The organism is Pedobacter heparinus DSM 2366, from assembly GCF_000023825.1.
GTDB classification, from domain to species: Bacteria; Bacteroidota; Bacteroidia; order Sphingobacteriales; family Sphingobacteriaceae; genus Pedobacter; species Pedobacter heparinus.
Map to the genome: position 1 here is coordinate 4556050 of NC_013061.1, position 57671 is coordinate 4613720.

At 42.8% G+C, this 57671-nt stretch carries 45 protein-coding genes and 1 riboswitch (2 of these 46 only partly in view); of the genes, 20 read left to right on the forward strand and 25 right to left on the reverse strand.

Going from position 1 to position 57671, the window contains the following annotated elements; genetic code table 11:
* Window positions 1-1855, forward strand: the 3' portion of a protein-coding gene (gene hepC / locus PHEP_RS18950) for a heparin-sulfate lyase HepC (protein ID WP_036674924.1). The gene continues 125 nt to the left of window position 1, outside the view; only the last 1855 of its 1980 coding nucleotides appear in the window; the start codon falls outside the window, past its left edge; the stop codon is at window positions 1853-1855.
* Here the strand turns inward: hepC and PHEP_RS18955 are convergent.
* Window positions 1852-6432, reverse strand: a complete 4581-nt coding sequence (locus PHEP_RS18955; protein ID WP_015809598.1) for an MBG domain-containing protein — start codon at window positions 6430-6432, stop codon at window positions 1852-1854. The two genes, hepC and PHEP_RS18955, sit on opposite strands and share 4 nt — an antisense overlap.
* Window positions 6433-6913: 481 nt before the next feature.
* A riboswitch (SAM riboswitch) is annotated at window positions 6914-7023 on the forward strand.
* A 115-nt stretch (window positions 7024-7138) separates the two neighbouring features.
* On the opposite strand from PHEP_RS18955, the gene metH reads away from it, so the two are divergent.
* The 3 genes from metH to PHEP_RS18970 all read left to right on the forward strand — a co-directional run bounded on the left by metH (window position 7139) and on the right by PHEP_RS18970 (window position 12287).
* Window positions 7139-10798, forward strand: coding sequence for a methionine synthase (gene metH, locus PHEP_RS18960; RefSeq protein ID WP_015809599.1), 3660 nt, complete (start codon window positions 7139-7141; stop codon window positions 10796-10798).
* 21 nt (window positions 10799-10819) lie between these two features.
* The gene (gene metF, locus PHEP_RS18965; RefSeq protein WP_015809600.1) at window positions 10820-11776 is read left to right on the forward strand and encodes a methylenetetrahydrofolate reductase [NAD(P)H]; all 957 of its coding nucleotides are present in this window, start codon (window positions 10820-10822) and stop codon (window positions 11774-11776) included.
* 76 nt (window positions 11777-11852) lie between these two features.
* Entirely contained in the window at window positions 11853-12287 is a 435-nt protein-coding gene (locus tag PHEP_RS18970; RefSeq protein WP_015809601.1) for an META domain-containing protein, read from the forward strand.
* On the opposite strand, the gene thrC is transcribed toward PHEP_RS18970, so the two are convergent.
* From thrC to thrA, 3 genes are read right to left on the reverse strand one after another with little or no spacing between them, the layout of a single operon-like run.
* Complete coding sequence (thrC, locus tag PHEP_RS18975; protein WP_015809602.1) at window positions 12265-13584, reverse strand: threonine synthase; 1320 nt, start codon at window positions 13582-13584, stop codon at window positions 12265-12267. The genes PHEP_RS18970 and thrC overlap by 23 nt on opposite strands.
* Window positions 13585-13595: 11 nt before the next feature.
* Window positions 13596-14531 carry a homoserine kinase gene (locus PHEP_RS18980; RefSeq protein ID WP_015809603.1) on the reverse strand — a complete coding sequence of 312 codons (936 nt, stop codon included), beginning with the start codon at window positions 14529-14531 and terminating at the stop codon, window positions 13596-13598.
* 4 nt (window positions 14532-14535) lie between these two features.
* Window positions 14536-16983: a bifunctional aspartate kinase/homoserine dehydrogenase I gene (gene thrA, locus PHEP_RS18985; protein ID WP_015809604.1), complete on the reverse strand. Its 2448-nt coding sequence runs from the start codon at window positions 16981-16983 to the stop codon at window positions 14536-14538.
* A 300-nt stretch (window positions 16984-17283) separates the two neighbouring features.
* Here thrA and rsgA point away from each other — a divergent pair, with 300 nt between their 5' ends.
* The 3 genes from rsgA to PHEP_RS19000 are packed head-to-tail and all read left to right on the forward strand — an operon-like array spanning window position 17284 to window position 19003.
* A complete protein-coding gene (gene rsgA, locus PHEP_RS18990) occupies window positions 17284-18204 on the forward strand; it encodes a ribosome small subunit-dependent GTPase A (protein WP_015809606.1) in 921 nt (306 codons plus the stop codon).
* Between the two features lie 2 nt (window positions 18205-18206).
* Window positions 18207-18659, forward strand: coding sequence for a D-aminoacyl-tRNA deacylase (gene dtd / locus PHEP_RS18995; protein WP_015809607.1), 453 nt, complete (start codon window positions 18207-18209; stop codon window positions 18657-18659).
* On the forward strand, window positions 18659-19003 hold the full coding sequence (locus tag PHEP_RS19000) for a nucleotide pyrophosphohydrolase (RefSeq protein WP_015809608.1): 345 nt from the start codon (window positions 18659-18661) through the stop codon (window positions 19001-19003). The genes dtd and PHEP_RS19000 overlap by 1 nt, the downstream gene beginning before the upstream one ends.
* A gap of 83 nt (window positions 19004-19086) precedes the next feature.
* Here the strand turns inward: PHEP_RS19000 and PHEP_RS19005 are convergent, their stop codons facing one another.
* The 4 genes from PHEP_RS19005 to rsmA all read right to left on the reverse strand — a co-directional run bounded on the left by PHEP_RS19005 (window position 19087) and on the right by rsmA (window position 21895).
* Window positions 19087-19488, reverse strand: a complete 402-nt coding sequence (locus PHEP_RS19005; protein ID WP_015809609.1) for an HIT family protein — start codon at window positions 19486-19488, stop codon at window positions 19087-19089.
* A 6-nt stretch (window positions 19489-19494) separates the two neighbouring features.
* Entirely contained in the window at window positions 19495-19968 is a 474-nt protein-coding gene (gene greA, locus PHEP_RS19010) for a transcription elongation factor GreA (protein WP_015809610.1), read from the reverse strand.
* Window positions 19969-20135: 167 nt separating this feature from the next.
* Window positions 20136-21059 carry a 2-hydroxyacid dehydrogenase gene (locus PHEP_RS19015; RefSeq protein ID WP_015809611.1) on the reverse strand — a complete coding sequence of 308 codons (924 nt, stop codon included), beginning with the start codon at window positions 21057-21059 and terminating at the stop codon, window positions 20136-20138.
* 53 nt (window positions 21060-21112) lie between these two features.
* Complete coding sequence (gene rsmA, locus PHEP_RS19020; protein ID WP_015809612.1) at window positions 21113-21895, reverse strand: 16S rRNA (adenine(1518)-N(6)/adenine(1519)-N(6))-dimethyltransferase RsmA; 783 nt, start codon at window positions 21893-21895, stop codon at window positions 21113-21115.
* Window positions 21896-21996: 101 nt separating this feature from the next.
* On the opposite strand from rsmA, the gene pdxA reads away from it, so the two are divergent.
* The 13 genes from pdxA to PHEP_RS19080 all read left to right on the forward strand — a co-directional run bounded on the left by pdxA (window position 21997) and on the right by PHEP_RS19080 (window position 35186).
* Window positions 21997-23076 (forward strand): 4-hydroxythreonine-4-phosphate dehydrogenase PdxA, encoded by a 1080-nt coding sequence (gene pdxA, locus PHEP_RS19025; RefSeq protein ID WP_015809613.1) that lies wholly within the window; start codon window positions 21997-21999, stop codon window positions 23074-23076.
* Window positions 23077-23136: 60 nt separating this feature from the next.
* Window positions 23137-23670 (forward strand): YceD family protein, encoded by a 534-nt coding sequence (locus tag PHEP_RS19030; protein ID WP_015809614.1) that lies wholly within the window; start codon window positions 23137-23139, stop codon window positions 23668-23670.
* An 18-nt stretch (window positions 23671-23688) separates the two neighbouring features.
* Complete coding sequence (gene rpmF / locus PHEP_RS21960) at window positions 23689-23880, forward strand: 50S ribosomal protein L32 (RefSeq protein ID WP_015809615.1); 192 nt, start codon at window positions 23689-23691, stop codon at window positions 23878-23880.
* A gap of 98 nt (window positions 23881-23978) precedes the next feature.
* Window positions 23979-24917: a phosphate acyltransferase PlsX gene (plsX, locus tag PHEP_RS19035; protein WP_015809616.1), complete on the forward strand. Its 939-nt coding sequence runs from the start codon at window positions 23979-23981 to the stop codon at window positions 24915-24917.
* A gap of 11 nt (window positions 24918-24928) precedes the next feature.
* Window positions 24929-25918 carry a beta-ketoacyl-ACP synthase III gene (locus tag PHEP_RS19040; protein ID WP_015809617.1) on the forward strand — a complete coding sequence of 330 codons (990 nt, stop codon included), beginning with the start codon at window positions 24929-24931 and terminating at the stop codon, window positions 25916-25918.
* 72 nt (window positions 25919-25990) lie between these two features.
* Entirely contained in the window at window positions 25991-26464 is a 474-nt protein-coding gene (gene accB / locus PHEP_RS19045; protein WP_015809618.1) for an acetyl-CoA carboxylase biotin carboxyl carrier protein, read from the forward strand.
* Between the two features lie 15 nt (window positions 26465-26479).
* Window positions 26480-27820, forward strand: coding sequence for an acetyl-CoA carboxylase biotin carboxylase subunit (gene accC / locus PHEP_RS19050; protein WP_015809619.1), 1341 nt, complete (start codon window positions 26480-26482; stop codon window positions 27818-27820).
* Window positions 27821-27901: 81 nt separating this feature from the next.
* Complete coding sequence (gene tatC / locus PHEP_RS19055; RefSeq protein WP_015809620.1) at window positions 27902-28795, forward strand: twin-arginine translocase subunit TatC; 894 nt, start codon at window positions 27902-27904, stop codon at window positions 28793-28795.
* Between the two features lie 36 nt (window positions 28796-28831).
* Window positions 28832-29272 (forward strand): ribose 5-phosphate isomerase B, encoded by a 441-nt coding sequence (gene rpiB, locus PHEP_RS19060; protein ID WP_015809621.1) that lies wholly within the window; start codon window positions 28832-28834, stop codon window positions 29270-29272.
* A 10-nt stretch (window positions 29273-29282) separates the two neighbouring features.
* On the forward strand, window positions 29283-30869 hold the full coding sequence (locus tag PHEP_RS19065; protein WP_015809622.1) for a M28 family peptidase: 1587 nt from the start codon (window positions 29283-29285) through the stop codon (window positions 30867-30869).
* 89 nt (window positions 30870-30958) lie between these two features.
* The gene (locus PHEP_RS19070; RefSeq protein ID WP_015809623.1) at window positions 30959-32350 is read left to right on the forward strand and encodes a LutB/LldF family L-lactate oxidation iron-sulfur protein; all 1392 of its coding nucleotides are present in this window, start codon (window positions 30959-30961) and stop codon (window positions 32348-32350) included.
* 3 nt (window positions 32351-32353) lie between these two features.
* Window positions 32354-34333, forward strand: coding sequence for an alpha-ketoacid dehydrogenase subunit alpha/beta (locus tag PHEP_RS19075; protein WP_015809624.1), 1980 nt, complete (start codon window positions 32354-32356; stop codon window positions 34331-34333).
* 154 nt (window positions 34334-34487) lie between these two features.
* Window positions 34488-35186 (forward strand): hypothetical protein, encoded by a 699-nt coding sequence (locus PHEP_RS19080; protein WP_036674931.1) that lies wholly within the window; start codon window positions 34488-34490, stop codon window positions 35184-35186.
* Here the strand turns inward: PHEP_RS19080 and PHEP_RS19085 are convergent.
* From PHEP_RS19085 to PHEP_RS19165, 17 genes are all read right to left on the reverse strand, one after another.
* Window positions 35135-35749, reverse strand: a complete 615-nt coding sequence (locus PHEP_RS19085) for a SprT-like domain-containing protein (RefSeq protein WP_015809626.1) — start codon at window positions 35747-35749, stop codon at window positions 35135-35137. The genes PHEP_RS19080 and PHEP_RS19085 overlap by 52 nt on opposite strands.
* A 19-nt stretch (window positions 35750-35768) precedes the next feature.
* Complete coding sequence (gene feoB / locus PHEP_RS19090; RefSeq protein ID WP_015809627.1) at window positions 35769-37871, reverse strand: ferrous iron transport protein B; 2103 nt, start codon at window positions 37869-37871, stop codon at window positions 35769-35771.
* Window positions 37872-37883: 12 nt separating this feature from the next.
* Entirely contained in the window at window positions 37884-38099 is a 216-nt protein-coding gene (locus PHEP_RS19095; RefSeq protein WP_015809628.1) for a FeoA family protein, read from the reverse strand.
* Between the two features lie 296 nt (window positions 38100-38395).
* On the reverse strand, window positions 38396-38803 hold the full coding sequence (locus tag PHEP_RS19100; protein ID WP_015809629.1) for a VanZ family protein: 408 nt from the start codon (window positions 38801-38803) through the stop codon (window positions 38396-38398).
* Between the two features lie 3 nt (window positions 38804-38806).
* Window positions 38807-39187: a glycine cleavage system protein GcvH gene (gene gcvH, locus PHEP_RS19105; protein WP_015809630.1), complete on the reverse strand. Its 381-nt coding sequence runs from the start codon at window positions 39185-39187 to the stop codon at window positions 38807-38809.
* Between the two features lie 100 nt (window positions 39188-39287).
* Window positions 39288-46478, reverse strand: a complete 7191-nt coding sequence (gene sov / locus PHEP_RS19110) for a T9SS outer membrane translocon Sov/SprA (protein WP_015809631.1) — start codon at window positions 46476-46478, stop codon at window positions 39288-39290.
* 3 nt (window positions 46479-46481) lie between these two features.
* Window positions 46482-47066 carry a Holliday junction branch migration protein RuvA gene (gene ruvA, locus PHEP_RS19115; protein WP_015809632.1) on the reverse strand — a complete coding sequence of 195 codons (585 nt, stop codon included), beginning with the start codon at window positions 47064-47066 and terminating at the stop codon, window positions 46482-46484.
* A 2-nt stretch (window positions 47067-47068) separates the two neighbouring features.
* Window positions 47069-49384 (reverse strand): NADP-dependent malic enzyme, encoded by a 2316-nt coding sequence (locus PHEP_RS19120; RefSeq protein ID WP_015809633.1) that lies wholly within the window; start codon window positions 49382-49384, stop codon window positions 47069-47071.
* Window positions 49385-49458: 74 nt separating this feature from the next.
* On the reverse strand, window positions 49459-50676 hold the full coding sequence (locus PHEP_RS19125) for a lytic transglycosylase domain-containing protein (protein WP_015809634.1): 1218 nt from the start codon (window positions 50674-50676) through the stop codon (window positions 49459-49461).
* Between the two features lie 77 nt (window positions 50677-50753).
* Window positions 50754-52217 carry an Asp-tRNA(Asn)/Glu-tRNA(Gln) amidotransferase subunit GatA gene (gene gatA / locus PHEP_RS19130; RefSeq protein ID WP_036675266.1) on the reverse strand — a complete coding sequence of 488 codons (1464 nt, stop codon included), beginning with the start codon at window positions 52215-52217 and terminating at the stop codon, window positions 50754-50756.
* A 42-nt stretch (window positions 52218-52259) separates the two neighbouring features.
* Window positions 52260-52463, reverse strand: a complete 204-nt coding sequence (locus PHEP_RS19135; protein ID WP_015809636.1) for a Sec-independent protein translocase subunit TatA/TatB — start codon at window positions 52461-52463, stop codon at window positions 52260-52262.
* 6 nt (window positions 52464-52469) lie between these two features.
* Window positions 52470-52892: a Sec-independent protein translocase subunit TatA/TatB gene (locus PHEP_RS22380; RefSeq protein WP_015809637.1), complete on the reverse strand. Its 423-nt coding sequence runs from the start codon at window positions 52890-52892 to the stop codon at window positions 52470-52472.
* Between the two features lie 110 nt (window positions 52893-53002).
* On the reverse strand, window positions 53003-54292 hold the full coding sequence (locus PHEP_RS19145) for a murein hydrolase activator EnvC family protein (RefSeq protein ID WP_015809638.1): 1290 nt from the start codon (window positions 54290-54292) through the stop codon (window positions 53003-53005).
* Between the two features lie 22 nt (window positions 54293-54314).
* A complete protein-coding gene (lolB1, locus tag PHEP_RS19150; protein WP_015809639.1) occupies window positions 54315-55106 on the reverse strand; it encodes a lipoprotein insertase outer membrane protein LolB1 in 792 nt (263 codons plus the stop codon).
* Window positions 55084-56136 carry a tetratricopeptide repeat protein gene (locus PHEP_RS19155; RefSeq protein ID WP_015809640.1) on the reverse strand — a complete coding sequence of 351 codons (1053 nt, stop codon included), beginning with the start codon at window positions 56134-56136 and terminating at the stop codon, window positions 55084-55086. The genes lolB1 and PHEP_RS19155 overlap by 23 nt, the downstream gene beginning before the upstream one ends.
* A gap of 5 nt (window positions 56137-56141) precedes the next feature.
* Entirely contained in the window at window positions 56142-56573 is a 432-nt protein-coding gene (gene dut, locus PHEP_RS19160; protein ID WP_015809641.1) for a dUTP diphosphatase, read from the reverse strand.
* Window positions 56570-57671: the 3' portion of a lipopolysaccharide biosynthesis protein gene (locus tag PHEP_RS19165; protein ID WP_015809642.1), read on the reverse strand. It continues 398 nt past the right edge of the window; the window shows 1102 of its 1500 coding nt (coding positions 399-1500); the start codon falls outside the window, past its right edge — the gene reads right to left on this strand; it ends in the stop codon at window positions 56570-56572. Before PHEP_RS19165 ends, dut begins: the two co-directional genes overlap by 4 nt.

The window sequence follows — 57671 nt, forward strand, 5'->3', positions numbered from 1 at the left end:
CGGACTGGAAAAGGTTAATAAAGCAGTTGCTGCCGGCAACTATGACGATGCGGCCAAAGCATTACTGGCATACTACAGGGAAAAAAGTAAGGCCAGGGAACCTGATTTCAGTAATGCAGAAAAGCCTGCCGATATACGCCAGCCCATAGATAAGGTTACGCGTGAAATGGCCGACAAGGCTTTGGTCCACCAGTTTCAACCGCACAAAGGCTACGGCTATTTTGATTATGGTAAAGACATCAACTGGCAGATGTGGCCGGTAAAAGACAATGAAGTACGCTGGCAGTTGCACCGTGTAAAATGGTGGCAGGCTATGGCCCTGGTTTATCACGCTACGGGCGATGAAAAATATGCAAGAGAATGGGTATATCAGTACAGCGATTGGGCCAGAAAAAACCCATTGGGCCTGTCGCAGGATAATGATAAATTTGTGTGGCGGCCCCTTGAAGTGTCGGACAGGGTACAAAGTCTTCCCCCAACCTTCAGCTTATTTGTAAACTCGCCAGCCTTTACCCCAGCCTTTTTAATGGAATTTTTAAACAGTTACCACCAACAGGCCGATTATTTATCTACGCATTATGCCGAACAGGGAAACCACCGTTTATTTGAAGCCCAACGCAACTTGTTTGCAGGGGTATCTTTCCCTGAATTTAAAGATTCACCAAGATGGAGGCAAACCGGCATATCGGTGCTGAACACCGAGATCAAAAAACAGGTTTATGCCGATGGGATGCAGTTTGAACTTTCACCAATTTACCATGTAGCTGCCATCGATATCTTCTTAAAGGCCTATGGTTCTGCAAAACGAGTTAACCTTGAAAAAGAATTTCCGCAATCTTATGTACAAACTGTAGAAAATATGATTATGGCGCTGATCAGTATTTCACTGCCAGATTATAACACCCCTATGTTTGGAGATTCATGGATTACAGATAAAAATTTCAGGATGGCACAGTTTGCCAGCTGGGCCCGGGTTTTCCCGGCAAACCAGGCCATAAAATATTTTGCTACAGATGGCAAACAAGGTAAGGCGCCTAACTTTTTATCCAAAGCATTGAGCAATGCAGGCTTTTATACGTTTAGAAGCGGATGGGATAAAAATGCAACCGTTATGGTATTAAAAGCCAGTCCTCCCGGAGAATTTCATGCCCAGCCGGATAACGGGACTTTTGAACTTTTTATAAAGGGCAGAAACTTTACCCCAGACGCCGGGGTATTTGTGTATAGCGGCGACGAAGCCATCATGAAACTGCGGAACTGGTACCGTCAAACCCGCATACACAGCACGCTTACACTCGACAATCAAAATATGGTCATTACCAAAGCCCGGCAAAACAAATGGGAAACAGGAAATAACCTTGATGTGCTTACCTATACCAACCCAAGCTATCCGAATCTGGACCATCAGCGCAGTGTACTTTTCATCAACAAAAAATACTTTCTGGTCATCGATAGGGCAATAGGCGAAGCTACCGGAAACCTGGGCGTACACTGGCAGCTTAAAGAAGACAGCAACCCTGTTTTCGATAAGACAAAGAACCGGGTTTACACCACTTACAGAGATGGTAACAACCTGATGATCCAATCGTTGAATGCGGACAGGACCAGCCTCAATGAAGAAGAAGGAAAGGTATCTTATGTTTACAATAAGGAGCTGAAAAGACCTGCTTTCGTATTTGAAAAGCCTAAAAAGAATGCCGGCACACAAAATTTTGTCAGTATAGTTTATCCATACGACGGCCAGAAGGCTCCAGAGATCAGCATACGGGAAAACAAGGGCAATGATTTTGAGAAAGGCAAGCTTAATCTAACCCTTACCATTAACGGAAAACAACAGCTTGTGTTGGTTCCTTAGTTTTCCCTGATTAAAGTGATATATCCCTTAAATGGTCTTTTGTTTATACCAAAATCAATAATATAGTAATAGGTACCCTCTGCCAGGGCCGTGCCATTCAGCGTACCTTCCCAGCTGTTGTCGTATCCTTTTTTGGCATAAACCACCCTGCCCGATCTGTCAAATACTTTCACCGTATTGTCGGGATAAAAATCAATATTATCTACCACCCATTTGTCGTTATAGCCGTCATTGTTGGGTGTAAGAATGTTATTGGCCTTAATTTTTTCAAGATCATCCAATACAGTAAGGGTAAAGCTAATGCGCTGGCTACAACCGCTGGCATTGGTTCCGGTTACCGTATAGGTGGTGGTTTCTTTAGGTCTTACCCTTAGCAAGCCTGTTTGCTGTCCGTCCAGGATGCTGCTGTTTGCTGTCCAGCTATAGTTCATGGCTCCGGTTACAGTCAGCTGTACAATTTCTCCTTTACTGATAGTACTGCCTTTATCACTATTAACCGTAAGCACCGGCATGGGGTTGATCTTTAAAGTCCCGTTCACATAGTTGAAAGTATAATTGGCTGCTGTGGCCCCGCTTGCGGAAATCACATAATTACCTGCTTCTGAAGACTGGTTTCCTGTACTGTTTAGCTGGGCGGCGTTCAGACTGGCAGGTCCATCGTTGTATTTGAAACCGCTGTAACTTACGGTAAATGCCGGTAAAGCTGCGCCCTGACACATCTGTTTATCCTCGGCTGTTACCATTAACTGGGCTTTACCGATGGTAAGATTGGCCGGGGTATAAACAATGGTGTAATTATTGCCTGCAGTTAAAGTTCCCTGGGTAATGGCATAAGTTGTGGCGTTATTGCCGGCGGCCCGTGTAAGGCTTCCGGTAAGGCCATCTGTACCAATTAAACCTGTAGCGTTGTAATTGAATACAGGATCGTCATCGCCATAGGTTTTGCTTTTTGCTGCTGCAGTTACATTAAGGCTTGCTTTGGCAATGCTCAGGTTGCCATCCTGGTAGCTGATGGCGTAGTTACTGGAAGTATAACCTGCAGGGCTGATGAAATAGCTGCCTGCATTTTTAGCACCCTGGGCAGTACCTGAATAGGTAAGTGCGCCCTGCAGATGGCTTTCATTTTCTCCAGTAATGAAACCGTCGTAAATTACACCTGCGCCACCGGTATAGATATTGCCATCATAAATTTTGCTGGCGTTTTTGGCGGTAATGCTAAGCTGTTTTTTCTGTACATTGACGGTAAAGCTAACCGGTGTGGCGGCTACATAGTTGATGTTGCCTGGCTGACTGGCTGTTATAATTGCTGTACCGAAAGAAAGGAGCTGCACAGTGCCGCTCGTGTTAACACTGGCCACTGCTGTATTGCTGCTGCTGTAAAGAACAGTGAGGCCAGAACTGGCATTGGCGGCAGCGTTGATGCCTGCATCACCATAGGTTTTGTTAAGCGTACTGCCCGCAGTCTGACTGTTAAAGACTATTGCATTATTGGCAGATTGCGTGATGCCCAGTGTTCCTCCCCTATAATCGAAATCATAATTGGCCGATGTCAGCCCCGTCGGAACAATAGCATAGGTGCCAGCATTTAGCGCCCCTTGTGAAGTGCCTATATAACCAATTGTTCCGGTTAAAGCGCTGAAGTCATCGCCATTTTCAAAGCCACTATAACTTACGCCATTGCCACCGGTATAAGGCAGACCATCGTAGGTTTTATTGAAATCCTTGGCAGTAACTGTAAGTATTTTTTTGGCCACCTGTACCTGGAAACTGATGGCTGTTCCTGCAGCGTAATTGGCATTGCCGGCCTGACTGGCGGTAATGGTAGCAGTACCAGCAGCCAGGAAACTAACCTGGCCAGCAGTATTTACACTGGCTACTGCTGTATTGCTACTGCTGTAAAGAACAGTGAGGCCAGAACTGGCATTGGCAGCAGCATTGATGCCTGCATCACCATAGGTTTTGTTAAGGGTACTGCCCGCAGTCTGTGTGTTAAATGTAAGCGTGTTTACGGGGTTTTGGGAAATGGTCAGTTCAGCGTTCACATAAGTAATGGCATAGTTGCCTGAACTTAGCCCACCTGGTATGATGGTATAGCTACCTGCATTTATAGCATTTTGTGCTGTTCCACCATAGGACAACAGTCCGGAGAGATCGGCACTACTTTCCCCAGCAGCAAAGGCACCATAACTTACACCGTTACCACCGGCATAGGCAATACCGTCGTAAACTTTGCTGGCATTGCTGGCCGTTATGGTTAATGGCATAGCAGTAATTTCTGCATTGCTGCTGCTCAGATCTGCTAAATTGGCAATGCTGTAATTTCCAGCCTGCGCACCGCTTAGTGATACACTGGCAATTGGCAAGGTAATTGTTTTTCCGGTTCCCGCGTTTTTGGTATCATATTGGGCAGCTCCGGAGCTTAAACTCAACAACACTTCATCGCTATTGATGACATCGCCGCTGGCCAATATAAGGTCTGTTGCCAGAAAAGTTCCTGCAGTGCCGGCATCATACACCTTGCTAAAGGTAGCTGCGGGTTTGATGCTTAAGGTTACCGGTCTTTTATTCACCGTTAAACTGAACACAACGTCAGGGGCCGGGTCATAACCATTGCCACCTGGCTGACTTGCAGTGATGTTTACTGTACCTGCTTTTTTGATTTTCAGTTTCCATTTGTTACCATCTGCAGCATCCTGAAAGGCTTCAGCAATGGTATTGTCGGCAGATGCATAGCTGACTTCCAGACCTGAACTTGCTGTAGCGGTCGGCACAAAGGCTACATCGCCGTAAGTTTTAACAATATTTCCTGCAGTGATGGTTTGAGATTGAATTTGCGATTCGTAAGCACCTATGTCTATATTTGTACCTGCCAACCGGGGATTGCCGGCCAGGTCCTTGTCCAGACCTAAACTGTTGTTACCCACATTACCGTCGGCTGCTTCGTATAATACATTACTTCCTGAATTGATCGCAGGACTTCCTGATTTTAAAGTGTAATCTCCTGTAGCCGGATTGGTAAACAAAGGATCTACTGTACCATCTAAATTATGATTGGCAACATCGGCCGGCATGTCCTGTACCAGGCTATAGCGGATAAAAAGCGTACCCATATTGGGACTGTATATTCCACTTGAAGCACTTGCCGAGTTATTGGATATGACCGTATTTATAATGCTTGGAATGGACTGAAGGTTACTGATTGCCCCCCCACTACGGTTTCCCGTCGCTAAATTACCGTAAAACGTACAATTGACAATAACAGGGGCCGAACCCTGGTTATACATTCCGCCGCCGCCTTCATCGCCCCAGCCTTGACCGGAAATATTGCTGGCAAAGTTGTTGATGAAACTGCAATTCATCACCAGCGGGTTAGCCGATATAGAATTATACATAGCACCACCAGAGCCTCCTTTCACCATATTGTTGATGAAGATACAGTTGGCTACGGTTGGGCTTGAAGCATTGGTATTAATTATACCCCCACCCGTATTTCTGTAAACACTAAATGTATTGACTATGATGGCAGTTCCGCTGGCACCATATGCACCTGTAATGGTAAAGCCATTTAATACCGCATTTCCTGCCCCACCGGCAGAAACAAGGACATGATAGGCGTTCTCTGTATTTCCCGAAATGTTCAAGGTGCTGCCTGTACCAGTAACAACATCATCATCATTAAAATCTCCGCTTAATGTGCTCTTATTTGTTGTTACAGACAGGTCACGTTGGGAAAGGGTGGTTTCTGTGCCCGCAAAACCACCATAAACTTTTACATCCTTTACCAGCAGAAAAGCATTGTCCCTGCCTTTATCTGTCCCAAAATCAGGGCCATCCTCAGGACTGTACATGGGCTTATAGGTACCCTTTGCCACCCAGATTTCTTTGACTGTACCCGGAATGATGGCATTCTGAATTTTTGCAAACTTGAGCGCATCGGCCAGTTCCGGAATGGCATTGGCCCAGCTGTTGCCATTAAAATTACCTGCCCCATTTTTCTTTACATGCAAAATGCCATTGCCATTGGGTGTTGCTGTTGCCGCAACAATATTGACTGTATAATCTTCAAATTCACCATACTCCTGCATTGCATCACATGCCATATCATCAGTAGCAGCAATAGCTCCTACTGCAGCCACACGCACCCTCATTCTTTTTGAACCTAAGGTGGTAGCCTGAATGGCAATATTTCCGGAAACTACACTGCCGCTGCCAGCACCAATATAGGTAAACTCTGAAGCTTCAAAAATTCCATTTCCATTGTAATCAATCCAGACACTTACAGCCTCAGATGACCAGCCAGCACCAACAGTTACAGAAATAGGATAACTTGTGCCCATAGCCAGCGACGGGGCAGCCAAAGCCGTAAAATTGCTATAACCATTTGTACCGCATGTGCTGGAGTTGTTTAAGGTAGACAGGCTTACATTCAGGATCAGATCACCATCTGTACAGTTAAGATTTGGGGTACAATATTGTGCATGTGCCTGAAAACCAAGCGTACACAAAATAAAGGTAAATGAAATGATGATGTACCTACTCAGGGTAGGTAGAGGGGATGAGAAGTTAATATAGCTCATATTGGTTTAAAGGATGATTAAGCCAAAAATAAAATATTATTTTAGGATTTAGAAATGAAATTTCTAAATAACAAATTTTAATTATCTTAGTAATCAAAACATTACAATGTATGCAACACAGAAATCATTGTCTGGCTTAATTGTCTTAGCCCCCTCCCGTCGTTGAAGCGTCCTTCCCTATAACTCCTGCTCACATAGTTCACACATTAGCCACACTTTCTTCACAAAAAGGTACCTGTTTGTGAGTTTTATGTGAAGGAGGTGTGAACCAGGTGTGAAGAATCCCTAAACTTGTGAACAGCCAGTCTCAGTCTTCAATTTGAGCTTCAACTAAAAACCATCCATATCTTACCTGTTATATGCAGGTAACGGATTCAAAATATTATTCTAATTCCAATTGTTTTTTACCAGTGTACTGGAATTTTATGGGGTTTAGACACCATTTTTTTGGAAATGATTTTTCTTTGTTGCACCTTTGTACTGCTTATAGAGAAAGATGGAGGGATTAGACCCTGCGAAGTCTTGGCAACCTGTGCTTACAAGGTGCTACATTCTACAGGAAATGCAGCTGTACTTCCTGACAGATAAGTGGATCTGTTCCCAACCAGAATCTCCAATAAGCTTTGCATGCAATAGGTTCGGCACTTGTTTAGGCCATAGCCTCTATCAACTTTAGCTTATTGCCTGCTCATATCATTATTGTTAAATGGATATCAGAAAAGAGTTAGAAAAACGTATCCTGATCATTGATGGTGCAATGGGCACCATGATACAACGTTACACCTTAACTGAAGAGGATTTCAGAGGTGAACGCTTCAAAGATCACCCCTGTGATGTAAAAGGGAACAATGACATGCTGAGCATCACACGCCCGGATGTCATTAAAGAAATCCATACTGAGTATTTAAAAGCCGGTACGGACATTATTGAAACCAATACTTTCAGTACCCAGCGCATTTCCCTGGCCGACTACCAGATGGAACCGCTTGCGTATGAGATGAGTTTTGAAGGGGCAAAAATTGCCAAAGAGGCGGTAAACGAATTTATGGCCGCCAACCCCGACCGCAAGTGTTTTGTGGCCGGAGCAGTGGGCCCAACCAACAGAACCCTCTCCATTTCACCTGACGTAAATGATCCGGGTTTCAGGGCCATTACCTTTGATGAACTGGTTGAAGCTTATGACGAACAGGTACGCGGATTGGTAGATGGAGGTGCAGATTTGCTCCTTATTGAAACCATTTTTGATACGCTGAATGCCAAGGCTGCCATATTTTCAATTAAGAAATACGAAGCCGAAATTGGCCGTAAAATAGAGATCATGATCTCTGGTACCATTACTGATGCATCGGGAAGAACTTTATCTGGCCAAACGGCCGAAGCTTTCCTGAATTCTGTAATGCATGCCAATCCACTGAGCATTGGCTTTAACTGTGCCCTGGGTGCCAAAGACATGAGACCCCATATTGAAGAACTTTCTGCCAAAGCAGGATGTTATGTTTCGGCTTATCCGAATGCAGGTTTGCCCAATGAATTTGGTGCTTATGACGAAATGCCACATGAAACGGCCCACCTGGTGGAAGATTTTATCCAGCATGGTTTTGTAAACATTGTAGGTGGCTGCTGTGGTACCACACCAGAGCACATTGGTTGCATTGCCAAAAAAGCGAAAAATGTAGCACCCCGCAAAATACCGCATATTGAACCTTACCTGCGCTTAAGCGGGCTGGAGCCGGTAACCATTACGCCGGAAAGCATTTTTGTAAACATCGGGGAAAGGACCAACATTACCGGATCACCTAAATTCAGCAAGCTGATTTTGGGCGGCGATTTTGAAGCAGCACTGGCTGTAGCCCGTCAGCAGGTAGAAGGTGGTGCGCAGGTGATCGATGTGAACATGGATGAAGGGATGATCGATTCGGAAGCTTCGATGACAAAGTTCCTGAACCTGATCGCTTCTGAACCAGATATTTCCAAACTGCCCATCATGGTCGACTCGTCTAAATGGACAGTAATTGAAGCTGGCTTAAAATGCCTGCAGGGCAAAGGGATTGTCAACTCCATTTCACTGAAAGAAGGAGAAGATAAATTCAGGGAAAGTGCCCGTAAGATCATGACTTATGGCGCTGCTGTAGTGGTAATGGCTTTTGATGAGCTTGGCCAGGCAGATAATTTTGAAAGAAGAAAAGAGATCTGTAAAAGATCTTATGACATACTGGTCGATGAAATTGGCTTTCCGGCCCAGGATATCATTTTTGACCCGAACATCCTTACCGTAGCTACAGGTTTGGAAGAACACAATAATTATGCGGTCGATTTTATCAATGCCACCCGCTGGATTAAAGAAAACCTGCCTTATGCAAAAGTAAGTGGCGGGGTTTCTAATATTTCCTTTTCTTTCAGGGGTAACAATACCGTAAGGGAAGCCATGCATTCGGCATTTTTATACCATGCCATCAAGGCAGGCCTGGACATGGGGATTGTAAATGCAGGAATGCTGGAAGTTTATCAGGAAATTCCACCGGAGCTTTTGGTGCTGGTTGAGGATGTATTGCTGAACCGCAGAGATGACGCAACAGAGCGCCTGGTTGAATTTGCAGACACCATCAAATCTAAAGGAAAAGAGATTGTAAGAGATGAGGAATGGCGCAAAACAAGTGTAGAAGAACGCTTGTCGCATGCTTTGGTTAAAGGAATCATAGAATACCTGGATGCCGATGTAGAAGAAGCGCGCCAGAAATACGCCAGACCAATAGAGGTAATTGAAGGGCCGCTGATGGATGGGATGAACATCGTAGGCGATCTGTTTGGTGCCGGAAAAATGTTTTTACCGCAGGTAGTAAAATCTGCCCGTGTAATGAAAAAAGCGGTGGCTTACCTGCTGCCCTTTATCGAACAGGAAAAACTGGACAACCCGGATCAGGATCAGAATTCATCTGCCGGAAAAATATTGATGGCCACTGTAAAAGGTGATGTACACGATATCGGAAAGAACATCGTAGGCGTAGTACTGGCCTGCAACAACTTCGAGATCGTAGATATGGGCGTGATGGTGCCCGCACAGGACATTATCAAAAAAGCCAAAGAGATCAATGCAGATATCATTGGATTGAGTGGTCTGATTACTCCTTCGCTGGATGAAATGGTGCATTTTGCCAAAGAAATGGAACGTGAAGGTTTTACTATTCCCCTGATGATAGGTGGGGCTACAACTTCCCGGATCCATGCTGCTGTAAAAGTTGCGCCGAACTATTCGGGCCCGGCCATACACGTACTGGATGCTTCCAGAAGTGTAACAGTAGCCAGTACATTAATGAACAAGGATACCCGTGATGAATATATTGCAGGTATCCGCGCGGAATATGACAAGGCCCGTGAAGCGCACCTGAACAAACGCTCTGACAAGCGTTTTAAAACAATTGAAGAAGCCCGCAAAGACAATTTTAAAATCGACACCAGCCTGGTAGCCCCTGCCCCAACCTTTACAGGGACAAAGGTATTTGACAATTATCCGCTGGAAGAACTGGTGCCTTATATAGACTGGACACCTTTCTTTCAAACATGGGAGCTTCGTGGTTCTTATCCAAGGATCCTGGAAGACAAGGTGGTTGGTGATGAAGCAAAGAAACTGTTTAATGATGCTAAGGTATTGTTAAAAAGGATTGTAGAGGAGAAGCTATTAACTGCCAGGGCAGTAATCGGCTTCTGGCCGGCAAATGCAGTTGGTGATGACATCGTTTTAGCTGTGGAAGGAAAAGAAGTGGTGATCCATACGCTTCGCCAGCAGGCAGAAAAAACGGCTGATCAGCCTTATTATGCCTTGTCTGACTTTATAGCGCAAAAGGAAACCGGCATACCTGATTATTTTGGCGGATTTGCCCTTACAACCGGCATAGGCTGTGATGAGCTGGTTGCTGAGTTTGAAGCGGTTTACGATGATTACAACAGCATTATGGCCAAAGCTTTGGCCGACAGACTGGCAGAAGCTTTTGCAGAACGCATGCACGAGCTGGTCCGTAAAGAGTACTGGGGATATGCAAAGGATGAACACCTGGACAATGAAGCACTGATTAAGGAAGAATATTCCGGCATACGCCCTGCACCAGGCTATCCCGCCTGTCCGGAGCATACTGAAAAAGGCACTTTATTTGAACTGCTGGATGCAGAAGCCAGAATTGGGCTTAGCCTTACGGAAAGTTACGCCATGTACCCTACTGCAGCGGTAAGTGGATTTTACTTTGCACATCCGCAATCCAGATACTTTGGTTTAGGTAAGATCACCAAAGACCAGGTAGAAGACTATGCAGTAAGGAAAAACATGCCACTGGAAGAAGTAGAAAGATGGCTGAGCCCAAATTTAGCTTATTAACAACCATACGAACGACGATTCATGAAAATTATAGATCATATAAATAACGCCAAAGGAAAAACCTTATTCTCATTTGAACTGTTGCCACCCATTAAAGGGCAAAGCATTAAAGGAATATTTGATGCCATAGATCCATTAATGGAATTTAATCCGCCTTTTATTGATGTAACTTATCTTCGCGAAGATTACATTTATAAGCAACATGCCAATGGCCTCCTGGAAAAGGTGGCCTATCGCAAACGCCCGAGTACGGTAGCCACCTGTGCTGCAATTATGAACAGGTACAAAGTGGATGCTGTACCACATTTGATTTGCGGTGGTTTTACAAAAGATGAGACAGAAAATGCCCTGATCGACCTGCAGTTTTTGGGTATAGATAATGTACTGGTTTTAAGGGGTGATGCACGTAAAAGCGATAGTTCTTTCATTCCAACACCAAATGGCCATGCTTACGCTTCGGAACTGCTGCAACATGTGGTAGACATGAACAACGGCAAATACCTGCATGACGACATGGAAAGTGCAGAAAAAACAGACTTTTGCATTGGTGTGGCGGGTTATCCGGAAAAACATTTTGAATCACCAAACCTGGATACAGATTTCAGATACCTGAAACACAAAGTAGATACCGGGGCTGATTTTATTGTGACCCAGATGTTCTTCGACAATAAGAAATATAAAGCTTTTGTGGATAAATGCAGAGAAAATGGCATCCATGTACCCATCATACCGGGGTTAAAACCAATTACCAGCAGCAAACAGCTGATCAGCCTGCCTAAAATATTTCACCTGGATATTCCAATAGAACTGAGCGAAGCGGTACATGGCTGTAAATCAGAGAAGGAAGTTAAAGAAGTTGGTATTGAATGGATGATCAATCAGTGCAATGAGCTGAAGGCAATGGGTGCGCCGGTGCTGCATTTCTATACGATGGGCAATCCGGAACCGACCAAAAAGATTGCGCAGGCGGTATTTTAGGGTTTAAAAACCCGGGGTATCTGTGTTTTCTGAAATACTCTTTGTATCTTCATATAACATTAAGACTTATATTTATATGAACAGACTGATGCTATTGTTGCTGGTTGCTGTAGGTTCTTTAACGGCCTGCACAACGATGAAACCCGGATCTATTGGTAATGGTGGCCTCTCCCAACTGGGTGGCACCTGGGAACTTAACTATATATCAGGACCAAGAATAGCCTTTAATGGATTATACCCGGGCAAGAAGCCGTTTATTAAATTTGATATTGCAGACAAAAGGTTTAGCGGGAATACCAGCTGTAATTCTTTTTCCGGACAACTTGTTGCAGACGACACAACCATCAATTTTACACAGCCTTTTGTTATGACAAAAATGGCCTGTCCTGGTGAAGGAGAGACCATTTTTGTGGAAATGCTAAAAAAGGCAAGTACTTATGCGATAACGAGCGACAGTACCCTGAATTTTATGATGGGCGACATTGCCATTATGCGTTTCCATAAGAAGTAAGCAGGTACTTTTTAAAGGATTCAAAACCGGTATCCATTGCTGTAGCCAGTTTTGGTTTGGCAGCCAGGCTTTTTACCTGCTCAGGGATTTCAATATCGGCCTTTATTTCTTCAGGAAAAACATCCGGAAATTTGCAGGCATGGGCGGTAGACAGGAAAACACCTGCAAATTCCTGATCTGAAGTATCCATTCTGTATTGCTGCAAAGCCAGCCAGGCAATGGCAGTATGCGGACAGGCGATGTAATCAAATTCATTATAAATGGCCTTGATGGCCTCCAGCGTCTCATCATCGGTAAAGCGATAACCTTTCATCACCTTTTCCAAGGCGGCTTTATCGTTATTGAACAGGTCCATGATCCTCACCCAATTGCTCGGTGCGCCTACATCCATGGCATTGGAGTAGGTTTGAACGGATGGTCTGGTCTCGTATATCCCGCTTTCCAGGAAGCGCGGAACGGTATCGTTTACGTTGGTAGCGGCCACAAATCGTTTTACGGGCAGGCCCATTTTATAGGCCAGTAAACCAGCGGCAATATTGCCAAAGTTTCCGCTTGGCACTACAAATACCAGGTCTTTTTTTCCCTGCCTGCGCAATTGTGCATAGGCATTGAAGTAATAGAAAGTTTGTGGGATCAGCCTAGAGATGTTGATGGAATTGGCTGAAGTAAGGCGCAGTTTTTCATTGAGCTCTTCATCTGCAAAGGCCTGTTTTACCAGGTGCTGGCAGTCGTCAAATGTTCCCTCCACTTCTATGGCATGAATGTTCTGGCCATTGGTACAAAGCTGTAGTTCCTGGATGTCGCTCACTTTTCCTTTCGGATAAAGAATGGTAACACGGGTATTGGCCACACCCAAAAAACCGAGTGCTACGGCACCACCCGTATCGCCTGAGGTGGCGACCAGCACGTCTAAAGTTTTTTCATTTTCTTTCAGAAAGTAGCCCATGATCCGGCTCATGAACCTTGCCCCAAAATCTTTGAAGGCAAGAGATGGGCCATGAAACAACTCCAGTACAAAATCATTGCCGGCCAGGTTCACAACGGGAGCATCAAAGTTGATGGCATCGTCGATGATGGCCTTAAGATCGCCGGCCGGTATGGCATCCTGCAACAGCACTGAAGCAACTTTAAAGGCAATCTGTGGCAGGGAATACTGCTCAATATGGTCTATGAATTCTTTATCAAGCACAGGGATATCGACCGGCATATACAAGCCTTTATCTAAGGGCATGCTATTGAAAACCGCTGTTGGAAAATCTACGCTCAGGTTATGGTTATTGGTACTGTATAATTTCATTGTTTTTATGGCTAATCTAATACTACCGGTCCTTTTTTGTTCACTTCAGAGACGAAAGCCAGGCTGTTGATGGAAAGGCTTTTTAAATGCTGCTGTAAGTTTTGAGTAATTTTTTTTGCGGTCTCTTTATCCCTTGTAAGGGCAAATACAGAAGGGCCTGATCCGGAAATTCCGAAACCAATAGCACCTGTTTCCATCGCCATTGCCCTTAAAACATAAAAATCAGGGATAAGGATAGCCCTTGTGGGCTCTACCAGCACATCGGTCATACTCCGGCCAATCAGTTCATAATCGTTCATGAACAAACCACTTACCAGACCGGCCACATTGCCCCACTGGGTTACCGCATCTTTTAAATATACCTTAGAGCGGATCATCTGCCTGGCATCTTTGGTAGGTACATCTACTTCAGGATAAACAATTGCAGCATATAACTCGGCCGGAAAAGGTAAACTGATGATGTCTAAAGGGCTGTAACTTCTGATCAGTACAAAACCACCCATCAATGCCGGGGCAACATTATCGGCATGGCCATAACCACAGGCCAGTTCTTCGCCCTTCATGGCAAAAGGGATCAGTTCTTTATTGCTGAGCTGGTTATCGAACAGAGTATTGATGGCAAACAGGCCTGCTACCGTACTGGCAGAGCTTGAACCCAGGCCACTGCCTATAGGCATCTTTTTATGCAATTCTATTTCAATACCTGCATTGGGCTGGCCAATATGCTGCAGGTAATGTTTGGCAATGGCACTAACCGTATTTTTATCAGGGTCTAAGGGCAAACGGCCTTCATCTCCGGTGATTTTTAACAAGGAAACACCGGGTTTATCGGTAAGACGCATGATCACCTCATCACCGGGTTCATTTACGGCAAAGCCTAGTACGTCAAAGCCACAGACCACATTGGCTACTGTAGCCGGAGCGAAAACTTTTATTGATCTTTTCATAGAGTTATCTTTTACCTATGTTAATGATGTCAGCAAAAACACCGGCAGCAGTTACCTCGGCACCGGCTCCAGGTCCTTTTACTACCAGCGGACGCTCCTTATAACGATCAGTAGTAAAGGAGATAATGTTGTCGCTGCCGGAAAGCATATAGAAAGGGTGTGAGTCATCAACCATTTGCAGGGTAATGGCCACTTTACCATCCTCCAGCTTACCGATATACCTCAATACTTTATTGCTTTTAGCTGCTTCATTTTTTAAGTTCTCAAAATGCGCCGCATTGTTTTCAAGTTCCTGGTAAAACTCGGCCACACTGCTGGCCGCCAGACAGGCCGGTGGCAGCATACTTTCTATGGCCACATCTTTTTCTTCAAGCGCATAACCTGCATCGCGGGCAAGGATCAGCATTTTACGCATAAAATCTTTACCGTTCAGGTCGTCCCTCGGATCAGGTTCAGTATAACCCATATCCTGTGCCTCTTTTACAACTTCACTGAAAAGCCTGTCTCCCTTAAAGTTGTTAAAGATATAAGAGATGGTACCCGACAAGATGGCTTCAATGCGGTTGATCCTGTCGCCACTCAGCATCAGGTCCTTTAAGGTACGGATGATGGGCAGTCCTGCCCCCACATTGGTTTCATAATAAAACTCTACCCCGTGTTTTCTTGCCGCCTCTTTAAAAGCCACATACTGATCATATTCGGCAGAATTACCTATTTTATTACAGGTAACCACCGAGATGCTCGATTGCAATACATCCAGGTAATGCCGGATCGGGTTATGGCTGGCAGTATTGTCTACAAATACACAATTGGCCAGGTTCATGGACTTCATCTTTTTGATAAACTCAGCCAGGTCTGCCTGTTCACCCTTTTCGTTCAGGGTATCTTCCCAATTGTTCAGATCTATTCCCTCTGCATCCAGGTACATTTTACGGGTATTGCTTACCCCCATTACCTTAACCTGCAGATCGTTATTTTTGGCCAGAAAAGGCATCTGGTGTTGTAATTGCTTAAATAAGGTTTTACCAATGTTTCCGGTACCCAGACAAAACACGTTCAGCGTTTTTTTCAGGTCGGCATAGAAAGCATCATGAACAGCGTTCACCGCTTTGGAAAGATCACTGCGTGACAGGATTACGGAAATGTTATATTCTGACGAACCCTGGGCAATGGCGCGGATGTTTACCCCATTCCTGCCCAGCGCACTGAATAACCTTCCGGAAATACCCGGTGTGCGCTTCATGTTTTCACCCACTATCGCTAAAACCGAAAGTCCGTTTTCTACCTCCGGGTATTCCAGTTTACGGGCCTGAAGTTCCAGTTCAAATTCTTTATTGATGAGTGCCAGTGCTTTTAAGGCATCTGCAGGTTTAACGGCAAAGGTAATGCTGTGTTCGGATGAGGATTGTGTGATGAGGACTACATTGACCTGCTCTCTGGACAACATAGAGAACAGCCTTCCGCTGAATCCGGCCTTACCAACCATACCGCTGCCGGATAAGTTAAGGATACTGATCTCATCAATCGAAGAGATCCCTTTGATCGGCAGGCTGGAGGCATGCACATTGTGCCTGATATAGGTACCAGGGAAATCAACATTAAAAGTATTTTTAATGACTATAGGTATTTTCTTTAAAAAGGCAGGGATCATGGTAGGTGGATAGATCACTTTGGCACCAAAATAAGAAAGTTCCATAGCCTCGGTATAACTCAGTTCAGGCAATGAAAAAGCCTTTTTAACGATCCTCGGATCAGCTGTTAACATGCCATCTACATCGGTCCAGATCTCAATTTCATCGGCACCAAGGGCTGCCCCCCAGATGGCGGCTGTATAATCACTGCCCCCACGCCCTAAAGTAGTGATACGCCCTTCGTCGTTACTGGAAATGAAGCCGGTAACAAAAAGCAGTTTATCGTTATTGCCTGCATAAAAATCCCTGATCAGGTTTTCAGTCAGCTCAGTGTTCACTTTCGCCTGTCCGAAGTTATGGTCTGTTTTAATCAGTTCCGAGCCATCTACAAACAGGGCATTTGCAAAATATTGTCTCGCAATGTGGCTCACCATCATGGTTGAGCAGCGTTCGCCATAGCTTAAGATCAGGTCTTTGGTCTGCAAACTCAGCTCTTTCAGGTTATAAACTGCCTGCAGAATGTCTTCCAATTCATTTAAATAGATCTTTAGTTTGGTAAGTACCGGATTTTGAGCACTTGCAGGCAGCAATGCACGGATCACCTCGAAGTGTTTGTCTTCTACCTTCTTCAGCGTTTCGGCATAGTCCTCTCCCTTTCTGGCACTTTCTGCCATATCCAGCAAAGTGTTGGTTACACCACCCATAGCAGATAAAACGACGATAGGGTGCTCAGCGTGCTTCCCCTTGATCAATATATCCATCAATGCACTTATGCTTTGAGCTGAACCGACAGATGTACCTCCAAATTTTAAAATATTCATAGTTGTTGGTTAAAAAAAAAGCGCCTTCCTGGATTAGAGGAAGGCGCTTTTTGTGGTTTTTATATTTTCTATTTTAGCCCACTAGCTTACCTTCCTCCGTTCGATGCCGGTGGTTGTGGTAATAGTGGTTGTGGTCAAATTTTTATACATTGTATTATTTACACTAACGAGGCGTAAAGTAAAGGCATATTTTTTTAATTCGCAAATGATTGTGAAAATAAATTATTCAATCGATCGGTTTAGTAGGATTTCACCTGAAGGAGTACATAACGTTACAATTTCTTATCTTTATCGCCTTATATGCAAGGATTAGTAATAAAATCGACCGGTAGCTGGTATCAGGTGCATGCTGAAAATGGCCTGGACTATGATTGCCGTATAAAAGGTAAGTTCAGGATACAGGGCATCCAAACCACTAATCCTGTTGCAGTGGGCGACCGTGTGGAGTTTGAACTAGAACCAAATTCGGACAACGGCATCATCAATAAGCTATACGACAGACGGAATTACATCATCCGAAAATCGATTAACCTGTCTAAACAGGCCCAGATCATTGCGGCCAATATGGACCAGGCTTTTTTAGTGGTTACGCTGGCTTCTCCCCGTACTTCACTGGGTTTTATCGATCGTTTTCTGGCCACTGCCGAGGCTTATGATATCCCTGCTATGCTGATATTTAACAAGCTTGACCTTTTTCATGAAGAAGGGCTGGAAATACTGGCCGAGTACCAAGGCATTTATGAAAATATTGGTTACCCCTGTTATTCGGTTTCTGCACTTAAGGGCACAAACATCCCTTTGATCGAATCTTTGTTAAAAGACAAGACGACTTTATTTTCAGGACATTCAGGTGTAGGAAAATCGAGCCTGATCAATGCCTTATTGCCCGGGCACAGCATTAAAACAGGTGAAATTTCGGGATCCAGTGATAAAGGGCAGCATACCACTACTTTTGCCGAAATGCATGCCTTACCTTTTGGTGGTTACCTGATTGATACCCCGGGCATACGTGAACTGGGTATATTTGACATCAGACCTGAGGAACTCGGACATTATTTCAGGGAAATGAGGGATTTGATGCACCAATGTAAGTTTAACAATTGCCGGCATGTAAACGAGCCTGGCTGTGCCGTAATTAAAGCTGTAGAAAGTGGGGAAATAGAACTGAGCAGATACGAAAGTTACCTGAGTATTTATCATGGTAACGAAACCAGGGCTTAAACATGAGGGCAGTTATTCAAAGAGTTGTTGCAGCCAGCTGCCAAGTGGATGAAAATATTACAGGCAGCATTGACAATGGTTTTTTGGTATTGCTGGGTATTGAGGATGCAGATACAGCAGCAGACCTGGTATGGCTGGCACAAAAGATTGCTGCCATGCGTGTATTTGGAGATGAAAACGGTTTGATGAATAAGGCGCTGGCAGATATTGACGGGAATATTCTGCTGGTCAGTCAGTTTACCTTATTTGCGGCTACAAAGAAAGGAAACAGGCCTGGATTTACCCGGGCTGCCAGACCAGAAAAAGCAATCCCATTATATGAAAGCATGGTCAAAGAACTTTCCAGGCTATTGGGAAAAGCGGTACAGACCGGCATTTTTGGGGCAGACATGAAGATCAGCCTGGTTAATGATGGCCCGGTAACGATAATTATTGATACAAAAAACAAGGAATAATGACCATAAAAGAAGCACAGGAAGCGGTTGATCAATGGATAGCTACTACCGGCATCCGTTATTTTAATGAGCTGACCAATACAGCCATCCTGATGGAAGAGGTTGGTGAAGTCGCCCGGATCATGTCGCGTAAATACGGAGAACAATCGTTTAAAAAGAGTGATGAAGCCGTTGACCTGGGGGATGAAATGGCAGATGTACTGTTTGTACTGATCTGCCTGGCCAACCAGACAGGTATTGACCTGACCGCTGCTTTGGAGAAGAACCTGGTTAAAAAAAGCATCAGGGATGCGGAAAGGCATAAAAATAATGAGAAGCTACAAAAAAAGCAGGGTTTACATTGACCCTGCTTTTTTTGTAGCGGAAATTTTCCGGTCCTTCATCGGGAAAGGTTTCCCGGATTTGGGGGAGTGATCTGTTTTTCCTTTTAATCTTTAGAAAGTGCTGCCTTAATCTTAACCGCCGCCTCTGCAAGTTCTTCCTGCGTCGGTTGCAGCTTTGCCCTACTAAAATTCATATCACTTACATTATTCATTGGAATGAGATGGATATGCACATGTGGTACTTCCAGGCCAATTACGGCAACGCCCACTTTTTTACATGGAAAAGCTTCCTTTAAACCTGTCGCCACAATTTTAGCAAACAAGGTTAACCCGAAATAGCTTTCTTCATCCATATCGAAGATATAATCGATCTCCTTTTTGGGGATCACCAGCACGTGCCCCATCACCAATGGGCTCACATCCAAAAATGCCAGAAATTCTGTAGTTTCTGCTACAATATGTGCGGGTATTTCACCGCTTACTATTTTTGAAAAGATACTGGCCATATTTTTTTATCTGCTGATCTCTAAAATTTCAAATTCCATTTTCCCTGCGGGCACTTCAATCTCTGTGGTATCACCAACAGATTTACCCAATAATCCTTTTGCAATAGGTGATTTTACGGAGATTTTTCCGGTTTTAAGATCGGCCTCAGATTCAGCTACCAACTGGTATGACATCGTAGCACCATTTTTAACATTTTTGATCTTTACGATAGAAAGTGCAAGTACCTTTGATGTATCCAATTTGGATTCATCTATCAACCGGGCAGTAGAAAGTGTAGCTTCCATTTTGGCAATTTTTGCCTCGTGCAGGCCTTGCGCCTCTTTTGCAGCATCATACTCAGCGTTCTCAGAAAGATCACCTTTATCTCTCGCCTCAGCTATCGCCCTTGAAATCAGCTGCCTGCCAGTAGTTTTTAAATACTGCAGTTCTTCTTTCAGTTTATCTAAACCATCTTGGGTATAATATGTTACCTCTGTCATAGCTCGTTTATTTTTTTGTAAATCCTCTAAAAAACAAACAAGACTACATCGGTTTTTAAGCCTACATAGTCTTGCTTCAATTGAAACGAAGATAACAGGGAGTTAGCATAAAAGCAAATTTTTAAGATTATTTTAACTTTCATTTACAATACGCCCTGTTCATGCTTTCAGATGTCCTTTAACTTTTCTGCCAGAACTTCTGAAATCTTACGGTAAGAATCGAATGTCCAGCCACCAACATGAGGTGTTAACACAACCTTTTCAGCTAATTTAAGCGCATTATACCATTCCTGATTGCTTAATGCCGGAAATTTTTCTACCTCCAGTACATCCAGCCCCGCACCGAGTATCTTACCCTGGGCTATCGCTTTTAAAACGGCTTCGGTGCTAACCACCTCGCCCCTGGCGGTATTGATAAAAAACAGGGGTTTACGAAAATGGAACAGGTATTCTTCATTTACCATTTGCCTTGTTTCGGGGGTTAAAGGAATATGCAGGCTCAGCACATCACTTTGCTTTACAATTTCTTCCATGCTGACCTCCCTGGCATAGGCATCACTAAAACCCGTTTTATATTTATCATAAGCAATGACATGGACATCAAAGCCGGAAAGCTTTTTAGCGAAGCTTTTGCCCATAAATCCATAACCGATAATCCCAACTGTTTTACCCTTTAGTTCATATCCGCGGTTACCTTCTCTATCCCACACACCCTTACGCACTTCTGTATCAGCATTCCGAAAATTGTTCATGAGCGCCAGCAACATGCCAATAGCATGTTCTCCTACAGCATCCATATTGCCTTCGGGGGCATTCAGTAATTTGATCCCCTTTAATTTGGCAAAGGCCTCATCAATATTATCCAGTCCTGCCCCTGCCCTTGCAATGAATTTCAGGTTTGGGGCTGCTTCCATTAATTCTTTATCTATTAAAAATTTGGTGCGGACAGCAATCCCTTCATAATCCGCAATGATGGCCAGTGTTTCTGCCCTGGTAATCAAGGGGCGGTCATGTACATCATAACCCATTGCAGCAGCCCTTTCTTTAAATATAGGGTGCAGGTCATCAACAATTAAGATCTTTCCTTTCATCTTTCAATTTTATTTTTCGGTCGGATGGCGTTTTTTGGTTATTAAAAATAATGTTACTTTGACAACTGAGCCAGGTGAGAGGTAAGCACAATAAAATCGTTCACACTCAACTGTTCGGCTCTTTTGTCAAAAAATGGATGTTCGTCCATTTTGTCTTTGGGGATAATACCTGAAAGCGCATTTCTCAGGGTTTTTCTGCGCTGGTTAAAACCTGCTTTTACCGTGCGCCAAAATAGTTTTTCATCACAGGGTAATGTTTCAACAGCATTTCTGCTTAGCCTGATCACTCCTGAATTTACCTTTGGTGGCGGGTTAAATGTACCTGGTTTAACGGTAAACAGGTATTCTATATGATAATAGGCCTGGATCAGCACACTCAATATCCCATAATCTTTGGTCCCTTCTTTTGAAGCGCAGCGTTCTGCCACTTCCTTTTGAAACATCCCAACCATTTCTACAACACTGGACCTGTTTTCGAGAATTTTGAACAAAATCTGGGAAGATATATTGTACGGAAAATTGCCAATAATAGCATATTTATCCTTAAATATATCCGACAGGTTTAAGGCTAGAAAGTCGCCATTTATCAACCTGCTCCCAAGTTGGGGATATTTTTGCTGCAAAAAATGATAGGACTCTACATCAATATCTATCAAATAGGTTTCCAGATCTTTTCGCTCCAGTAACAGATCAGACAAAATACCCATGCCAGGCCCAACTTCAAGTACCTGTTTGTATTTATCGGTATGAACAAGGCCATTTACGATTTTGGCCGCAATGTTTTTATCGGTTAAAAAATGTTGCCCCAAATGCTTTTTTGCCCTAACCAAACTCATGTTGTTCTCCCTTAAAAAGCTGTAAAAATATTAAAGTTTTATGAGTATCGGACTAACATTAAGGTGAAATTCTGTAATTTGCGCCAAATTTCTATTCAGGCATGAGCAATAAAATTAAAATTGGGATAAGCATAGGCGATATAAACGGCATCGGATTAGAAGTAATTTTGAAGGCCTTGTCGCACAACAGCATACTTGATTACTGTACACCAATAGTTTACGGGCATACAAAAGTTGCTTCTTATCATAGAAAGGCATTGGGGCTTACCGACTTCGCTTTTAATGTGATCAATGAACCGGCCACAGCAAACCCCAAAAAGCCCAACCTGATCAACTGCTGGGAGGAAGATGTCAAGATTGACCTTGGTATCTCAAACGAAACAGGCGGTAAGTATGCTTTAATATCTCTTCAAAAAGCTACCGATGCATTGGTAAAAGGAGAAATTGATGCGCTTGTTACCGCACCGATCAATAAACACAACATTCAATCGGATACTTTTAAATTTCCGGGACATACAGAATATTTACAGGAACAGAGCAACAGCAATGATGTACTGATGTTCATGATCAGCGAGGACATCCGTGTGGGTGTAGTAACGGGACACATTCCGGTTGCGGCTATTGCCCCCCACATCAGCAAAGAAAAAATTGTAAAAAAACTGATGTTGATGAACGAGAGCTTAAAGAAAGATTTCTGGATAGAAAAACCAAAAATTGCAGTACTTGGCTTAAATCCGCATGCCGGAGATAACGGCCTGTTAGGTAAAGAGGAGGAAAACATAATTGTACCTGCGATACAGGAGGCCTTTGATAAAGGCATAATTTGTTTTGGGCCATATCCTGCAGATGGTTTTTTTGGAAACGGCAGCTACAAACAGTTTGATGCAGTATTGGCGATGTACCATGATCAGGGACTGATCCCGTTTAAGACCATTGCTTTTGGCACCGGGGTTAACTTCTCTGCCGGACTAAAAATTGTACGTACCTCACCTGACCATGGTACCGGTTATGACATTGCTGGTAAAAATCTTGCAGATCCCTCTTCGTTTATTGAAGCCGTATTTGCAGCTACACATATAGTTAAGAACAGAAGAGAACAGGAAGCCTTACTTGGCAATCAATTAAGAAGCGGTGGAAAAATTATTGAAACTCCCGCCGATATGAAGGACGACGCGAATTAAAAAAGAATTTGCACTGAATAAAAATAATCCCTACATTTGCGGGCTAAAATTTTGTTACAATTGAAACCATTAAAACAATTTTCAATCCCATTTACAGGCTTAAAAATTGGCAAACATCAGTTTGATTTTGAGATTGATAACAGCTTTTTTGATGCTTTTGAATACTCTTTGGTTAAAAAGGGGAACTTAAAAGCAGAAGTTGAGCTAGACAAACAGGAAACAATGTTAATACTACATTTCCGCATTAGCGGTACCATAGTATTGGACTGCGATAAATGTTTAGCTGAATTTGGGGCACCGATAAATATACAGGAAAGGCAGATTGTAAAATTTGCTGAAGATGAGCTGGAAAGCGATGATCTGGAGATCATTGTACTGAGTAAAAAAGAAAGTGAGATTGACATCTCTGAACTGATTTACGAATTCATCACGGTATCGGTACCTTATATAAAGATATGTGAAGAGAACGGCACTGGAGTAAAATGCGACCAGGAGATGATTGCAAGACTGGAAAGTTTAGCGGTTGGATCAAAACAGGAAGAAGAAGAACAAAATGACGACCCAAGGTGGGCAGCGTTAAAGAAATTAAAATAATAATTAAATAAATCAGCAATGGCACATCCAAAACGTAAAGTTTCTAAGAGCAGAAGAGATAAGAGAAGAACTCACTATAAAGCAGAAGCTCCTTCTTTAGCTACTTGTCAGACAACAGGTGCGATACACATTCCTCACCGCGCTTATAACGTTGATGGTAACTTATACTACAACGGTAAATTGGTTATTGAAAACACCTCAATAGGTTAATTTTCTTGAAAAATAGTTTGTGTTTTAAGTGTCCTATAGTTTAACTTAGAGGCCTTAAAAAAGCGGCAATTTTGCCTGGTACACAAACTGATTTTACTATGAAAATAGGTCTCGATATAATGGGCGGAGACTATGCTCCTAAAGCAAATGTTTTAGGAGCAATAGCAGCTCATCCATTGTTATCCCCGAAGGAGCATCTGGTGCTTATTGGGGATACCCAGCAGATTAAGCCCCTCCTATCCGAAAACGGATTCAATCCGGATCACTTTGAATATATTCATACCGAAGAAGTAATTGGTATGGGCGAACATCCCACTAAGGCTATTGTTCAAAAGCCTAATTCAAGCATCTCAATAGGTTTCAATTTACTCAAAGAAGGCAAACTGGACTCATTTGCAAGTGCCGGAAATTCTGGTGCTATGCTTGTTGGTGCTGTATTTAGTGTAAAAACCATTCCTGGTATCATACGTCCATGTCTGTCTACTTTTCTGCCTAAATTAAGCGGTGGCGTTGGTTTAATGGTTGATGTTGGCGCAAATGCTGACTGCAAACCCGATATCTTACTCCAGTTTGGTATACTCGGCAGCTTGTATGCAGAGAATGTAATGGGAATAAATACACCTAAAGTAGCTTTAATGAACATTGGAGAAGAGGATGAAAAAGGCAATATGCTAAGTCTGGCCACCTTCCCCTTAATGAAAGATACCCAGCTGTTTAATTTTGTAGGTAACGTAGAAGGAAGGGACTTATTTAACGATAAGGCTGATGTAATTGTATGTGACGGATTTACTGGGAATGTGATGCTTAAACTTGCAGAATCATTTTATGTACTAACCTTAAAAAGAGGCTTAAAGGACGAGTTCTTTGACCGCTTTAATTATGAGAACTATGGCGGCAGCCCAGTGTTGGGTGTAAACGCGCCGGTAGTAATTGGCCATGGTATTTCAAGCCCATTGGCCGTTAAGAACATGATCATGCAATCCAGAGACATGATTACAACTGGCTTGGTTGGAAAAATACAAGCCGCATTTAAATAATTTGAGATAAAATGAATAAAATTCACGCTGCGATTACAGCTGTTCATGGTTATGTGCCAGACTACGTACTGACCAACAAAGAGCTTGAATCAATTGTAGACACTACGGATGAATGGATCACATCCAGAACAGGTATCAAAGAGCGAAGAATATTGAAAGGTGAAGGATTAGGCACTTCAGATATGGCTGTACATGCCGTAAATGGTTTGCTAAAGAAACGCGGGATCAGCGCAGAAGAAATTGAACTGATTATCTTTTGCACCACAACACCGGACATGCCTTTCCCGGCATCTGCAAATATTCTGGCAGATAAGATTGGCGCTAAAAATGCATGGGGATATGATCTTCAGGCCGCCTGTTCAGGTTTCATTTTTGGATTATCAACGGCATCACAGTTTATTGAATCTGGAAAACATAAAAAAGTACTGGTAGTGGGCGGTGATAAAATGTCATCGATCATTAATTACCAGGACCGTACTACCTGCATCATTTTTGGTGATGGCTGTGGTGCAGTTTTACTGGAACCCAATGAAGAAGGTCTCGGCATCATGGATTCTATATTAAGAACCGATGGAGCCGGAAAACAATTTTTACACCAGAAAGCCGGCGGATCGGCCCGACCTGCAACACACGAAACTATAGACAACAATGAGCATGTGGTTTACCAGGAAGGCCAGGCCGTGTTTAAATTTGCAGTAACCAATATGGCGGATGTTGCTGCCGAGATTATGGAACGTAACAACCTTACCTCCGATGATGTAACCTGGCTGGTACCACACCAGGCCAACAAGCGGATCATTGATGCTACTGCAAACAGAATGGGCGTAGGTTCGGAAAAAGTAATGATCAACATACAGCGTTATGGCAATACCACTAATGGTACAATCCCCCTATGTTTGTGGGAATGGGAAAACCAGTTGAAAAAAGGCGACAATCTGATATTGGCCGCATTTGGAGGAGGCTTTACCTGGGGTTCTGTTTATTTAAAATGGGCCTATTAATTTTATAAAATAAATAATCTTAACTTAGATAGTTCTAAAGACGTACTATTTTTTCTAAATAACACCTAAAAAATGGATATTAAACAAATTCAGGAACTTATTAAATTTGTTTCTCGTTCGGGCGTAAACGAAGTAGCTATTGAGCAGGAAAACTTCAAGATCACCATTAAAACCAATCAGGCACCTACCTATGTTCAGGCAACTGTTCCTGCCCAGATTGCGCCTGCTGTTGCACCAACTGCTGCTGCACCACAGCCGGTTGCCCCTACCGAAACCAAATCTGCACCTGTTGAAGATACTTCAAAATACATCACCATTAAATCGCCAATGATTGGTACTTTCTATCGCTCTGCGAGTCCGGATAAGCCTTCGTTCGCAAATGTTGGAGATGAAATTACTGCAGGCAAAGTGATCTGTATCATTGAGGCGATGAAACTTTTCAATGAAATAGAAAGTGAAGTGTCAGGAAAAATTGTAAAAGTTCTTGTCGACAATGCTTCACCTGTAGAGTATGATCAACCTTTATTTTTAGTAGAGCCGGTTTAATCGGAATAGATAAATATGTTTAAAAAGATACTAATTGCCAATAGGGGCGAAATTGCTTTACGCATTATTCGGACCTGTAAAGAAATGGGCATCAAAACCGTAGCGGTTTACTCTACTGCCGACAGAGAGAGTTTACACGTACGTTTTGCTGATGAAGCTGTTTGTATTGGCCCGCCACCAAGTAAAGATTCTTACCTGAGCATTCCAAATATCATTTCTGCAGCTGAGCTGACCAATGCGGATGCCATACACCCGGGATACGGATTCTTATCTGAAAACGCGAAATTTTCTTCTGTTTGCCGTGATTATGGGATTAAGTTCATTGGGGCAACACCAGAACAGATCAATTCTATGGGCGATAAGGCATCGGCCAAAGAAACCATGAAAAAAGCAGGGGTACCTACTATCCCTGGTTCGGAAGGTTTGGTAGAGAACATCAAAGAAGGTATTGTAACGGCCAACGAGATCGGCTACCCGGTAATCCTTAAGGCTACTGCTGGTGGTGGTGGACGTGGAATGCGCGTAGTCTGGAAAGATGAAGATTTTGAAAATGCATGGGACAGTGCCAGACAGGAGTCGGGTGCAGCTTTTGGAAATGACGGACTTTATCTGGAAAAATATATTGAGGATCCACGTCACATAGAAATCCAGATCATCGGAGATCAGTATGGCAAGGCCTGCCATTTATCGGAGCGCGACTGTTCTATACAGCGCAGGCACCAGAAACTGGTGGAAGAGGCCCCATCACCTTTCATGACACCTGAATTGCGGGAAAGAATGGGCGAAGCGGCCATTAAAGGAGCTATTGCTGTTCAGTATGAAGGTGCGGGCACCATAGAATTCCTGGTAGATAAACACCGCAATTTCTATTTTATGGAAATGAATACCCGCATCCAGGTAGAACATCCGGTAACAGAAGAAGTGATCAATTACGATTTAATTAAAGAACAGATCAAAGTTGCCTCGGGTGTTCCGATTTCGGGAAAGAATTATTTACCTGATATGCATGCTATTGAATGCCGGATAAACGCGGAAGATCCATTTAATAATTTCAGGCCCTCTCCGGGTAAAATAACAAATTTCCACTCTCCGGGCGGACATGGGGTAAGGGTTGATACGCACGTTTATGCAGGTTATCAGATTCCTTCAAACTATGACTCTATGATTGCCAAGCTGATCTGCGTTGCACAAACCCGTGAAGAAGCGATCAGTACTATGGAGCGGGCTTTAAGTGAATTTGTGATAGAGGGTGTAAAAACCACGATACCTTTCCACTTAAAATTAATGAAAGATCCTAACTTTAGGGCGGGTAATTTTACGACTAAATTTATGGAGACTTTCGAGTTTTCAGAATAACATAAAAACTATTTGCTAGATTTTAAACGTAAATACCATTCTAAATAAAAGAATGGTATTTTTGTTTTACAAATAACGTACATGAGTGATAATAAAAAACGTGACCTGATTGGGGCCATCAAAGAAAAAGGAAAGACTTTAGAGGCAGAAATGTCTTTTTTTGACCATATAGATGTACTTAGAAAACATTTACTACGCTCATTACTGGTCGTAGTATTATTTACCATAGGCGCATTCTGGTTTTCAGACTTTATATTTAATGATCTGATCATGGGGCCTAAGAACCCTGATTTCTGGACTTACAGAATGATGTGCAAGATGGCTGCTGCATGGCCGAACCTGATCGGTTCAGACTTTTGCATCACGCATATTGATGCCAAGATCATCAATACAGAAATGGCCGGACAGTTTACCCTGCAGATCAATGCCTGCGTAATGGTCGGCATTATACTCGGCATCCCATATATTTTATTTGAACTATGGCTGTTCATTAAACCTGCCTTACACGACAATGAGCGCAAATCGGCCAGTCATTTTGTGATGTTTGCCTCTACACTTTTCTTCATAGGGATCCTGTTCGGTTATTATATAGTATGTCCGCTGTCCGTAAACTTCCTCACAAATTTTACGGTAAGCCCTGATATACAGAATACCTTTACCATCACTTCTTATCTTTCTTCTGTAGCGACATTAACCATTGGCTCCGGGATCATCTTTCAGCTGCCCGTAGTGATTTATATTCTGTCAAAGTTCGGTATCATGACCCCTAAGTTCATGCGTTCAACCAGAAGATATGCCGCTGTAATTATCCTCATTGTTGCTGCAGTTGTAACACCTACAGCAGACGTGATGACAATGCTTGTAGTAGCCTTCCCACTATTTGTACTATACGAACTGAGTATCTTTATATCAGCTAATATTGAGCGCAAAAGAAATAAGGAGCTTTATGGGGTAGCCAAAGTAAAGAAATCGTAAAACGCCCATATTACTTTATCAAAATAAATTTAAAAGATGTCAACCGATAAAAAAATTAAAATCGCAATAGGTGCAGATCACGCCGGCTTTGAATACAAGGAACTCCTAAAATCTTATTTAAGTGACCATGAAGTTAAAGATTTTGGCACCCACTCGGCCGATTCTGTTGATTATCCTGATTTTGCACATCCTGTTGCGGAAGCTGTAGAAAGTGAGGCTTATACCTTTGGTGTACTGGTTTGCGGCAGTGCCAATGGGGTTGCCATAACTGCCAATAAGCATCAGCAGATCCGCGCAGCAATCTGTTGGCAAAAGGAGATTGCCGAACTTGCCAGAATGCACAACAATGCCAACATTATCTGTATCCCGGCAAGATTTGTATCTGAAGAACTGGCAAAAGAGATGGTAAGCACCTTTCTAAACACTGCTTTTGAAGGTGGGAGACACGCTGGCAGAGTGAATAAAATGTCGTGCTAAAGCAGGAAACATGAAAAAGCACCTTTTATATAGCAGTATTATTTTGCTGATGGGCTGTACCGCATCAGCACAAAACAGAGATGCGGTAAAATTTAGTCAGACCATTAACAAAGACAATGCCTATAGACATCTTTCTGTGCTTGCCTCTGACGAATATGAAGGTAGGGAGACTGGTAAAAAAGGGGGCTGGATGGCCGCAGAATATATTAAAAATCAGTTTAAGGTTCTGGGTTTAAATGGTCCGGTAAACGGCGATTATTTTCAGTCTGTAGACATGGCTTCTTTTGGTATTTCGCAGATGCTAACGCTGGAAGGCCAACCCGCAGAACCCATTAAAAATTTTTATGTCGTACCTTCATCGGTATCAGGCAGCGGCTTTGCTTTTAATTCAGGCAGCATTTTATTTGCAGGTTATGGGCTGAACAAAGAGGGCTATAACGACTACGAGGGGAAGGATATTACCGGTAATGTAGTGATGATCCTTAAAACTGCAGAACCTTCGGGTACAACTACTGCAAAAACAGGTGGTAATATCAACACAAAAATTAAATACCTATCGGATCATAAAGCCCGCGCTGTTCTGGTAATAGACCCTGTGATTGATATGCCGGATAACCTGAAAAACTATCTGCAATCTGAACAGATGGTAATGAAAACCAAAGAAAACCTTGACCGCCTGAACGAGCCGCAGGGCATGCCCGTTATCTACATCGGTACGACTTTGGCCAACCAGATCTTAAAGGGGGCAAAAACTACCTTAGATGCATTAAAAAAGAAAATGACCGAAACCGGGAAGCCGGTTTCGCAGGTCTTAACCGTCTCTGTTACTGCCAGTGCAAAGAAAACTGAAAATAAAATAAGGACTGAAAATGTTCTGGGCTTTTTGGAAGGCAGTGATCCAAAGTTAAAGAAAGAAATTCTAGTGATTACTGCACATTATGATCACATTGGCATTACTCCGGATGCAAAAGGTGACGATAAAATCAACAATGGAGCTGACGACGACGGCTCAGGGACAACCGGAGTGCTGATGATTGCCGAAGCCTTTTCAAAAGCTAAAAAAGCTGGGAAAGGCCCTAAAAGGAGTATCTTGTTTATGACGGTAACGGGTGAAGAGAAGGGGCTGTTAGGTTCCGAATGGTATTCGGAATATCCTGTTTTTCCATTGATCAATACGATTACCAATCTGAATATAGATATGATAGGCCGTGGAGATGCTGCGCATGCCCAGGATAACAATTTTGTTTATATCATTGGTTCTGATATGTTAAGCAGCGACCTGGACCGTATAGGTAAAAAAGCGAATAAAGATTATGTAAAGATGAACCTGGACGAACGTTATAACAACCGTACAGACCCAAACCGTTTCTACTACCGATCTGATCATTATAATTTTGCCAAACATGGCATCCCGGTTATCTTTTATTTCAACGGGGTCCACGAAGATTATCATCAGCCGGGTGATGAGATCAGTAAGATCGACTTTCCAATGCTGGCTAAAAGGGCAAGATTGGTTTACTACACAGCCTGGGAGCTGGCAAATGGCGCCAAGCGACCTGCTGTGGACAAGAACGAAGACGGAACAAAGAAAAAATAAGATCTTTAAACCTGCCCCACCCGGCAGGTTTTTTTATACCATGTAAATCTGGCATAACAATGCTTCTGATTTATTTTTATATTTGGAAGATGATGAAGGTATCTGAGGAATTTTTGATTAAAGCGGATGAGAAGGCCTTTGATTTAGGGCATCGCAAAACAATTAATTACAACATAGGCAAATACAATACAGCCGTAGAACGCGGATTGTCCAAATTTGAGAACCTGGAAAATTCGAAAAAGAAAGCACATGTAATTAAATGGCGGGTAATGGAAAACCTTGACAAATTTCTACCTGAGTTTGAAGCCAACTTTCAGCGCAGGGGTGGAAAAGTAATCTGGGCAAATGACACCCAGGAAGCGCAAAAGGAAATCCTGAACATCATCAACAGAACCGGGGGTAAAACGGTCATCAAGTCAAAATCAATGACCACTGAAGAAATCCATCTCAACGATTTTTTAGGAGAGCATGGTATAGAATCGCTGGAAAGTGACCTCGGTGAATACATCGTCCAGTTGTTGGGCCAACACCCTTATCATATTGTAACGCCTGCCATGCACCTCAATAAGGAGGAGATTGCCAAATTGTTTCATGAAAAATTTGGTACTCCTTTAGACTATACCCCTCAGCAGCTTACACAAAAAGCCCGTGAGCTTTTGAGAGAAAAGTATCTGAATGCAGATATCGGCATTAGTGGTGGAAATTTTTTAATTGCAGATACCGGAAGTATTGCCTTAACGGAAAATGAAGGGAATGCCAGGCTTTGCACTACCTTTCCTAAAATCCATATCGCCATTGTAGGTATAGAAAAAATTATCCCGTCAATGGCAGACCTTGACCTTTTCTGGCCATTACTGGCCAGCCATGGTACCGGCCAGAATTTAACGGTATACAATACCATACTAAGTGGGCCAAGACGCGGCGAAGAAACAGATGGTCCTGAAGAAATGTATGTCATCCTGTTAGACAATGGCCGCACAAATCTGCTGGCACAGAAAGATCAGCGCCAGGGCTTATACTGTATCCGTTGTGGTGCCTGCCTGAACGCCTGTCCGGTATATAAAAATATCGGTGGACATACTTATAACACGACTTATAGCGGCCCTATAGGCTCCATCATTACCCCCCACTTAAAGGGGATGAAAGAATTTAAGCATTTGAGCTACGCCTCAAGCCTCTGCGGAAAATGTTCGGAAGTCTGTCCCGTAAAGATCGACATCCATAAGATGTTGCTCCTGAACCGCAGGGATGCGGCAGCGGAACACGACAATACCAAAACTGAAGAAATTGGCTGGAAGATCTGGAAAACCAGCATGTTAAAAAGGTCAAGAATCGATGTTTTTGGCGGAAAGATCAAGAATTTCTTTCTGAAATTTCTGTTTAAAAAGATCTGGGGCAAATACCGTGAAATGCCTGAGGTTGCACCAAAATCTTTTGCTAAATTGTGGAGGGAAAAAAACAAAGATCCGAAAAGCTTATAATTTATGACCTTCGACAGAAAAGATAAGGACAATGTCACGCTGTTAAATTTTTATTTACAACTCCTATATCCCAGGATGGTGGAGGAAAAGATGTTGATCTTATTGCGTCAGGGCCGTATTGGAAAATGGTTTTCTGGTATTGGACAGGAAGCCATAGCAGTGGGCAGTACCATGGCGATGAAAGCCTCGGAGTACATCCTTCCCATGCACAGAAATTTAGGGGTCTTTACTTCAAGGAATGTATCCTTAACCAAACTGATGGCCCAATGGCAGGGCAAAGCTACTGGTTTTACAAAAGGCCGCGACCGTTCCTTTCATTTCGGAACCCAGGAACACAAAATCATTGGAATGATATCCCATTTAGGGCCTCAAATGGCACTTGCCGACGGTATTGCCCTTGCAGATGTACTGACGGGCAAGCAACAAGTTACGCTGGTATTCACAGGAGAAGGCGCGACCAGTGAGGGCGATTTTCATGAGGCCGTTAATGTAGCCGCAGTATGGGACCTGCCAGTTATTTTTTTAATTGAAAACAATGGCTATGGCCTATCAACGCCTGTTAACGAACAATTTAGATGTAAGAACCTGATAGATAAAGCCATAGGTTATGGCATCGAAGGATTTAAAGTGGATGGAAATAACATCCTTGAAGTATATGACCTGATTGACAGGGTTGCCTGCAGAATGCGGGAAAACCCTAAACCTGTACTGATAGAATGCCTTACTTTTAGAATGCGTGGTCATGAAGAGGCCTCGGGCACAAAGTATGTTCCCCAGGAGCTTTTAGATGAGTGGGAAAAAAAAGATCCTGTTAAAAATTTCGAACAGTATCTGCTCGATCAAAAAATACTTAATCCGGATTCAATTGAGGAAATAAAAGCCAGCCTGAAAACTGAGATTGATAATGAGGTTGAAAATGCTTTTAATGAAGCCGATCCGCTTGCTGATTCTGAAAGGGAATTGAAAGCCATGTATTTCCCTTATGCTGGTACAAGCACAGCACCGGATAGTACTATTGCAAAAGATATCCGTTACATTGATGCCATTTCTGATGGTCTCCGTGTAGCCATGCGAAGGCACAACAACCTGGTACTAATGGGCCAGGATATTGCGGAATATGGTGGTGCCTTTAAAATAACTGATGGTTTTGCCGAGGAATTTGGCAAAGCGCGGGTACGGAACACCCCTATCTGCGAATCGGCCATTGTAGGCGCAGCGCTTGGCCTTTCCATAAACGGGTATAAGGCCATGGTGGAAATGCAGTTTGCCGACTTTGTGACCTGTGGTTTTAACCAGATTGTAAATAATCTGGCTAAAACACATTACCGCTGGGGAGAAAAAGCAGATGTGCTGATCCGTATGCCTACCGGTGCTGGTACAGGTGCTGGTCCTTTTCATTCACAAAGCAATGAAGCCTGGTTTACTAAAACACCTGGGTTAAAGGTGGTGTACCCGGCCTTTCCCGCAGATGCCAAAGGCCTGCTCCTTGCCGCCATAGAAGATCCAAACCCGGTCATGTATTTTGAACATAAATACCTGTACCGTTCTCTGCACGGACTTGTACCGGAAGGCTTTTATACCCTGGAAATAGGGAAAGCAAACGTCTTGAGACGTGGTGAACAATGCTGCATCATTACTTATGGTTTAGGTGTTCATTGGGCAATGTCCTACCTGGACCAAAATCCGGACCTTTCTGTTACACTGGTAGATTTGCGAAGTTTGCAGCCCTGGGACAAAGAAACTGTGGCCAGTGCCGTTAAAACAACCGGACGGGTGCTTATTTTACATGAAGACACACTGTGTTCTGGTTTTGGTGCTGAACTTGCCGCCTGGATTTCCGAGCATTGCTTTAAATACCTGGATGCTCCGGTAATGCGCTGCGCCAGTAGTGATACAGCAATTCCCATGAATAAGGTACTGGAAGATAGCTTTCTTGCAAAAAGTCGTTTAAAGGGTTCGATCAGACGTTTACTCGCCTATTAAACAAACTGGCACGATAATGGCCATTGTAGCTCTAAATCCATCAGGTATTATGAAAGCTATTTATTTTCCCATCCTTTTGCTATTTCTTTGTAGTTGTAGCCGAAAGCCTAAACACCCACAGGCAGGGTTAATTAACCAGCGCACTGCAGCTAGTATGAGCGAAAAGGATATCCTGCAATATGCAGATTCTATAGATGCAAATTCAAAAGACCTGGAAAAACAAACCAGTCTGGTTTATCAGCTGGGAGATCAGTTAATGTATGCATCACAATACAGCTGGAACGGGAGCTCCATAATGTTTATTGAATATATCAGCAATGAAGGCTTGAGCAACCAGACAAGGAAATATTACTTAAAAAACGATAGTCTGGTATTGGTTAAAGAAAAAATTAGCATGGACGGTGAAAATGCACAAAAATATACTGAAAGCAGGGCCTACATTAGAAACAACATCGTTTTTAAAAAAGAAAGCCGGTTAGCCGTAACTGAAGCTGCACTTAAATCAAACAAATATACCCTCCAGCAAACACCAGCAAAAAACAATCAGGAATTTGCTGAGAATATTTTACGCCTTAAAGATGCTGTCCGCGCCAGTAATAAATTTGAAGTCGTGTTTGACAACATCATTTCTGTTGCAGAAGAAAGCCGTATATTGCTAAAAAACAAGCTTCCTGATGGATACAGCGCCACTGTTGTGGTAAGAGACCAGGATGCATTTATAGATAGCCTGATCAGCATACCTGCTGTTTTTAAAGATAAAAAACTGAATTTTAAGTGGCAGGTTAATGATAAAGAAGCAGTTTATGTACCGGTTGCAGCAAGTGTGACTTCTGCAAGCGGATTAAACAGGTAAACATTCCCATTATCAAGGCAAACACAACGGTAGCGTTTTCTAAGCTTTTCACCTTTTTTAAACTGTCTTCCGTCCTTAATCCTGAATACTGCATGTAAAGGCAGCTCTTCCAGTCTGGAAACATCAGCCAACACATCGTACCTCTTTAATGCCCTGGATAACTTCAGGTCGGTACAGCTAGCTGCCGAGGGGTTATTCAAATAGCTAACAATCGCTTTTTTCAGGTCCTCAGGAAAAATACTTTGCTCTAAAAATGGCACCATCATTCTTTTAAAATTATGTTTCCATTCATTTCCATGAGGTTTTACCTTGTTCTTATAGTCATTCCAGGTAAGCAGATGTGCAAATTCATGTACGGTAGTTACCAAAAAAGCATAAGCGTTGAGGTTATTGTTTACAGAAATCTTGTGCCCTGCTTCCTTGAAGGGATGCCTGTAGTCGCCCAGCTTGGTGGCCCTGCCTTTTGATATTTTAAATTCACATTGAAAATAATCTATCCACTTCGCAATGATCGGCGCAGCAGCTACGGGCATATATTGTGATAAAATTTTCTCTTTTTCCACCACCACCAAGATAAATAAATTACTTCAAAAGTTGATAAGCAATAAGGGCAGCCACATAAGCCATAGCAGTCATATATCCCAACTGTATCATCGGCCATTTCCAGCCTTTAGTTTCGCGATAAACAATAGCAACTGTACTCATACATTGCATCGCAAATGCATAAAACAACATCAGTGAAATTCCGGTAGCAAAAGTATAAACCGGCATACCGGTTTTACTGTTTATCGAACCGGCCATTCTTTCCCGTATGGTCTCACTGTCCTCATCTCCTCCATCAACACTATAAATGGTAGCCATGGTGCCGACAAAAGCTTCACGTGCAGCGAAAGAAGTAATTAATGCAATTCCAATCTTCCAGTCATAACCTAACGGACGTATTACCGGTTCTACTGCATGCCCAAGTAAACCAACATAGGAGTTCTCAAGCTTTTCTGTAGCAATTAAAGTTTTTATATGGCTGGTATTTGCCGCAGGATCTGCTAAAGCTGAAGCATACTTTTGATCGATCTTTTCGAATCTGTTTCCCGGTCCGAAAGAAGCCATTACCCAGAGAATGATTGAAATTGCAATAATAACCTTCCCTGCTTCGAAAACAAAAGTCTTTGATTTTTCGTACATGGTATAAATCACATTTTTCCACCTTGGCATCCGGTATATCGGCAGCTCCATAATGAAATAGGATCGCTCTTTAGATTTAATGATCACCTTCATCACCCATGCTACTAAAATAGCGGCAACAAAACTGATCAGGTACATCACCATCAATGCGAGTCCCTGCAGATTGATGATCCCGAAAACTGTCTCTGAAGGGATCACAAGAGAAATGAGCAGGATGTAAACAGGTAAACGCGCAGAACAGCTGATCAATGGGGTAACCATAATCGTAATCATTCTATCCTTCCAGTTTTCTATATTCCTTGCCGCCATAATGGAAGGCACTGCGCAAGCCAGTCCGCCTATCATTGGTACTACAGATTTTCCATTAAGCCCCACCTTGCTCATGATCTTATCCATCATGAAGGTAACCCTGGCCATATATCCGGTATCTTCCAAAATAGAGATAAAGGCAAAAAGTATCGCTATCTGAGGGATAAAGACAAAGATTCCGCCCAATCCTGCAACTACCCCATCCAATAGCAAATCTGTAAGCATACCTTCAGGCAAGTGTTCGTGTCCAAATCCGGCCAACCATCCAAAACCATTTTCAATCCATTCCATCGGAAATGTTGCCCAGGCAAATATGGCATTGAAAATCACAAAAAGGAGGAGCATAAATATTACAAAACCCCATAACTTATGAGTCAATACAGCATCCAGCTTATCGCTGAACGAATATTTATTTTTTCCTCTGTCAATAACCACATCAGCCAGAACGTTGCTGAGGTGTTTATAGCGCGCAATGGTTTCTGCTGCCTGTATCTTCGAAGATTCGAAACCATTGGACTGCTCTATGCTTTCAATTTCTTCCTGTTCCGCAGCATTAAAAAAAGCCAGGTATTCATGCTGGTGCAATACCTGTAGTGCGTAATAATCACGAGTTGCACCAATTTTATGCTTAATGGCCCGTATGGCATCCGGCGCTAAAAAACTTACTTCAAAATCGCTCACCTGGGTGGCCATATTTGTATGTGCTATTGCCTGCTTCAAAGCATTGATTCCGATATTGTTCCTGGCAGAGATGGGCACCACCTGAACGCCAAGCTTAGCAGCCAGCTTATCGGCATCAATTTCAATACCTTGCTTTTCATTCAGGTCAATCATATTCAGGGCCAGTACTATTGGGATTCCCAAATCGGCTACCTGTGAATACAACAGCATATTCCGCTTTAAATTAGTGGCATCAACAAGGAGTACAATCACATCCGGATAACTGCTGTTTTTGGCATCGGCAAGCACTTGAAAAACAATACGCTCATCAGCGCTTTTAGGGTATAGGCTATATGTACCTGGTAAATCTGTAATCTGTATCTGCCTGCCGTCTGCTAACTTAGCATAGCCTATTTTTTTATCGACAGTAACTCCGGGGAAGTTTCCGATTTTTTGGTTTAATCCCGTTAAACGATTAAAAAGAGTGGATTTTCCTGTATTGGGATTACCAACTAATGCAACTTTAATATCCAACGCCGATTGATTTTATTGAATAATGATAACTGCAGCCTCACTTTTACGTAAACAAAGCTGATAACCTGCCACACGAATGGCAATAGGACAACCAAGTGGTGCAAAACGTTCAACTTCTACAAGCTCTCCAGGTAAACAACCCATTTCCATTAATTTCACAGACATCTCCAAGTCTGTAAATGCTACAATAGTTCCCTGTTCTCCTGGATTAAGCTGCGAAAGTTTCATCTATATTAAGATTTGTATAAATTTTCAATGAGTCTCCTGTCCTGTTACCAACTCCTGTTTGCTCATTGCTTATTAGGGCGCAATTTAGACTTAATTTATAATAATTCCAAATAAAGACCGTAGGGAAAGGCTTTCCTTTATGGTCTTTATTTGGTCATTTTATTGCCCTAAAAATCAGAAATGATGAAATGCTTTAATGTCTGGGATAACTATTATAGCTAACTTTAGGACATTGGCAACCAGGTTTAAAAATCCCACAGCTGCCCATTAGGCATACCAGTAGTACTAAAACCAGTTTAATTGCCTGTTTTTTCATTATAATTAGATTTATGTAAGAGTATATAACTAAACACACCCATAAACACACCGATCATATCACAGCCAAAATCCCACCACTCTGCGGAGCGATAACTAAAAAACTTCAACTGTAACAATTCTATGCCGGCACCCAGCAGGGCTGTAATCACAATAATCTTAAAAATAGTTAAAGAGCTAAAACTGTAATTGTGCTGGTGCCTGATCTTGCCATAAAACAACAGAATCGTGAGCACGAAAAAAAAGCCCATGTGGACAAACTTATCAAACCCTTCGAAGAAAAAGCCGTGGCCATTGCCCGAGGGCATCCTCATTGTACAAAGGACTACGATGATGACGGTCCATACTACCGCCCAGACCTGATATTTTAATTGTCCAAAAATATTCATTTACTAAGCGCCTACAAGGGCTTTGTAAGCATCAGCAGTCAATAGTCCCTCTGCTTGCGCAGCATCGGAAACTGTTACTTTTACCATCCAGCCCTGACCATAGGGATCCGTATTTACCAGTTCAGGATTATCATTCAGGGCAGCATTTACTTCCAATATCGTTCCGGTTAGGGGCATAAACAGGTCAGAAACCGTTTTAACTGCCTCAACAGTACCAAATACATCATCTTTAGCTACCTCATCACCTACGGTATTGATGTCAATATATACAATATCACCCAATTCACGCTGTGCAAAATCTGTAATTCCAATAAAAGCTTCATTACCTTCAATCTTAACCCATTCGTGGTCTTTAGTGTACTTTAATTCTGATGGAAAATTCATTTTTTTATTTTATTTGTTAGTTGCTATGTTTTATGTGGTATCTGGCAATCCCATGCCGGTCCGCTTCAAAGGTAATTAAATCTCATCATTTAAAACAACCCTAATTCAGCGTAATCCTTAAACTAAAGCCAAAATTACTAAACGAAGTATTAAAGGTTTGTGAGGTGTATGGCTTAGTAACATTTGAGTCATAAAACAGCCTTACATTAAAGCGCTGGTTCAAAATATAATCCACACTTGGTCTTAAAGTAATGTTTTTAGCACCTGATGAGACCTCTGCTTCAGTAACATCAGCCCTGTAAATTACCGTTTTATTGTCCCTTATTGCCACATCCAGTTTAAAATCCATGTTGTTATCAGTTTTTAAACCCTTAAACAGACCGAATGGAAACCTAAACTTAGTTGTGCGGTATCCCAGACCAAAAACCATGTTATTTTCTGACAACTGGGCAAGCTGGCTGTTGGCTAGGCTCAGTCCCAGTAAGCGTGTTCTTCCCAGCTCAAAATTGGCGGTCATGTTGTTCTTTAAGCGGGTATCCACCCCAATCAACGGAGAAAACTGTTCTGCAATGGTAACCTGGGCATATTGGTAATAAGGCAAAAAGTTGCTGTTCTCGTCCCTGCTGCTTACAAAACCGTTGCTTTCTTTATAACGGATCAATGAATTAAAACCGTTCACGCTATATACCGAGCGGTAAGCATGCCTCAGATCAATAGAACTGAACCTGTCGGCCAGAAAAGCAATTCTGGTCAACCCCCTATAGTTCAGGCGCCAGTTTGGTAAGGGAATTTTAGGCAGGGAGTTCAGGCCGATAGAAGAGGCACTCTTTCCGGTATAAGCAGCCAAAAAGGCCGAAACAAGAACATCCTGCGAATTTTTATCATATCCATCTGCATAACCTGTTGGCATATTGCCCGAAGAGTTTACATTCTGTGCCCCCAAACGTTGTGAAATGACCTGTCTGTTGCCCATAAATTCAGCAAATAATTTTGAGACCGTACTGCCCTGCTTCTCCGAAAATGCAGTCCTAAGCGAAATAAAGGAAACACTGTAATCACCGGTAGTAAAAGGACTCAGGTTCTCAAAATCGCGTGCCGACTGGTCATACCGAAAGTTTGTAGAGTAGTTGAGCGTTCTGTTTTTATTGGCTGTCAAGGTAATACTCAGGTCTTTAATCGGCTCTATCAGCCCGGTTAAACTTAAGTCTTCCCTTAAGGTATTGATGTAAAGCTGTGATTGTAAGGTATCTCTTGTTATCCAGCCATTGTTCAGGGCCATTTCCCGGATGTCACGCTGACTACCAAAAACAAAACCCAAACCAGGGGCTCCTGTTGCTTCATCCAGGCCAAAATAACTTACACGGGGCAAGTATCCGGGTAAAAAGATACCTTTCGTTTGTGTAAAGGCTGCATTTACATTTTTTACACTGGTTAACAAACCAACAAAGAATGAGGCCCCGGACGAGGGCTTATCACCCGCACCATTTGCGCGCCTCACAAAACCAAATTTATTGTATAACCCTGCAAGATTTAAGGTAGGGTTAACCTGTATTGTTCTTGAATTCTGAATGGTATTACCCAGGTCGATCAGCGGATCCCTTAATGTAGATAAAGGCTCGGTCTGCCAGTTAAAGTTGGTACCATATCTTGTAGCCACTGTTACCCAGTCCATTCCCGGAATCTTATTCAGCGGTAATGAATAAGTCACGTTTAAATTATGGTTATAATCCGTAGTCCTGCCCAGGCGCTTTAAATTTTGCCAGATGGTATCTCTTTTTAATCCTTCAATCCGGCCCTCAGGCTCATCTATAATAGAATAATTGGTTGCATCAAAATCCAGTGTTAATGAACGTGTTAAATTCCATGAAATGCCATAAACCCTCGTGATCAAAAAGTTTTTGTTAAACGTAGTGTTAATAGGAATGGAATTATTAGGATCATTGTTCCGCAAACTGTTTTCCGAATAATAGCGGTCTACATCGATCCTGAAGTTGATCGCATTGGGTAATGGATTAAAGTTAAAATCTTTTAACAGGGCCAGGGTATTAGATTTGATGATCTTGGCAAAAGGTTCCACATTTTTCGCCTGCCCAGAATAACTATAAGCCAGCGATGCCCGGTAAGTTTTCTGCACATTATTCTCGTTGATAAAATCACGGTGTGCAAATTTTGTGTAAGCATAACTTGCGTTAAAGTTCTCTATATCCCACACCTGCGATTTTTTGTCCGGATTTGTCCTTTCCTTCCTCACATTTGTAAAATTGATACTGTTCCGGGTCGTATAATCCTGGGCATACTCCAAAATTGCTTTCTTTTCAGATTTCGAAGCTTTGTCCAGCGCATTTTTCAATTCAATATCAGGCATTTTCGGGTCATATTGCGGCGTGCTTACCTGACTCGAATAACTCACAAACATCGGGATTTTGATCCCTGTTTTCTGAGGGAAAAACTTACCCAGTTCCATACTTGATGAAATATCGAAAAACACATTATCTGCCCTGTTCCGTTCGCTTACTCTTTTTTCCAGGGAACCAAAACCTATGGTCGATTTACTACCTGATACATTCACATCAGCAAAATCAGCCAGTTTGGCACTCATCCTTGCCGTTGCTGCCCATCCGCCCCGTTCGTCAAATTCTGTTAAACGCATCTCATTGAACCATACCTGGGCACTTTTGTCCAAACCATCATCACCTGGGCTTGCCCCATTCCTGTAAGGGTTCAATACACCAAGCATATATACCCTCACCTTGCTCATATCAGGTTGCCCTTTTACAACAATCTTTTTACCATCAACCATATAAGTAAATGGCTTACTGATGTTCCATGGCAGACCATCTACATCTAAGGCACTGTTACGGGCAATTTTCGCCTTCTGGAACAACTCCAGTTCAATATCCAGCTTATTCTGATCAGGCCATATCGCATAAGGGTCACTTGTACCCGGACGCGTCACTTTCAAAGGCTGTGAATATTCGTAGTAGTTGTCCTGGTTATCCGTACCTATCCTTAAAAAAGCGCTCAGGTCATTGTCATTGATCGGCGCGTTCCCCAGAGCTTCCAGGTGAATGTACATTTCCAGGTGTTTGTACGACCTGAAATCGTTCAATGCAGTTTTAAATGTAGCCCTTCCATAACCATCACGTAAATTTTTTATGGTTACTGCAAGCGATTGCTCATTTTGTCTTGTATCTCCCCGGTAATTGCTGAAATCACGTTCTCTTTCAATACCAGGTGGTACTACGTAAGGAATAGGGGTACGCTTACCATTTTCTTCTATGTTTACCGTTGATATTTCAATAGTTGAATTGTCGGGGCCTAAATTTTGCAGTGCAGGATCCAGAATAACCTGTGAAACTTCGTTGTTTGCATTGTACTGCCTCCACTCTCCTCTTACCAGCTGGATTTTTCCAAACCTCAGTACTGTAGTATCGGCAAAATTGGTCATGAACATCCTGATAAAGCGGATGGATTTAAAATCCTGGATACTGCCCACTTTTTGCTGATACTGAGCAAGGGGAATCCGGATCTGATACCAGGTAACCGGCTGCGTTTGCCCATTTGCCAGCTTCACCTGTGAGGTGATTTTATCTGTAACAAAATTCTGCCCAACCATTAAATCACCCGGGCGCATAGAAACCTTATACTGGAAATATTCATCGCTCTGGGTCATGTTGTTGTCCCTGTTGATATCTTCTCCGTCTGGCAAAGAAGTTGAAGCTGAATTGTCTACCCCAAAGTCTTCCTGTGATTGCTGTGCGGTTTTAGAATTTCCCTCAGGTCCATTGTAGCGCTGGTAACGTTTCAATATCCCTGCATTGACCTGATCAAGCGCCCTGCCCCTAAAATAAACATAATCGTCCGATGAGGGGTCGTTGTCAAATTCAGCTGCTGCATCAGGGTTCAGCTGTCCTTTGATCTGGTTAATCAGTGCAGCAAATTTGGTTTTCTCATCCGCGTTAGACAGACCATCCAAACCCACATCCTGTGCTTTCCTGGCTGCAGGATCATTGTCAAATGCCTGCACTACCGGTTGCAGTTTAGGTACCCTGCCCCAGTTGGTCTCATCATATTTTTCCGGGTCACCATTTGCGGGCAAACCATTTTCCAACGATTTACGCCCGTCTTTTAAAATATCTTCCGATATGTTCCCCAGGTTAAAATACAGGTCACCTCCTGTCGAGTTTGGTTTATAAATATTCGGGTCCATTACCCAAAGCTCGATATACTCGATGTTCAATGCCTGAAAGTCACTGGTTTCAATTTTCCTGAACAAACCACCCCAGCGCGATCTTGGATTGGTCAGTGTACCATTCGGATTAAAGCCAGTTGTAGTATAATTGTAAGGGCCCCGAACCATAGGATAAAATGCAACATCCAATGTAGGCAAAGTAATGGCCTGCCCGGTAGCTGTCTCTTTAAAAGGAAAAACCTCCTGCTCTATAATCTCACGCACATAATGATTAGACAACTCATTCCGGTTATTTCTCAGGTTATCCGGAATAGTACCTGTATTCCTGTTATAAAAAATCGGGTCGATGTTATAAAAAGCAATTCTTGCCCTGTTAAAGCCATAACTCAAATCATCTATCCTGCTCGCTTCCGGGAAAAACTGCGGCGTTCCCGACAGTTGCCAGGCAATCGCACTTTTCAGATCTATCACTGAACGAGAAGCTTCAAAATCATCCAGGTAACTCACCCCACCTTTATTGCCGCCGAAGTTCAGGGCACTTGGATGGCCGGGAATCAGTTGTGCAAACTCACCGGAAAAGGCGATATTGGAAGGCACTTTAGTCGATAATAAAGGCAGCTTATCCACCAGTTTGGTCAAAAACCGGGATGGAGAACTGTAGTTCAGGTCAAGTCCCCACATCGTATTGGAGATCGGCTCCTCACCAATATTTACTTTGGCAGTAAGCGGCTTCTCTGTAAGGTTCATCAACGTACCTCCAAGGTTCAGCTTGTTATTCACTTTATAGTCGAGCCTTGTTCCAAATAAAGAACGTTGCTGCAAACCAAACAATTCATTATTTTCAGTCGAAATCCTTATTGGCTGACCAGAACTCAGTAAAGCCGGATTAATGATCCTCACCCTGCCTCCCTGGTAATCAACTGTAAAATCAACTCCTTCCTGTAAGGGAATTGTCCCTGCAAATACTTTTACAGAACCTTCAGGTACATTGATGGCATTTAAGCTAAACTCTGAAGCGATTTCTGACTGGTAGGCACCTTTAATGATGTACCGGTTCTGGTTACTGAACAGCTGCTGGGCAACTACCTTAGTCGAATCGTATAATGCAGTAAAGGTATATTTATCAATCAGTGCCTGTTCTGTTGGTAAAAACTGATCTGCAAGGTCTTTTCCAAAAGGTTCAATCAGCGGAAATATGACCCTTCCGTTCAAGGGATCAATGGTGATATAGCCGTTAATGGTGTTGGTCGAAAAATTTACCTGGTTGTTTGTTGTACTGCCCGAATTTCCGTTGTTATAGGATGAATTCTGTGTATTTGTACTACTGGTTCCAAAAGGTTTGTTTTCGGTTTCAAAATCGAATACCCCATCAGGTTTACGTTCTTTCTGCTGGTTCAGCCGGTCAAGCCCCGTCACCTGGATCCATTGCTTGCCGTTCAAAGGCCGGCGGTCTGCATCCAGCTTCTGTCCTTCCTGTATCAGCGGCTTCTCTACACCGGTCTTTTCGTCAATACGGAAAACATCCAGTTTAAAGTTCTGCTGACTGATCTGATAGCCTCCAATGGAATAAATGTTTTTCATCATCAGGTCCCAGGTGGGCAAATTGGTTTTGATCACATCATTTTTCAGCAATTTGGTATACAAAACTTTAGGGGTGGAAGGGTCAAAAGGAACATCGGTAGAAAATTCTCCAACCTGGTATTCCACTCCATTGTAAGTGTACCTGTAAGCAACGGTTAACACCTCATCGCTGTTCAGCGCATTGTTCAGTGAGATATAACCCAGCTGGGGATGAAAAGTATATTCCCTGTCGGACAGTTTCCGCGCATAGGTCAGCTTGGCGTAATTATCCGTACCACCACTACCTGCAAAAAATGAAATGATCTCGTTAGAATTTGTAAATCGTGAATTGGCCGGAATCCTGGTTAAAAGATCATTGGAATTTCTTGGAAACAAAGGATTGGTAAAACCAGATGGCAGTACTGAAGCACCCCCGGTAATCCCCGGATTAAAAGTCTGATTTTCTCCAAGGTCTATAAAACCGAGCACATCCCTTGAATCCTGTGTGTTTCCTGCTTTATTGGTAATCCAGACCTCTACCTTGGTAATCAGTACCCCGGAAGTGATGGTCGGGGGATTCGACAATACTTTATTGTAATTCTCCCTGAAATATCTGGCCAGAAAATAATGTTTATTGGCCTCATAATTATCTGCACTTAACCGGTACTCATTTTGTTGCGCACCATTGTTGATCTGAATTTCCCGCGACTGCGATTTTTGCTGTGTAAATACAGTTGCTACATTCAGTTTTCCAAACTTCAGCTGTGTCTTTATACCAAATAAGGCCTGAGTACCATTAATTAGCGTTGTATTTAAGGGCAAGCTTACATTACCCGCCTCAATTTTTTGTATGATATCATCTTCAGCACCGGTATAGTCCAGCTTAACCTGATTTTCAAAATCAAACTGGGCTTCAGTATTGTAGTTCATGTTGATCTTCAGCTTGGTACCAATATTACCAATCACATCCATCTGTATGCGCTGGTTAAAATCAAAATTTCCCTGTACACGCTGGCGCTCGTTAAACAAAGGATTCTCATTTTTATTGATCCTTCCCAAAAAGGTAAGCTCAGCTTCCCCACGGGGCTGTATATCTATAGTTGTGCCCCCAAATATCCGTTCAAAAGCCTTGCTGTTAACTTTCAGACTGGGTATAATGCCCGTTCTTCTTACATCGTTCACCTCCTGGTCAGACAATACCCGCCAGTTTTCGCGTTTAATTTCACTGTTCACCAGGCGCATGTATTCATCTACAGTCATATACTGCACCTGGCCAAAAGGCTTGTCGCCAATCAGTTCCTGGATAATATACCTCTTATTAAGCGCATCATATTCCACCTTACGGTGCATATTTTCGGGTAAGGGATAAAAAGGGCCCGACAAAGACCTGATACCAAGCCTTTGCTTCTCTTTCAGCCCGAAAGAGTTTTTTAAAGTATCCTGCTTCCCCTTTTGTGGCACAACCTGCGAAAAAGCCTGTTGTCCGCTAAAAGTAATTGTCAGGAAGAGAAATAGCGTTAATAAGGTTTTCAAGGGCAAATTTTATAAATTCTTCAATGCTATTTTTATCATTTGTTCAACAGACAGATCTTGCCCACCATTTTTCACCGCATTGTCTATTGCCTTTTCAGAAGCAGGTTTGGCAAATCCAAGCATCATCAATGCCGAAAGTGCCTCTTCTCTTACTGTATTGTTTAAAGGGGCAGCAATTAACGACCCCGATCCTTCTTTCTTCAGCTTGTCCTGTAATTCCAGTACCAACCTCTGTGCAGATTTTGCGCCTATCCCTTTAATCCGCTGGATAAGTGCCAGGTCTGCATTCACTATCGCCGTCTGAATTTCAACCGGCGTAATAGACGAGAGCATCATTCTCCCTGTATTGGGGCCTATTCCCGATACCGAGATCAGGTGTAAAAAAAGTCTGCGTTCTCCCTCATCGGCAAAGCCATAAAGGGTATGTGCATCTTCTTTTACATGCAGCCAGGTATACACCTTACAACGTTCGGTATTAGCCAGGCTGCTATAAGTATTTAAAGATATATTAAGATGATAGCCTACGCCACCAGCTTCTACAACAATATAAGTAGGACACTTAAAAGCCAGCTTACCATCAATATACTCAAACATAATTATTTCTTAGCTATTCTTTTTAACAATCCGCCTTTTTTAAGATTTACCTCTTGTTCTTTTCCCTGAACATCCAGAACAGCTAAGGTAACCATATTTACAATCTCCCTAACCGAACTTCCAAGTTGAACAATATGAACAGGCTTGTTCAAGCCCAATAAAATAGGCCCAATAGCCTCAGCCTCACCCAGTTCCTGCAAAAGCTTATAAGCAATATTGCCCGATTCCAGATTAGGGAAGATCAACGTATTTGCCGGCCCGTCTATCAATCTGCTGAAAGGAAAATTATCTTTTAACAGGGCATTATTAATGGCAAAATTTCCCTGCATTTCGCCATCTACCATAATGTGCGGATGCTGATCATGCAGTATTTTTACAGCCTTTCTAACTTTTTCAGGCACCACACCCTCATTAGAACCAAAATTGGAATAAGACAGCAACGCAATACGCGGATGGATGTTAAATTTACTCACAGAACGTTCCAAAAGCAAGGTCAGGTCTACCAATTCTTCAGCGGTTGGATCTACATTCACTGTAGTATCCCCAAAAAATACAGGGCCTTTCTTGGTCATCATCATGTACATTCCTGCAACACGGTTTACACCGGGTGCAGTGCCAATTACATGCAGGGCAGGTTTAATGGTCGAAACATAATTTCTTGTCAGTCCCGATATCATGGCATCCGCCTCACCAAACTCTACCATAGATGCACCAAAATAATTCCTGTCACGCATCAGCTTGGTGGCGTCAAACAAGGTAAGCCCCCTCCGTTGTCTTTTTTCATACAGGGCCTGGCCATATTTTTGCATCAGTTCAGGCTCCTTAAAAGTATCTATGATTGTTACGCCTTCCAGCTCCAGTGCACTTTCTTCAATAATCCTTTCGATTACCTCTTTATTGCCCAGTAAAATCGGGATGGCAATGTTTTCATCCTTAACAATCTGGGCAGCTTTTAGTATCTTATAATGATCTGCCTCTGCAAATACCACACGCTTAGGATCGGATTTGGCCTTATTCGTGATTGCACGCATGATGGCATCGTCCATGCCCAACCGGTGCTTCAGTTCTTCCTCGTAAGCGTCCCAGTCGGTAATGGTTTTCCGGGCAACCCCCGATTCAATTGCTGCCCTGGCCACCGCTGCAGAAACGTTAGTCATTAACCTCAAGTCCATCGGCTTTGGAATAATGTATTCCTTACCAAATTTTATGTTTTTCTCATTATAGGCCATGTTTACAGCCTCTGGAACAGATTTTTTTGCCAGCGACGCAATGGCCTTTACTGCAGCAATTTTCATCTCTTCATTGATTGCAGTTGCCCTCACATCCAGTGCTCCCCTGAAAATATAGGGGAAGCCCAGTACATTGTTCACCTGGTTGGGGTAATCAGAACGGCCTGTAGCCATGATGATATCTTTACGGGATTTAATGGCCAGTTCATAAGCTATCTCCGGATTGGGGTTCGCCATGGCAAACACAATAGGGTTTTTAGCCATCGATTTCAGCATATCTTCTGTAACGCAGTCGGCCGACGATAAACCGATAAAAACATCGGAATCTTTCATCGCTTCTGCCAGTGTATCCAGTTTTCTGGAAGTTGCAAACTCAGCTTTGATCTCGTCCAGGTTTTCCCGGTTATCCCTGATCACACCCGACCTGTCGCACATCACAATATTTTCTTTTTTAGCCCCCAAGGAAACATATAAACGTGAACAGGAAATAGCAGCGGCACCAGCACCATTTACAACGATCCTGATCTTATCCATCTTCTTTTTCTGCAGTTCACAGGCATTTAACAAAGCTGCTGCAGAAATGATAGCCGTACCGTGCTGATCATCGTGCATCACCGGAATATTCATTTCAGCTTTCAAACGCCGCTCAATTTCAAAGCATTCAGGAGCTTTGATATCTTCCAGGTTCACTCCCCCAAATGTAGGCTCCAGTGCTTTTACTATTTTTACAAAATCATCAACATTCGTGGTATCAAGTTCCAGATCAAAAACATCAATATCGGCAAATATCTTAAAAAGAAGGCCCTTACCTTCCATCACCGGTTTACCAGCTTCGGGACCAATATTGCCCAGGCCCAAAACAGCGGTACCATTACTGATTACGGCTACAAGGTTGCCCTTTGCTGTATATTTATAAACATCTTCTGTATTTTCGGCTATTTTCAAGCAGGGTTCTGCTACGCCAGGTGAATAAGCAAGCGCCAGGTCCCTTTGGGAATTGGTTGGTTTAGTGGGTATAACCTGGATTTTACCCGGCCGTCCTTGCGAGTGGTAATCCAATGCATCCTGCTTTCTATTAATCTTACTCATAAAATGCTTATCGTGTAAGGGGCCAAAGTTACAATTCTTTTAACAAGCCATAAATAAAAAAGAACACATTAAATTTAACCTCTTAGCGGGGCTGCTGTATGCCTTCCTTCAGTGTTGCTATAAATTTTCAGACGTTGCCCCGGAACAATTGTTGATCCTTTTAGATTGTTCCAGACCTTCAGGTCCTGTACCTCTACATGATATTTATTGGCGATACCGATCAGGCTCTGACCAGGGGCTACTTTGTGGTACACAATCGGAGATTTACGTTCAGCTTTAGACTTCCGCTTCAACTGGTTGTCATTTGACGCCAGTATAATGTGTTTATCCACATCGGCTTCTGTCTCGTTCAGCAATTCGTATACCCTGGTAAAACTGGCCAGGCTCACCTTCGGTAAAATCACCCGTTTTGGCGAAAGCTCAGAACCGTTTACAATCTTCTTCTTATAAGAGGGATTCAGACTCCACAACTCTTCTACTTCTATATTCAGGGCCTCTGCCAATGAAGGGAGAGAAACAAAACGGTTCACCTGGATGGTGTCTGTATTTTTAAGAAAAACCGTACGTTGCGCCTTAATTTCATGTTTTCCTGAATAGTTCATCACATACACAGCCGCAATAAAGGCCGGCACATAATTTCTTGTCTCCATAGGCAAAAAGCGTCTGATCTCCCAGAAATCCCTGGAATCTGCCTTTGCAATTGCACGGTTTACATTTCCCATTCCGCAGTTGTAGGCTGCAATTGCCAGCAACCAGTCGCCCAGTTCTTCATAAGCATCTCTGAAATATGCCGCAGCTGCATAGCTGGCCTGTATAGGGTCTTTACGTTCATCCACAAAGTTATCCATATTCAGTCCATACCCCTTAGCTGTAGCAAACATAAACTGCCATAAGCCGGTTGCCCCAACCCTCGAAACTGCGTGTGGGTTCATCGAGGATTCAATGATTGGCAGGTATTTGATCTCTTCCGGAATGTTATAGCTTTTTAAAGCCTTTTCAAAGATTGGGAAATAATAGCCCGAAAGCCCAAGCATTTTGCCCATCATATCTTTACGGCCTGCATAAATATCAATGTACTTCTGTACATATTCATTGTAGCTTAGCGGAACTATTTTCTGAATAGAATCCAACCTGGCCTTATACATGTAATTGTGGTTATAAAAAGTTGTTGCTTCTTCAACAACAGGCACATAGGTTGTATCTGTAATCTGCAGCATACGTTGCTGTGCAGCTGCCGTAAAGCAGGTGAAAGCCAAAATACAATAAGATACAAAGCGTACTATTAGTCTCATAGGCACAATATTTATTAAGTCTGCCACAGGCCTCTTTTCCCGTACTACAAGCTTATGATGGTTTTTGGTTCATTGGTTTAATTGGTCAGTTGCCTGGCATTTAAAAAGTTATGAGCTAAAGACAACAGGTCCTGCTCTCCAAAATGTCTGGCCATCAACTGAACACTTAACGGTAAACCTGAATAATTATTGCCCAAAGGGACAGCAATTGCAGGAATACCTGTTAACGAGGCCAGTACTGTAAATATATCAGCCATGTACATCACCAAAGGATCGTCAATATTTTCTCCTATTTTAAAGGCGGGTGTTGGTGCTACTGGGCTTATTATCACGTCAAACCGGGTTAGCAGTTCTTCCATTTTCTCTCTGATCAGCCTCCTCACCTGCTGTGCTTTCTGGTAATAAGCATCGTAATATCCTGCACTTAAAACAAATGTCCCCAATAAAATCCGGCGTTTCACTTCCTCACCAAAACCTTCAGCCCGCGATAATTTATAAAGTTCATTCAGGCTAGTTGCTTCCATGTTGCGATGCCCGTAATGTACCCCATCGTAGCGTGACAGGTTCGAGGAAGCCTCGGCTGTAGTCAGCACATAATAAGCTGGCACCAGGTAATCGAGCAGATCAAAAGAAACAAACTCAATCGTATGTCCCTGTTCCTTTAATTCGCCGATGGCATTTAATATTGCATTTTTGATATCCGTATCCAGCGCTTCACTTTCCAAAGTCTCCTTCAAAACAGCAATTTTTTTCTTTTTAAACGTACCTTTCCCGAAAGCAGCACTGTCTGCAAGCAGGCCGGCCTGATAATCAGGCACCGGCAATTTGGCTACCGTGCTGTCATAATCATCTGCACCAGCTAAAACTTCCAGTAAAACTGAAGCATCACCAACTGAAGAAGTAATGGTACCTACCTGATCAAAGGATGAAGCATAAGCAATTACGCCATATCTTGAAATCCGCCCATAAGTAGGCTTTAAACCTATACAACCACAAAATGCAGCAGGCTGTCTTACCGAACCTCCGGTGTCTGTTCCTAAAGCAGAAAGGCAAAGATCGGCCTGTACAGCAACAGCCGAACCTCCTGATGAACCTCCGGCGACTTTTTCACTGTCGGCCGCATTTTTAACCGGCCCATAATACGAAGTTTCATTAGAGCCGCCCATCGCAAACTCATCGCAGTTCAGTCTGCCAATGATCACAGCATCCTCAGCAATCAGACGTTCAACAACTGTGGCAGAATAAGGGGAAACAAAACCTTCCAGCATTTTAGAAGAGGCACTAACCTGATGGTCTTTATAACAGATATTGTCTTTTATACCAATCACCATACCTGCCAGTTTACCCGCTGTTCCCTGTGCTATCTTTTCCTGTACCAGTTTAGCCTGGTTTGTTGCAGAATAAAAAAACACCTCATTAAAGGCATTGAGGTGTTGATGTTTTTCTATCTGCTTAAAATAATAGTCCAATAAGTCAGGTAAACTAAGCTCTTTTTGCTCAATAAGGCTTTGTATCTCTTTTAAGGAGTTATACTTCTTCAAAATCAAGAATACATTATAAAATTAAAAAATCGGATTGGTAACCTACAAAGGTTTTTTAGTAGGATTCTGTTCTACCGTTTCCTCATCATTACCATCTTTCCCGTCTTTAAATTCTTTAATTCCTTTTCCAAGCCCACGCATCAGTTCAGGAATTTTTTTACCGCCAAAAAGTAATAATACTATTACTACGATAACAGCAATCTCTCCGCCGCCCAATCCAAAAGCTAATATTGTTGTGTCAAACATGATATTTTAGTTAAAGTTTTTTTTATCTGTGTCTATTTTATCTTTACCAGCTTCATCAACATGTTCAACATGCTCAGCCGTATCTTCTTTCTTTTCTAAATTTATCCCTTCCTTATGAGGCTCATCCTGGGCTACATACGTATTTTCATTGGGTGTATAATCGTAAGGATGAGGCCTGTTGCTGTCGTCATCATTAATGGCCGATTTAATGTCATTGATCTCATCTGTTATACCTACGGAATTTATGTTTCTGTGGATTTCACGCTTTACGCCTTCCGAAGCATCCTTAAAATCCCTCAAACCTTTTCCAAGCCCTCTTGCCAGTTCAGGTAATTTTTTACCTCCAAACAACAAAAGTACCACAGCAAGGATCAGCATTATCTCTCCTCCGCCCATATTTAAGAATTCCACTAACGTGCCTGTATACATCTCAACTCTGTTTTAACTTACAATAACACAAACTTAGCAAATATTGTTGCCAATAACAATATTACGATCTCTCTGATACCTTTTAAAAAGCTATAAGTAAAAGGAAATAATTATTTTGCTATCCAGGCAGCGGGATTTTGTGCCGCAGTTCCCCTGTAAATCTGAAATTGCAACTCCGGCACATCACCCGAAGAAGCCACAGTGCCAATGTTCTGTTTGGTGGTCACATCATCGCCTGCGCTTACGCTTACCGACCTTAAATTCTGGTAAACTGTAAAAAATTGCCCGTGTTTGATCAATATATAATACCGGCCAAGTGCGTTCCCTACTTTGGTCACCTTCCCATTAAATACAGCACGTACACCGGCCCCTTCTGCAGTCTGGATGGTTACCCCGGCATTGTCATAACTGGCCTGTCCCTCCTTATGCTTTCCAAAGCTTTCCGTGATCGATCCCGCAGCCACCGGCCAGGGCAGTGAACCGCGGTTACTTTCAAAAGCTGCTGATAAACGTGCCGCCTCTGGTGTTGCCGCCATATACCCCCCGCTGCTTTCTTTAGGTTTGGCAACAGGCGCTGCCGGTACAGGTCTGTTCTCGGCCCTTGCTTTTGCCGCGGCGGCGGCGGCAGCTTTTGCAGCAGCAGCCCTCGCCGCTTCTTCAGCACGTTTACGCTCCAAAGCGATCTCGCGTGCAATTGCAGCACGGATACTCCTGTCAAGCTGCGCCTGCTGTTTTTTTCGCGTAGCTATATCCTGCCGGTATTGCTTTTCCTGCTTGCTGTACTTGCTCAGTACGGCCGACTGTTGTGATTTATTCTTACCCAGTTTGTCCTTCTCGTTCTCCTGCTCATGCAATAAACTGCTTTTCTCCTTCAGGTTCTTATCCAGCACCACAATCTTATAATTCAGGTCTTTTTGCGTGCCCTGTATATAACCTGCCTGTTTTTTACGGTATTGACCAAATTGCTGTAAATATTTGATCCTTTTGTAAGCCTGGTTAAAATCTTTGGCAGCAAAAATAAACATCATTTTATCATAAGCATTCTTGTTCCGCTGTGCAAACCTTATCATCGCTGCATATTCTTTCTTCAGCTGGTTCAGTTGACCTTTTAAAGTAATTACAGTATTGGTATTTTCGTGGATCTGGTTATCCAGGTTCTTGATCTCAGAGTTGATCACCGTGATCTTATCCTGCATCAGCTTGATTTTGGTATTCAAGGCATTGATCTGACCTAAGGTAAGTTTCTTGTTATTGGCCGTTTTGTTCAGGTTTCGCTGCAAAAGTTCAATTTCTCTTTGTATGGCTTCTTTTTTTCTTTTGAGTTCCGAACTGCTTTGTGCACGCACAAGGGATACGGAGAATATAAATAATAAAAGTAAAAGGGATTTGTTTAACTTCATCGGGTCAAAAGTATAAAAAAAATCAGTTTATTACTTCATACTTCTTAGGAACACTAAACGGAAAATCAAGTGGAACATTGCGTTCAATCTTTGAAAAATCGAGCTGAATGTCTACCTGTTTTATCCCTGCCAACGAACTGATCTGCATATTGGAAGGGAAAAGTTCGTCAATTACTTTCTGGTAATCCCCATACACAACCTTTAAAGCTTTGCCCGATTTCATATCGTTCAGATTGTTCTCGCTAACTTTCAATAAAGTATTGAACACTACCCTGTAAGCCAGATCCTGCTGCTGCCCCTTTAGCTCCCAAACTCCATTCTGCTCCCCCAGTTCCGATTGTGCTACCATAAAATCATCAATGGTATTTCCGGAAAGTACCGATTGCAGCAATTTAAAGCTCACCTGCTTATTGGTATAGGCATGCACATAATCAAAAGGCTTTTTCAGGTATACCCCCTGAAAATTGTTCCTCACCTTAATGCTGTCAGGTGTAATTAAAACACGGGCTACCTCTATCCCTGCAATTGCAGTTACACTTACCCAGATCATTTCATCTTTTTTGATCTTAATGTTCATGTTCACATTGTTGCTGTTCCCATTGATGCTAAGACTCGCCTTCCCTTTTAAAGAGAGGGTATTAAAAGAAAGATCGTTTTTTTTCAGCATGGCCAGGTTCTCAGATTTCCTGTTGTTTACCACAGCGGTTCCGCCTGTTTTTGGTACAGCAACTATTGCTTTTTTAGCCTTACAGGCCAGTAAACCTGTCGAAATCAATACTGCGCAAATCCATTTATTCCAAATACTTCCGTTCATTGATCTTTTTGTTTAATTTTTCAGAACTGTTCCCTGCCGCTTTCGACTTTTTCCATTGCAGCAATGCCTGGGCAGGCTCTCCTTTCAAAAACAAAACATCGCCATAAAGCTCCATATAAAGCGCATTTCCTTCATCCAGCTGCAAGGCAGTTTCGATATTTGTCAGGGCTTCCGCATAATTACTTATATGTTGCAGGGCTACAGCCTTATAATAATACAGAACTGCCTGACTAGGATATAAAGATAAAGCTTCATCTGCTGTTTTTAAAGCCTCGGCATATAAACCCAGTACCACTTCAATATGTATTGCACGTTCCCAGGCCATATAAATCTGATCGGTATTTTTAAGTATTGATTTAAACTGGGCCATTGCCCCTTTCAGATCGCCCTGCCTGTACAATTTTTCGCCAAGTACCAGCATTGTTTGTTCCGGGCTCAGCGAGGCTGCTGCCTGATGGCCCTCATTTTGTCCACCTGCAGTATCATCCTTTTCCATCGTTACCCGTTGCCTGGCATGGTTCAGTGCTTCAGAATTGCCGAATTTTTTTTCCAGCTCATCATAACCTTTCATAGCGGCGTCTGTATTCCCAGCCAGTAGCCAGGCGTTAGACCGGTCGTAATAATAGGCCTCCTTATCCGGTGCAAGCCTGATCATCTGGTTCAGAACCTCTACCAGAGCTTCCATATCGCCCTTTCGTTTATACAACTCAGCCATCAGCATCCAGTACCACACATTGTTACCATCAGCAACAAGGGCTTTTTTTATGGCCATTTCAGCTTCAAAAAGTTTATTCTGCCGGTAGTTCATTACCGCAATTTCATAGTGGACGGCTGCATTGTTAGGGTCTAGCACCAGTATTTTGGTAAAACTTTCATTGGCCCTGCTATAATCCTCGTTCAACTTATCACGCAGGCCGGCAAAAAAAAGCGTTTTCACGAGATTACTATCTACATATCCCTGCACAGGCTGCTGCGCCCGTACTGCAGGTATATAGCTCAGCAAAATCAATAAAAATACTTTTCCTTTCATGCAGTTTATTTACCGGTATGCCCGTAACCACCGGCACCCCTTTCCGTTCCACTTAGTTCTTCAACCACATTCCACACAGCGGTCTCATGCTTTGCAATTACCATTTGTGCAATCCTGTCGCCATTGTTCACCACAAAATCCGTATCCGATAAATTCACCAGCAACACTTTAAGCTCTCCGCGATAATCCGCATCTATCGTCCCTGGTGCGTTCACAATACTGATGCCATGTTTATAGGCCAGGCCGCTACGCGGGCGGATCTGGGCCTCATAGCCTACAGGCAGTTCTATGTACAAACCTGTTGGCACCAGTACCCGCTGCAACGGTTTTATCGTAATTTCTGTTTCTATAAAAGCACGTAAGTCCATCCCTGCAGCATGGGCAGTTTCATATTGTGGCAGCGGGTGCCCGGAATTGTTAATGATATTTATGTTCATCGTTTTTTTAATATAAGTTTCAACTGATCCTTTTCAAAATAAATAATGCCGGCGAAAAAAACCAGAAGCATGGTATTACCAATATAAATATTTCGGTTAAATACCCAAAAAGAAAGCACTACCAACAGTACCGAAACCAGCAGATAGGTGATCATCCTTTTCAAGTCATAAGGTATGGGATAGTGTTTTTGTCCAAGTACATAAGAAATCACCATCATTACAAAATAGGCCAGCATAGACACCCATGCAGAACCCATATAGCTATATTTCGGAATCAGCACAAAATTCATCACTATAGTTATAACGGCGCCAACGACAGAAATGTATAAACCGAACCTGGTTTGATCCGATAAGCGGTACCAGATAGATAAGTTCATATAAATACCCAGGCATACGTAACCAAAAAGCAGGTAGGGTACCGCAGGTAAGCCCACCCAATATTCGGCTATATGTGCCTTATCCCTGCTTATGAAATATTTGAGCAGCTCTATATTCGCAATCAATCCTACAAATAAAAGCGCCAATGCAATTACAAAATAATGCAAAATCAGTGCATAAGTATTTTTGGCGTTTGCATTTTTTGCGTAGCTAAAAAAGAAAGGTTCTGCCCCTAATCTGAATGCTGTAATAAATATGCTCATGAAAACTGCGATTTTACAGACAGCACCATAAATACCTACCTCATGATCAGCAATATGCTCTGGTAAAAGTTCACTTAAAACAATTTTGTCAAGGTTTTCGTTCACGATGAAGGACAGGTTGGCCACCAGGATAGGCCAGGAATATCTGAACATCTTCGCAAAAAGCGCTCTGTCAAACCTGAGTTGCAGCTTAAAAAACTCGGGTAGCAACAACAGAAAGGTAACCAAACTGGCAATTAAGTTAGAAATGAACACATAACCCACCCATTTTTCCCGATACCACGAAACCAGCCAGTCGGCCATTGGCCATTCGTGTTTAATGATGGCTGGTACCACAAAAATAAACAACAAGTTAAAGCCTACAAAGCTTCCGATATTCAGGAACTTAACCACACTGTACTTAAAGGCCCGGTCTTCTGCCCTTAATTTAGCAAAGGGAATTACGCAAATGGCATCA

Excerpts from the sequence above, each read along its gene's own strand:
- PHEP_RS19000 (WP_015809608.1), top strand. The coding sequence starts at position 18,659 with ATGACCATAAAAGAAGCACAGGAAGCGGTTGATCAATGGATAGCTACT.
- accC (WP_015809619.1), top strand. The coding sequence starts at position 26,480 with ATGTTTAAAAAGATACTAATTGCCAATAGGGGCGAAATTGCTTTACGC.
- PHEP_RS22380 (WP_015809637.1), bottom strand. The coding sequence starts at position 52,892 with ATGTATACAGGCACGTTAGTGGAATTCTTAAATATGGGCGGAGGAGAG.
- PHEP_RS19080 (WP_036674931.1), top strand. The coding sequence starts at position 34,488 with ATGAGCGAAAAGGATATCCTGCAATATGCAGATTCTATAGATGCAAAT.
- PHEP_RS19065 (WP_015809622.1), top strand. The coding sequence starts at position 29,283 with ATGAAAAAGCACCTTTTATATAGCAGTATTATTTTGCTGATGGGCTGT.
- accB (WP_015809618.1), top strand. The coding sequence starts at position 25,991 with ATGGATATTAAACAAATTCAGGAACTTATTAAATTTGTTTCTCGTTCG.
- metF (WP_015809600.1), top strand. The coding sequence starts at position 10,820 with ATGAAAATTATAGATCATATAAATAACGCCAAAGGAAAAACCTTATTC.
- PHEP_RS18955 (WP_015809598.1), bottom strand. The coding sequence starts at position 6,432 with ATGAGCTATATTAACTTCTCATCCCCTCTACCTACCCTGAGTAGGTAC.
- dut (WP_015809641.1), bottom strand. The coding sequence starts at position 56,573 with ATGAACATAAATATCATTAACAATTCCGGGCACCCGCTGCCACAATAT.
- PHEP_RS19015 (WP_015809611.1), bottom strand. The coding sequence starts at position 21,059 with ATGAAAGGAAAGATCTTAATTGTTGATGACCTGCACCCTATATTTAAA.
- PHEP_RS19155 (WP_015809640.1), bottom strand. The coding sequence starts at position 56,136 with ATGAAAGGAAAAGTATTTTTATTGATTTTGCTGAGCTATATACCTGCA.
- PHEP_RS19145 (WP_015809638.1), bottom strand. The coding sequence starts at position 54,292 with ATGAAGTTAAACAAATCCCTTTTACTTTTATTATTTATATTCTCCGTA.
- metH (WP_015809599.1), top strand. The coding sequence starts at position 7,139 with ATGGATATCAGAAAAGAGTTAGAAAAACGTATCCTGATCATTGATGGT.
- ruvA (WP_015809632.1), bottom strand. The coding sequence starts at position 47,066 with ATGTTTGAGTATATTGATGGTAAGCTGGCTTTTAAGTGTCCTACTTAT.
- rsmA (WP_015809612.1), bottom strand. The coding sequence starts at position 21,895 with ATGAGTTTGGTTAGGGCAAAAAAGCATTTGGGGCAACATTTTTTAACC.
- thrC (WP_015809602.1), bottom strand. The coding sequence starts at position 13,584 with ATGAAATTATACAGTACCAATAACCATAACCTGAGCGTAGATTTTCCA.
- greA (WP_015809610.1), bottom strand. The coding sequence starts at position 19,968 with ATGACAGAGGTAACATATTATACCCAAGATGGTTTAGATAAACTGAAA.
- PHEP_RS19120 (WP_015809633.1), bottom strand. The coding sequence starts at position 49,384 with ATGAGTAAGATTAATAGAAAGCAGGATGCATTGGATTACCACTCGCAA.
- PHEP_RS19095 (WP_015809628.1), bottom strand. The coding sequence starts at position 38,099 with ATGAAACTTTCGCAGCTTAATCCAGGAGAACAGGGAACTATTGTAGCA.
- pdxA (WP_015809613.1), top strand. The coding sequence starts at position 21,997 with ATGAGCAATAAAATTAAAATTGGGATAAGCATAGGCGATATAAACGGC.
- PHEP_RS19075 (WP_015809624.1), top strand. The coding sequence starts at position 32,354 with ATGACCTTCGACAGAAAAGATAAGGACAATGTCACGCTGTTAAATTTT.
- rpmF (WP_015809615.1), top strand. The coding sequence starts at position 23,689 with ATGGCACATCCAAAACGTAAAGTTTCTAAGAGCAGAAGAGATAAGAGA.
- PHEP_RS19135 (WP_015809636.1), bottom strand. The coding sequence starts at position 52,463 with ATGTTTGACACAACAATATTAGCTTTTGGATTGGGCGGCGGAGAGATT.
- PHEP_RS18980 (WP_015809603.1), bottom strand. The coding sequence starts at position 14,531 with ATGAAAAGATCAATAAAAGTTTTCGCTCCGGCTACAGTAGCCAATGTG.
- PHEP_RS19125 (WP_015809634.1), bottom strand. The coding sequence starts at position 50,676 with ATGAGACTAATAGTACGCTTTGTATCTTATTGTATTTTGGCTTTCACC.
- rpiB (WP_015809621.1), top strand. The coding sequence starts at position 28,832 with ATGTCAACCGATAAAAAAATTAAAATCGCAATAGGTGCAGATCACGCC.
- PHEP_RS19100 (WP_015809629.1), bottom strand. The coding sequence starts at position 38,803 with ATGAATATTTTTGGACAATTAAAATATCAGGTCTGGGCGGTAGTATGG.
- tatC (WP_015809620.1), top strand. The coding sequence starts at position 27,902 with ATGAGTGATAATAAAAAACGTGACCTGATTGGGGCCATCAAAGAAAAA.
- PHEP_RS19040 (WP_015809617.1), top strand. The coding sequence starts at position 24,929 with ATGAATAAAATTCACGCTGCGATTACAGCTGTTCATGGTTATGTGCCA.
- lolB1 (WP_015809639.1), bottom strand. The coding sequence starts at position 55,106 with ATGAACGGAAGTATTTGGAATAAATGGATTTGCGCAGTATTGATTTCG.
- thrA (WP_015809604.1), bottom strand. The coding sequence starts at position 16,983 with ATGAATATTTTAAAATTTGGAGGTACATCTGTCGGTTCAGCTCAAAGC.
- plsX (WP_015809616.1), top strand. The coding sequence starts at position 23,979 with ATGAAAATAGGTCTCGATATAATGGGCGGAGACTATGCTCCTAAAGCA.
- PHEP_RS19070 (WP_015809623.1), top strand. The coding sequence starts at position 30,959 with ATGATGAAGGTATCTGAGGAATTTTTGATTAAAGCGGATGAGAAGGCC.
- rsgA (WP_015809606.1), top strand. The coding sequence starts at position 17,284 with ATGCAAGGATTAGTAATAAAATCGACCGGTAGCTGGTATCAGGTGCAT.
- PHEP_RS18970 (WP_015809601.1), top strand. The coding sequence starts at position 11,853 with ATGAACAGACTGATGCTATTGTTGCTGGTTGCTGTAGGTTCTTTAACG.
- gcvH (WP_015809630.1), bottom strand. The coding sequence starts at position 39,187 with ATGAATTTTCCATCAGAATTAAAGTACACTAAAGACCACGAATGGGTT.
- dtd (WP_015809607.1), top strand. The coding sequence starts at position 18,207 with ATGAGGGCAGTTATTCAAAGAGTTGTTGCAGCCAGCTGCCAAGTGGAT.
- PHEP_RS19005 (WP_015809609.1), bottom strand. The coding sequence starts at position 19,488 with ATGGCCAGTATCTTTTCAAAAATAGTAAGCGGTGAAATACCCGCACAT.